Below are 57671 nucleotides of genomic sequence, written 5' to 3'. Positions count from 1 at the left end.
GATCGGCGAAGGCCAGCTGATCTCCGTCTGCAGTACGGAGGAGAAGCGCGGTCAGAGGAGGGAGGCCCACTTGATCCATCCCTGGGGAATCGACCGGACCGAGCGTAGTGCTGTGTGACATGAGACCTCGCCGTTAAGTGAAGTGTGCGGTTCGAGACCGGTGACACGGCTGCATCGTCGGGGCCCACACCATTCGAACTATGCCATCGGTCGGTCGGTCGCGCAACAGGCAAGGAGAATTTCCTCGCCTGCCCCGCCTGCGATCATTCAGCGCCGACCCCGAGACGTGGCCCCAGATCGCGGTACTTGGTGGTTCGGTTGGACAGGAGCTCGTCGATGGAGGCCCCTGACAACGCCGACAGCTCGTACTCGATGGCGGCGCCCATCCGCAGGCAGAAGGCCCTGGCTTCGGCGGCGGCGTCGTCACGCTCATCCACGATGTGATCAACCAGGCCGTTGGCGTGCAGCGAGGCCACGTTGACGCCCTGCGCCTCGGACAGCGCCGGCGCGAATTCGGTGCTGCGGTGCATGATGGCGCTCGCCCCTTCGGGAGGCAGCGGCGACAGCCACGCGTGGTGGGCGGCGATGGTGCGGTCGGCAGGGAGAAGCGCCAGGGCTCCCCCGCCGGCGCCCTGACCCAGCAGCACCGAAACCGTCGGCGACTGAAGTCCGATGAGGTCGTAGAGGGATCGCGCTATTTCGCCGGCGAGGCCACCCTCTTCCGCTTCCTTGGACAGGGCCGCGCCGGCGGTGTCGATCACCGTCAGCAGTGGTAGACCGAGTTCCTCGGCCAGCTTCATGCCGCGTCGGGCTTCGCGCAGCGACGCAGGACCCATCGCGCTTTCGGAAGTGGATCGGGATCGGTTATGGCCCAGCACCACGCAGGACTGGTTGCCGAATCGTGCCAGAGCCAATTGCAGGCCCGGATCTTTTTCGCCCTGACCGGTGCCATTGAGCGGCAGGACATCCTGGGCGGCCCAGCTGAGCAGCCTTCGCAGATCGGGGCGATGCCGGTTGCGGGAGATCTCGATGGAGGTCCAGGCGTCCGCTGGGGAGGGAACGACGTCGAGGGTCGCCGGGGGTGCCACCGTTTCTGCAACGTGCTGGCTCAGCACGTTCAGTGCGCGGTCGACGATTTCGGAGAGTAGCTCCGGTGGGACGACCGCATCAATGAGCCCCTTGTCGTACAGGTTTTCGGAGACCTGCACGTTCTCGGGGAACGCGGTGCCGTACAGCGCCTCGTAAACCCGTGGGCCGAGGAAGCCGAGCAACGCGCCCGGCTCAGCGACGCTCACGTGGCCGAGTGAGCCCCAAGAAGCCATCACGCCGCCCGTGGTGGGGTGCCGCAAATACACCAGGTACGGTAACCTGGCCCGCCGGTGGGTGCGGACGGCAGCCGAAATTTTCACCATCGAGAGGAACGCGAGGGTGCCCTCCTGCATGCGGGTCCCGCCCGATGCAGGTCCGGCCAGCAGCGGCAGGTTCTCACGGGTGGCGCGTTCAATAGCGTTGACGATCCGGTTAGCGGCGGCCAGCCCGATGGACCCGGCGAGGAAACGGAACTCGGAGACGATCACTGCCACCCGGCGGCCGCGAATCAGGCCCTCACCGGTGAGCACCGACTCGTCCACCCCGCTCTTCTCCCGGGCGGACTGCAGTTCCCGCTCATACTTCTCATCGGGGTGCGGACCGGGGACTGGGCTATCCCAGGACGCGAAAGTTCCCGGGTCCAGGACCACCTCGATTAGTTCCGCCGCCGTCAGGTGGCGCACCGGCTGGGCCGTCACGTCAGGAGTCCTTCGCCACGGCGTCATCCAGCCAGCGCCGAATGTCATCGCCATCCTGGTCCAGCAGTGGAGGCGCAGTATGGGCGGAGTTGGTGGTTTCCTGTTCGGCGCCATCGAAGAACCGCAGCGGCGGTCCGGGAAGGCTCACCGTGCCGAGTAGCTGGTGCTCGACGTCGATCAGCAAGCCCTGCGACTTCACCTGCTCCCACTCATACACCTCGTCGAGGGACCGGACCTTGCCCGCCGGAATGCCTGCTTCATTGAGCTTCGCCAGCAGTGGCTCCGACTCGTACCCAGCGAAGGCTGTCTCAATCTCGTCGATCAGGAGGTTGCGGTTCCGCACCCGGTCGCCGTTACTGGCGAACTCGCTACGATCAACGTCGATCCCGAAGGTGGTGGCGAACTTTTGCCACAGCTTCTCGCTGCCGACGCTGATCTGGACCTTGCCGGCATTGCAGTTGAAGAGGCCGTACGGCGCGATCGACGGGTGATGGTTGCCCTGCGCTTTCGGCACCTCGCCGGCGACGGTGGTCCTGGTGCCTTGGAAGGCGTGGACCCCAACGAGCGCAGCGAGCAGCGAGGTGCGAACCACCTGGCCCTTGCCGGTCTTTTCTCGTTCCAGGAGCGCGGCCAGCGCGCCGTACGCCCCGTACATCCCAGAGAGGAGGTCGGCGATCGGCACGCCGACCCGCTGCGGGTCGTCCGGGCTGGGCCCGGTGAGCGACATCAGGCCAGCCTCGCCCTGCAGGATCTGGTCGTAGCCGCTCCTGCTGGATTCGGGGCCGTCGTGCCCGAACCCGGTGATCGACAAGATGACCAGGCGGTGGTTGAGCTGGTGCATGGCCTCGGTGGAGAACCCCAGGCGGTCCAGGACGCCTGGCCGGAAGTTTTCGACGACGACGTCGGCCCGTTCGAGCAGGGCGGTCAGGATCTTCTTGCCGTCGTCGCTCTTCAGATCCAGCGCAATAGATTCCTTGTTCCGGTTGCAGGACAGGAAGTAGGTGGCCTGGGGGTTATCCTCGGGGCCCACGAAGGGTGGGCCCCAGCCGCGGGTGTCATCGCCGGAACCGGGGTTCTCCACTTTGATCACACGGGCGCCGAGGTCGGCCAGCATCATGCCGGCGTGGGGTCCTGCCAACGCGCGGCTCAGGTCCACCACAAGGGTGCCGGCAAGGGGGCCGGACCGCTCTGCGGGGCTGTCAGTAGCTGTGGTCATGGTGATCTTTCCTCTCAGTGGGGTGTCCGGTTCCGGCGATTCAGGGCTTAGAGCCAGCCCGGAACCACGAGGACCAGCCAGGCGACCAACGGTCCGACGACGACGACGATGCCGCCGTAGGCGAGGATCTGCTTGTAGAAGCGGTCCCTGTCGGTGCCTTCGGGGGCGTTGGCGAGCACCAGCGCACCGTTGGTGGAGAACGGGGAAACGTCAACCACTGTGGAGGCGATGGAGAGGGCTGCAATCACGCCGATTGCTCCGATTTCGCCGGATTCCAGGAACGGAATGGCCAACGGAATCAAAGCGGCGAGGATCGCCGTGGAGGAGGCGAACGCGGAAACGACTGCACCGATGTAGCAGATCAGCAGGGCTGCGAGCAGTGGCATGCCCAGGCTGGCGACGCCGTCGGAGACGTATTCGATGGTGCCAGCTTCCTGCAGGACGCCGACGAAGGTCAGCATGCCGCAGATCAGCAGGACCGTTGACCAGCTGATCTTCTCGACTGCTCCCTTTTGTGACCGTGGTGAGATGAGCGCCAGGGCGACGGCAACCGTGATCGCGACGAAGCCGACGTCGACCTTGAAGCCCAGCGCCACAACGGCGAGGATGACCAGGCCGGCAATGGTGGCGAACTGCGCAAGGGTCTGCTTGCCCTCGGTAGCGACAGCGCCGCCGTCGTTAGCCTTGGCCTTGGCCTTGAGCGAGTCGGTGCCGGAACCGGTGCCGCGGAAGTCGACGTCGGCACCCGACGCGCGGGCTCCGACGCTGGCGCGCATCCGGGCGTCGGCTGCGCCTTCAACGAACTGTTCAACCCGTGCGGAGAACAGTTTCCGGCCGCCAAGAACGAGGAACAGGACGACTGCGATGAGGAAGTTGAAGATCAGGCTGGAGAGGAAGAGGGCCATGGGGCTGTATTCGAACCCGGTGTCGGCGACGATGCCGTTGACGATGACGCCGTAGACAGCGATGGGCGAGAAGCCGCCAGCCTGCGCACCGTGGACCACCATCATGCCCATCAGGAGGGGGCTGATCTTGTGCTTGGCAGCGAAGCCGAGGGCGACGGGTGCCATGATGGCGACGGCGGCGGGGCCGAGGGCGCCTACTGCAGTGATCACGCCGGTGATGACGAACATGATCCAGGGAATGAGTGCTACCCGGCTGCGAACGAGCTTGACGGCGCCGTTGACGAGGAGGTCGATCGTGCCGTTGTTTTGGGCGATCGCAAAGAGGTAGGTGACACCGACCAGGGTGAGGAACAGGCCACCCGGGAAGTTGGCAATGATGTCATCGGTTTCCATGCCGAGGAACACTGCACCTAGCAGGAAGGCACCCACGAAGGCGAGGGCGCCCATGTTAACCGGCAATAGCGTGGCGATGAGGAACATCGCTGCCAGAATGATAATTGAGAGGAGTTGGACGGACATGGGTCTTCTTTCGCCAGTGAAAGTGTGATGTGACGCACGTTACCGGCGCACTGGACTAGACTGTTAGACACTGATCCATTTGTCAATTGTTACCTGCTCGGCCCCTACACTGGCAGAACATCTCCCCGCTGACGTTGAGGACCGCTGATGAACACCCTGCCTGACCCCCGGCAGCTTGCCCGTGCGCCCCGGCCACGACTTTATGAGCAACTGGTCGAGCAGATTCTGGTCTATATCGAGGACGCTCAGCTGAGCCCGGGCGAGCTGCTGCCCGCCGAGCGGATTCTCGCCGAACAGCTGGGGGTTTCACGGGCCACGTTGGCTCAGGCGCTGGTGGCCCTTGAAGTGCTGGGGATTATTGACGTCCAGCATGGAACGGGTGCGGTGCTGGTGTATCGACCGAGCCTGGCCACGGTGATCAAGAAGCTGCGGGAGCACCAAAATCGACTGCCCGAGATTGCCGAGGCCCGCAGCACCCTTGAGGTGAAGCTTGCGTCACTGGCTGCCAGCCGACGGACCGAAGCAGACTTGGCTGCTATCGATGCCGCGCTGGAGGCGATGGCTACTGAAGTTGCCGCGGGAGATCGCGGCACCCACGGCGATGAATTGTTCCACCAGGCAGTCACGTCCGCTGCGCACTCCCCTGTGCTGGCACAACTGATGGCGTTCATTGCCGAGCTGGTCCTGGAAACCCGGATTGAGTCGCTGGGCCAACCGGGCCGGCCGGAGCAGTCTCTCAGGTCGCACCGGGTGATTGCGGAGGCTATCCGTTCCGGCGATGCTGCGGCCGCGGCGGCCGCCATGCAGTCGCACATCGATCTGGTCTCCGACGTGGCGTTGTTGAAGTAGCTGGACGCTTGATGTGGGTCTTTTGGCCCCAAGAGCCGACTCCTGGGCTCGATGAGCGCTGCGGACCTTTCCCGCGCGGTTCGAACTGGGACCATCCTTCGACAGGGCTCCGATCGCGTTCAGCTGGGGGTGACCGACTGATGACGTTGGGCGCGTCAATAGGATGAATTCTTCGCAATATTTGGTTTCAGTAACTCTGCGGCAGTCACAGTCTTGAATGGTTAAGGGCGGTTTACAACAGGGTTCCCGCAGTTGAGGCGCCCGTCGCTGGGCGCCCCAAGCTTTGCTTACGTGGGTATTGGTCTTACTTTTGCAAGAAGGTGAGTAATGCCTGCTTGAACTCGTCGAGGTGGCTTACGTTGCAGCCGTATGCTGCGCCTTCGATGACGTGCAGGTCGCTGCCGGGCAGGGCTGCATGGGTGCGTGCGCCGGATCCTTCGAACGGTACGACGCCGTCACCGTCGTCGTGCAGGACGAGGGCGGGGACGGTGACGCTTGGCTGGTCGTCACGGAAATCGGTTGTCCCGAAGGCCTCCATGCACCCAAGTGTGACCTTTTTTATCTGCCTGTTTGCATAAGGTGAGGACTTCCTGGCGTTGCGCTTCGGTGACCGAGAGGTCTACGTTGACGGAGAAGAACTCGCGGTTGAAGCCTTCAAAGACGGAGTCTTCGTCCTTTGTCAGGTCCGAAGTCATCGCCTCCGCCGCGGGAGAAATCGACCAAAGTCGCGTCGGTGAGATCTAGCGCCTCGATGAGGGCCCGCAAGTCCTCGGTGAGGGTGTCGTAGGTGAGATGGGATCGGCCGTACAAACCAGACTCTCCCACTTCGTCAGCAGGCCTTTCGGATAGGCCCTCCCCCGACGGTCTTCCCCCGGGTTGAGTGCTTCGATGACCTAGACGGCTATTCGAACCGTCCAACCGGCCACAGCCCAGTTGAGCTTGGATGTGAAGGCATGAGGTGAGGCATGTCATGCCGTCTTAATGCGGGTTTGGCGGTCGGTGCAGGTTGTTCAAAGTGGTCAGCGACTTGAACGTAAGCCGTACCGGTGTAGCACAGGGCGTAGATCGTGTTGCCCTGCACACGTTAAGCACGCCATCGTTCTCAAGACACCCGAACAAATGTTGCCGATCGAGTTCAATACCCGGTCTTGGTGGCACCTACCCGCCTGCCTATGGAGTGCAACTTGGAATGACCTGAAGTATTTGACGGAAGCAGTTCATCACAATTGCATTCCAAAATAGTTTGCAAGCCTGCTGACCATTACGGAGCGCAGTCCAACGGACTACGATCAAATTGGAAGCTAAATGTCCTGCTTGGTGTTCGGAAGCTATGTGCGCGAGTCGAAGATTGAGAACCGGCGTTCGCGACGCTTGCATGGTGTGACGGCAGCCCACTGGGGCGCTGCCGGGTCTTACAGAGTGGGTGCAATGAACAACTATGAACGCCCGAAGTCCGGTCCCGGGGTGGGGACCGAAGTTGATCGCGCCGCGCTCGCCGGGCTGTTACTGCGCACGGCTGACGGTGACCGTGAGGCTTTTACAGCTTTCTACCATCACACTGTGTGCCGGGTCTATGGCCTGGCACGCAGAGTCATCATCGATGTTACGCTCAGCCACGACACCACCCAGGAAGTATTTCTGATGGTGTGGCAGGATGCCCACAAATACAGCCCCGCCGCAGGAACGCCCTTGGCCTGGCTAATGACTATCACCCACCACAGAGCAGTCGATAAAGTTCGCAGCGAACAGAGGCGCATCGACCACGAGGCGAACTGGGGTGCGGTCACCCAAATCACCGAACGCGACGAGACGGCGGCGGGTGCCATCGCCGTCGCGTCGTTGGAAACCCTGTCACACGTGCAACGGGAAGCAATTTCCCTGGCCTATTACGGCGGGCTTACCTACCGGGAAATAGCCGAAAAATTTCACCTGCCGCTGCCGACGGTCAGGAGCCGCATCCGGGACGGGCTCTTGCAACTACGAAGCCGCCTGGAAGTAGCCTAAGCGATGAACTACCGCCCTCAGCAAACTGTAGGGGTCCCCGAAATGGTAACCCGGAACCCGGACGCGGCCCCCAATATGCCAGTCCCCCACACGAACAATGGCAACCGCAATACCGAAAAGCCTGACCTGTACCGCAATCAGTCAGGGTATTCGGACGCACCCGACCTTTCGATCTTGGACTCACAAAATGAATAGCAAAGATCCTAATCTGGGATCTGGGGTAAGAGATGCTTTTATAGGGGAGGAAATACCATGCGGTGTGCCAAACAATATGATTTTTGGCGGGCGGTACAGGCTTGACACCCTCCTCGGTCAGGGCGGAATGGCATCGGTGTACCAGGCGCGTGATGAGGTACTCGGCAGGGACGTGGCGGTCAAGCTATTCCGTGCGGGTGCAATCGGAGAGGATGAGATCGACCGGCAGCAGGGCGAGGCCAGAGTCCTGGCCGGGCTGAGCCACCGCAACCTCGTCACGGTCTTTGATGTCGGCACGGAGACCGCAACGCTACACCCGCAGACCTACCTAGTCATGGAACTGGTCCACGGCGAGGATCTCCACCGTGCCAAATACAATGCGCCGCTCACCGAACAAGAGACGGTGGCCATGGGCGCCGGAGTGGCCGACGCCCTTGCCTACATTCATGGCCGCGACATAGTCCACCGCGATGTGAAGCCAGCCAACATCCTCCTCGGTGGCCCCGGGGACGTGCAGCGGGCGTGGAACCCCAAACTCACTGACTTCGGCATTGCCCGGCTAATGGACGGTACACGGTTGACCGCCACCGGACAGTCCATCGGCACTGCCGCTTACCTGAGCCCCGAACAGGCTGAGGGCATTTCCGTAACTCCAGCCAGCGACATCTACTCTCTGGGACTGGTACTACTGGAATGCCTCACCGGGGACACCGCTTTCCCGGGGCCTGCGGCAGCATCCGCTGCGGCACGGTTATATCGCGGCCCGCCGGTTCCTGTCGCGCTGGGCAGCGGCTGGACCGAGCTACTCCATGCCATGACCGCCCGGAATCCTCTGGACCGCCCCACCGCGGCCAAGACAGCGTCGGCGCTACGTTCTCTCCTCGGTTCCGGTGCTCCGCGAGCAACAGACAATGGCGATCAAAGGACATCGGATCTAGAGTCCATCTCAACGATTACGCCAACCTCAGCCCTCCGGCAAGATTTTGCGTCGCAGGATGGTCAGCCAACCTCAGCCATACCCACCGCTAGCCGGACAGGAAAATTACCCTCGCGTGCAATTAGCACCCCAACGGACAGGGAATTGGCTCAGCCGCATCGGGAAGGGACGCAGGATCCTTCGGGGCAGCGCCGCAGACCGGGGGCCATGCAATGGATGCTGATAGCTCTTATCCTGGCAGTCGCGCTGCTGGTTATGACAGTGCTGATATTGCCGACCCTCGACATCGGAGACGGACCGATCCCCGTTCCCGCTGACTATCCTGCGGCCCCAGGGGAACTCGGGGATCTATTGAAGGAGCTACAGGACAGCGTGGCACCACAATGACCCGATTCCTAAACCGCGCCTTGACGGTGAGCCTCAGCGTGGCTTTGCTCAGCGGATGCAGCAGCACCTCAGGGGGCTACAACCCGGACGCAGCCGGACAGCTCCAATCCGAGGTGCTGGCCGTCACACAGCTCTCTGTCGGTGGAGACTACGACAAAGCTCTAAAAATTCTAGATGAACTCAGTGTCCGTTTGGACGTCCTGGCGTCGGGCGGGTCCGTTCCACCCGACCGGCAGCAACGCATAGAGGACGCCATCACAGCCCTCCGCTCTTACCTCGAAGCCCAGGCCGGTGACCAAAAAAACCCAACCCAACCTGCACCCAACTCACAAACGCCCACACCGTCCCCACGGATATCCCCACCTGTACCTGGTGAACCGCAAATCCTACCCCCTGCTGCCCCTGTCCCACAGGGTCCACCACCGGTGGTGCCGGCACCACCGCCACAGCTTCCGCCACCGCCACCGCCAAGCGAACCGGCACCACCGCCACCGCCAAGCGAACCGGCACCACCGCCACCGCCAAGCGAACCGGCACCACCGCCACCGCCACCGCCAAGCGAACCGGCACCACCACAGCTTCCGCCACCGCCACCGCCAAGCGAACCGGCACCACCACAGCTTCCGCCACCGCCACCGCCAAGCGAACCGGCACCACCGCCACCGCCAAGCGAACCGGCACCACCGCCACCGCCAAGCGAACCGGCACCACCGCCACAGCTTCCGCCAAGCGAACCCCCGCTACTGCCACCGCCTGATCGTTAAGTCGTCTGCGGAGTGCAACGCGTTTGATAAACATGATGATGAACAAAATGATGGAAACGCATCAGCGCAGCGCCGCTTGGTGTGCGACGCGGCGAGCCACGTGCGCGCGTCCGTCTTAGTAAGAAACGTGAGCGACTTATTGTCATCAGTTCGTGCGGTGTAACTCTGCCCCGCCCGCTACTCAGGCCCTAAGATCCCCGGTATTCCGTGGAAGTTGTGCCCCGTTACATTTATTGGAGTCCTCGAAGGCCAGGGACCTGGTCGCTGGACCTGGTATGGCGACAGGTCAGCCGTAACGTGGGCGCCGACGCTTGCCACCGCAGGACAGACCAGCACCGTTTCGCTGGAGTTCAGCAGGCTGGAGGTTTGCGGTGATCAAAGGGTATGAGAACCTCGATGTTTTCATCGGGGTCGACATCGGTAAGAGCCCGCCCACCGGCCGTTGGGGCGGCGTGCGGTTGCCGGAGCGTGCACATATTCCCATTAGTGTTACGAAGGTTACCGGCGAGTAGCTATCGTTTGTGCGGTGCACGCTCCCGCCCGGGGAGCTTCGATGATACGAAGAGGTTTCAGCGCATGCCGCACCGTTTTTCGACATTCCTTGCCACTCTGGCCCTGCTTGGCGGAAACCTAGCCGGGGCACCGCCTGCCGCAGCCGGTACCGAGGACATCTCCCCGCCCGGCGCGAACAACTGGTCCTGCCAGCCGAGCGCCGAACACCCGTACCCCGTCATCCTCGTGCCCGGAACGTTCGAAAGCATGCTCAAGAACTGGTCCACGCTTTCCCCGGTCCTCGCCGACCAGGGTTACTGCGTCTTCGCCCTCAACTACGGCACCACCAACAACATCGATGCCACCGGCCCGGTGGCTGATTCTGCCGCGGAGCTTGGCTCGTTCGTGAACGCTGTGCTGGGTGCCACTGGAGCGGAGAAGGTCGATCTTGTCGGCCACAGCCAGGGCGGCATGATGCCGCGCTACTACATCGGCTTCCTCGGCGGCGCTAAGAAGGTCAACCACCTGGTCGGAATCGCTCCCTCCAACCATGGCACCGAGGGACTACTCGTGCCTGCCGATGAGAACCCGTCGCTCGCTGCGTCTGACTCCAACTTCCTCTGCCAGGCATGTTCCGACCAGCAGGCTGGTTCACCTTTCCTGACCGAGCTGAACTCGATCGGCGATACGGTGAATGGTCCGTCCTACACGGTGATCAGCACGAAGTACGACGAGGTTGTCACGCCCTACACCAGCCAGTTCCTCGACGGGCGAGCCAGGCAGGTCACCAACATCACCATCCAGGACAAATGCGCGCTGGACCTGGTCGAGCATGACCAGGCACCCAACGATCCAGTGGTGCACCGGCTGGTGTCCCATGCTCTTGCCCAGGATGGTCCGGCGGATCCCACGTTCCAGCCGCGATGCCTGTAAGAGATGTTCGAATGCACCGGTCAGGAGAAGCAGTTTCCGGCAACCTTGAAAGGCCTCTAACCCACAGCCTGCTTGTAGGCTTCGGGAATGGGATCCGATGACGCGCCGAGGTCAGCTACCGGAGCTCAACCGCCGACCACGAGAGATCCTCGGCTGGCAAGCCCCGCCGAGTAACTACTACTACTCCTAGAAGTCCCAGTCGTCGTCTTCGGTGTTGACTGCCTTGCCAATCACGTACGACGAACCCGAACCGGAGAAAAAGTCGTGGTTCTCGTCAGCATTCGGTGAAAGCGCCGACAGAATCGCCGGATTCACATCGGTGACCGACGCCGGGAACATCGCTTCGTAGCCAAGGTTCATGAGCGCCTTGTTGGCGTTGTAGTGCAGGAACTTCTTGACGTCCTCGGCCAGCCCGACGGAGTCGTAAAGATCGTGGGTGTACTGGACTTCGTTCTCATACAGCTCGAACAACAGCTCGAAGGTGTAGTCCTTGATCTCCTGCTTCCGCTCCGCCGACTCTTTTTCAAGACCCTTTTGGAACTTGTAGCCGATGTAGTAGCCGTGAACGGCCTCATCGCGGATGATCAAACGGATCAGGTCAGCCGTATTCGTCAGCTTCGCCCGTGACGACCAATACATCGGCAGGTAGAAACCTGAATAAAAGAGGAAGCTTTCGAGCAGCGTCGACGCCACCTTGCGCTTCAGCGGGTCATCGCCCCGGTAGTAGTTCATGACAATCTCAGCCTTGCGCTGCAGATTCTCATTCTCCGTCGACCAGCGGAACGCCTCGTCGATCTCCTTGGTGGAAGCCAGCGTGGAGAAAATCGAGGAATAGCTTTTGGCATGCACCGACTCCATGAACGCGATGTTCGTGTACACGGCCTCCTCGTGAGGAGTGATCGCATCCGGGATCAGGCTGACAGCGCCAACGGTGCCCTGGATCGTGTCCAGCAGAGTCAGGCCCGTGAAGACGCGCATGGTGAGCTGCTGCTCGTCGGGAGTCAGCGTCGCCCACGACTGCACGTCGTTGGACAGCGGCACCTTCTCCGGTAACCAAAAGTTGTTGACCAGACGGTTCCAGACATCCACGTCCTTGTCGTCCTGGATGCGGTTCCAGTTGATTGCCTCAACGTGGCTAAGCAGCTTGACCTTCTCGGTCATGTCATCCCCTAAATGGTGGGTTAGTTCTTAGATAAAGCGTACGACGACGGGCGAGGACCCGCCGTCGTACTCAAGCAAATATCAACCGATATCGGTTACAACATACAGCTGACGCAGCCCTCCACCTCAGTCCCTTCCAGCGCGAGCTGGCGGAGACGGATGTAGTAAATGGTTTTGATGCCCTTCTTCCAGGCGTAGATCTGGGCTTTGTTGATGTCACGAGTGGTGGCGGTGTCCTTGAAGAACAGCGTCAGCGATAGACCCTGGTCCACGTGCTGCGTTGCAGCCGCGTAGGTGTCGATAACCTTCTCGAAGCCGATCTCGTACGCGTCCTGGTAGTACTCGAGATTGTCGTTCGTCAGGTAGGGCGCTGGGTAGTACACGCGGCCCAGCTTGCCTTCCTTACGGATCTCAATCTTCGACGCTACCGGGTGGATCGACGACGTCGAGTTGTTGATGTAGCTGATCGACCCGGTTGGCGGCACAGCCTGCAGGTTCTGGTTGTAGATACCGTGCTCCATCACCGAAGCCTTCAAAGCACTCCAGTCCTCCTGGGTAGGAATGTGGATGTCCTTGAACAGCTCGGCAACCTTCTCCGTCTGCGGAACCCATTCCTGGTTCGTGTACTTGTCGAAAAACTCGCCGCTGGCGTACTTGGACTTCTCAAAGCCGCCGAAGGTGGTGCCGGTCTGGATCGCCAACCGGTTCGACGCGCGCACTGCGTGGTACACCACCGAGTAGAAGTAGATGTTGGTGAAGTCCAGGCCCTCTTCGGACCCATAGTGGACCCGCTCACGAGCCAGGTAGCCGTGCAGGTTCATCTGACCTAGGCCGATGGCGTGGCTTTGGTCATTGCCGCGGGCAATCGATGGCACCGAAACGATGTTGGACATGTCCGACACAGCCGACAGAGACCGGATGGCCGTCTCGATGGTCAGACCAAAGTCAGGCGAATCCATGGTTTTCGCAATGTTCAGCGAACCCAGGTTGCAGGAGATGTCCTTGCCGGTCTCGTCGTAAGACAGATCATCGTGGTACGTGGTGGGCTGCGAAACCTGAAGGATCTCGGAGCACAGGTTGGACATGATGATCTTGCCATCGATCGGGTTGGCCCGGTTCACCGTGTCCTCAAACATGATGTACGGGTAGCCGGACTCGAACTGGATCTCAGCGAGGGTCTGGAAGAAGTCGCGAGCCTTGATCTTGGTCTTCTTGATCCGGGCGTCGTCAACCATCTCGTAGTACTTCTCGGTGACCGAGACATCGGAGAACGGCATGCCGTACACCTTTTCGACGTCGTAGGGCGAGAACAGGTACATGTCCTCATCCTTCTTGGCCAGCTCGAAGGTGATGTCCGGGATCACGACGCCGAGTGAGAGGGTCTTGATGCGGATCTTCTCGTCAGCGTTCTCACGCTTGGTGTCGAGGAAGCGGTAGATGTCAGGGTGGTGCGCGTGCAGGTACACAGCCCCGGCTCCCTGGCGGGCACCCAGCTGGTTGGCGTAGGAGAAGCTGTCCTCAAGAAGCTTCATCACGGGGATTACACCCGAGGACTGGTTCTCGATCTGTTTGATCGGCGCGCCGACCTCGCGGATGTTGGTCAGTGCGAACGCCACGCCGCCGCCACGCTTGGACAGCTGCAGGGCCGAGTTGATGGACCGTCCGATGGACTCCATATTGTCTTCGATACGAAGCAGGAAGCAGGAGACCAGCTCGCCGCGCTGGCGCTTGCCGGCGTTGAGGAAGGTGGGTGTTGCTGGCTGGAAGCGGCCTTCGATGATTTCGTCGACCATCTGGAGTGCCAACTGCTGGTCGCCGCGGGCCAGATGGAGTGCCACCATGCAGACGCGGTCTTCGTAGCGCTCCAGGAAACGCTTACCGTCGAACGTCTTCAGCGTGTAGGAAGTGTAGAACTTGAAGGCGCCGAGGAACGTCTCGAAGCGGAACTTCTTGGTGTAGGCGCGCTTATAGAGGTCGCGGATGAAATTCATTGAGTACTGGTCGAGGGTTTCCCGCTCGTAGTACTCGTTCTTCACGAGGTAGTCGAGCTTCTCCTCAAGGTCGTGAAAGAACACCGTGTTGTTGTTGACGTGCTGCAGGAAGTACTGGTGTGCAGCCTCACGGTCGGCCTCGAACTGGATCTCTCCGTTCGGACCGTAGAGGTTCAGCATGGCGTTGAGCTCGTGATAGCCCATGCCGTGGAACCGTTCTAGCTGAGGTGCGGCGGTGCCGCCTGCTCCCGTGGTCTCTGTCTCTGCAACAGTCATATCCAAAACGCTTCCAATCCTTGGGCTACGCGGTCAACGTCCTCGGACGTTCCCATCAGTTCAAATCTGTATAAAACGGGGACTCTGCACTTGGCTGCGATGATGTCCGCGGCCAGGCAGTAGGTTTCCCCAAAGTTAGTGTTTCCGGCACCGATGACGCCCCGGATCAGTGATCTGTTTCCCTCGTCGTTGAGGAACTTGATCACCTGCTTAGGTACTGCACCCCGCCCGGAGGTCCCTCCATAGGTGGGGAGGACCAACACAAACGGCTTGAGTGCTTTGAGCGTTGGATTCCGAGTCAGCAGCGGCATTCGTGCAGACTCGACCCCCATTGCCGCGTCCAGCTTCTGCACGAATCGATGGGTGTTATCCGACGACGACGAGAAGTAGATCAGCCGGGCATTGGTCACTCCGCCCGGCTCACTCGGAGCCGGTGCGGTTGGTGAGATGTCCACAGCTGCGCGGGTCATGAGATGAATGCTTCCCGACGACGGCACGCTGGCCATCTGGTCGACAGAAGATCCGTTTCCGTCAGATCAGGCGACCGAGCTGACCGATGCCTGGCTGAGTTCTGCCAGTTCGTTGATCTTGTCTGGACGGAAACCCGACCAGTGATCCTGCTCGGTGATGACTACTGGAGCCTGCATGTAGCCCAGTGAGCGAACGCGCTCCAAAGCAGCTGGATCCTGTGAGATATCCACGCTCTGGTAGGTGATGCCCTTCTTGTCCAAGGCCCGGTATGTGGCGTTGCACTGTACGCATGCTGGCTTGGTGTAAACCGTGACGGTCATAGTCCCTCTCCCCTTGTAATTCTTAGCTTGTTATCGACGCATATTCAGGAATTGGACGGCTTCAAAAAAGTGGGCTTTCCGGTGATGTTCCGGGCTGCTCCGCCTATGCCTACCTTGCCAGCGGTTCGATATACAAATACTACATCTAGTGCAAACCGATGGGTGCGACCCCAAGATGATGTATTACAAGTATGTCATTCATCAGCGGATTCGTCCACAGATAATCCACAAGCGAACCCGTCGAAATGCGCGGAAACCGGCCAATCCACGGACGTCATCCACACCCCTGTGGAGTACTTGCGCACAGGCAAAATATTTCTATGTCGCGTGTCATCGGCGTGTCGCGGTTCAGCGATTTCAGTGGCAGGGTCACCCCTTTTTACCCGGTCGCGGACGCAGATAGGCGCGGACCGACGTCGGGCCGTTGCCGTCAGCGTGACGTCCGAACCGTCGCCGCTACACCCGAAGCGCCGCCGCCGTGAACAATTGCGCAGCACTGGCGGGTTGGACCACACACAGAGACCGCAAAAGCGCAGCTCTGGTGGGTGCGACCGTACCGCACCCACCAGAGCTGCGCAAAAGATTGGACGGCCTGCACGACCACGCCACCGCACCCACCAGACCTGCGCAATTGAGACAGACACCAAAGCGATCCGCCCAAGGGATCAACTGAGAGCGCGCACGATAGCTGAATCGACGCCAGGAACGGGCTCGCACGTTGGGTCGACGCCGGGCCAGGCGCCAATAGCCCATGGGTCGGCGCTGGGCCAGGCCGACGCCGGGGCACCGCCGGGGCACCGCCGGGGAACCGCCGTCGTGACGCTGGAGCACCGCCGTCAGCGTGACGTCCGAACCGTCGCCGCTACACGCGAAGCGCCGCCGCCGTGAACGATTGCGCAGCACTGGCGGGGTGGACCACACACCGAGGACGCAAAAGCGCAGCTCTGGTGGGTGCGACCCCGCTGCACCCACCAGAGCTGCGCAGAAGATTGGCAAGCCTGCGCGGCGAAGACGCCGCACCCCCCAGAGCTGCGCAAAACCTTCAAACCCCGCAAAGAAGCTCTCTGCTAGGGCAAACGAACCAAAGAAACCTAACCGAGCGGCTTCTGGGACAGAATCTGGTCCACGCCCATGCGTCCATCGCGGAAGGTCATCATTGCGCCGACCAGGTAGAGGCGCCAGACGCGGGCCACTTCCTCGCCCATCATGTCGACTGCCTTGTCCCAGTTTGCCTCAAACCGGTCGTGCCACGCGTCGATGGTGCGGACGTAGTGCTCCCGCATTGCCTCGACCCCGAGAATCTCGAAGCCGGCATTTTCGATCAGGTTGACGGTGTCACCCACCGCGCGCATATGCATGTCGGGGGCAATGAAGGATTCGATGAACGGTCCGCCACCCGGATGCTTCCCATGCCGCGACATCTGCTGGATCAGCACCTTGCCGCCGGGCCGCACATTGCGGAACAGGGTGGACGTGTAGGTTCCGTAGTTCTCTTCCCCCACGTGCTCCCCCATTTCCAGGGAGGCAACGGCGTCGTACGGTCCGTCACGGACGTCTCGGTAGTCCTGCAACCGGATTTCCACCCGGTCCTGCAGGCCACGTTCCTTGATGCGCTGATCAATAAACGCCTTCTGCTCCTTGGAGATCGTCACGCCGGTCACCTTCGCCCCAAAGTGCTCGGCAGCGAAAAGGCTCAGTGAGCCCCACCCACAGCCGACATCGAGGAACCGTTGGCCGGGCATCGTGTCCAGTCCGATCTTGCGGCACACCTGGTCCAGCTTGTCCCGCTGGGCATCTTCGAGGCTGTAGTCCTGGTCGTCGGACAGCCAATAGCCGCAGGAGTACGCCATGTGCTCGTCGAGGATCAACTGGTAGAACGCATTGGACAGATCGTAGTGATGGCTGATTGCTTCGCGGTCGCGAAGCAGACTGTGCAGCCTGCCTTTGATCCTCGCCTGCGACGACGGCGCGGGCAGCGGCGGTCCGAAGACCCCCAACTCCCGGGCCAGCTTTGTCAGCTGCAGCACCAGGGCGGGGGTGAGCTTCGGCATCGACAAACCCCGCGTCACCACCACGCTCCACAAGTGGGTCAGCGCACCCTCCAGCGAGCCAGGCACGTCGATCTCCCCAGTGACGTACGCCTGCGACGCACCCAACTCCCCCGGGCTCCAGAGCAACCGGCGCAGGGCGTTGGCACTGTTGATCTGCACCTCCGGCTGGTCCTCCGGCCCGGCAGTACTGCCGTCCCAGGCCCGCAGATGGACGGGCAGTTCGCCACCGACAATGGGTTCGAGGAGACGCGCGAGCTTTCCGGCAATGTCCTTATCGATGCTGCCGGCCTGGAGTGTGGATTCTGGGTGAGTCAAAGGAATGCTCCTGATGGTTACGGCCGGCGGTCAAAGATGAGCTGCTGCACATCTAGGTACCCGGACTGGAAACCGGCCCTCGAATAGCACAGGTAGAACTGCCACATCCGCTGGAAGACCTGGTCAAACCCCAGCGCCGACACGTCGTCGGTGTGGGCGAGGAACCGTTCCTCCCAGAGGCGCAGGGTCTGCGCGTAGTGGTCACCCATCGATAGCCGCTCCCGGACCCGAAGGCTGGTGTAGCGGTCGGTAATGTCTTCGATCGCCCGGACCGAGGGGATGAATCCGCCAGGGAAAATATACTTGTGGATCCAGGTGTAGGACCGACGAGTCACCATCATGCGCTCATGCGGCATGGTAATCGCCTGGATGGCCACCCGACCGTCCGGCGCCAGCAGCCGGTCAATGGTCTGAAAGTACACGCCCCAGTACTCGTAGCCCACGGCCTCAATCATTTCCACCGACACGATTGCATCGAACTGGCCCTCGACGGCGCGGTAATCCTTCAGCTCAACAGTGACCAAATCGGACAGACCGGCGTCGGCGACGCGACGTTCGGCCAGTTCCTTCTGCTCACTCGACAGGGTGACTGAAACCACGGTGGCGCCGCGGCGTGCAGCACGGATGGCGAGTTCGCCCCAGCCGGTGCCGATTTCCAGCACCCGGGTGCCTTCGCGGACGTCGGCCTGGTCCAGCAGGCGGTCGACCTTGCGCTGCTGGGCTTCGGGCAGTTCGTCCCACCGGGCATCAAGCAGCTGCGGTCCGTTGGCGTCGAACAATGCGCTGGAGTAGGACATGGTGTCGTCGAGGAACAACTTGAACAGGTCATTCGACAGGTCGTAGTGCCGGGCAATGTTGGACCGGGTGTTGACCTTGGTGTTGCGCTCTTTGCGGGGCGGCTTGGGCAGGTACAGCCCACGGAGTTTCTGCAACGGCACCGGCACCAAGTGAGCTGCCTGAGCGGCGAACACTTGCATCACGTCGGTGAGGTCCGACGCCGTCCAGTCCTGCGCCATATAGGCCTCGCCAAGACCGATCAGCCCGTTGTCGCCCAACCGGGCGAAGAAGTCGACCGGCCGGTGGATCCGCATTTCGGGGCGGGGTCCGCCGCCGGGAGCGCCGAGAACGGTGCCGTCGTCGTACACCACCCGCAGTTGCAGGCGATTGACGGCCGCGGCGAAGATCTTCTCCGCGAGGGCAGCGGCGACCTTGTTCCTCGGACCCGACGGAACGTTGGCGATACCGGGCCAATACTCCGGATCTACGTCTTCCTCGGAACGAACAAGGGTACTCATCGAACTGCCTCCTGTGATTCATGGTGTGGGCGGGTGCGTACTGGCAACCGACGCATCCAGAGTTTAACTCCCTGCCACCGGATCTGCGCAGCCGCGCGGAGTGGTGCAACAGGGATAGCGGTGATCATGCGAACAACATTGCGGGTGGTCGCCGGCAGGCGCTGATGCGCAGCCATCGTTGCAATGAAAGGGGCCTGGCCCTCCCGGTGGAGGATGATAGCAATCTTGAGGCGTTCGTCCGGCTCGGGGACACGCATCTCATAATTTCCCGAGACATCGTTAAACGGCGACACATAGAACGCCTTCTCCGTCTCCGCCCGGCCCGCCTGATCGGGGTCCAACAGGTAACAATGACGTTCCCCGTAGGTGTTGTGCACCTCCGCGACGACAGCGGCCAGCGATCCGTCGACGCGGTGGCACCAAAAAAGGGTGAGCGGGTTGAACACGTGACCGAGCACCCGCCCGCTGGCCAGCATGGTCATCCGGCCGCCGTCGTCGTCAATCCCCTGGGCCGCAAGGTACGAGGTGATGTTGGCCCGGATGGAACGCTTCGGATCGCCCAGGTGGTCAGCCGCGGAGAACACGGCGAAGGGCCTGAGGAGCCGCGGGAGCTGCGGCAGGTCATCGAGGTCGACGAACCAGCTGTAGCTGCGGTAGGTGAACTCGTTGCGCAGGGGCGTGCGGCGCACATGCCGGATGGTCGTGGGGTACAGTGCCGCGGTCATGACGGGGCGTCCACCAGTGCTGTGTCGAGGCGCTCGGCATCCCAGGAGCCGCCCAGCCGCTCCGCCGCGCGGAGTCCTGACAGCGCGCCATCCTCATGGAATCCCCAGCCGTGATAGGCGCCGGCGAATGCGATGCGATCGTCGCTGAGCTCAGTGAGACGACGCTGCGCGGCGAGCGACGACGGCGTGTACTGGGGGTGCTCATACGTCATGGATCGCAGGACTGACGCTGGGGCTATCTCGTCGCCCTCACCGAGGCTCACCAGGAAGCGGTGGTCAGTGCGGCCTTCGAGCCGCTGCAGCCTGGTGAGGTCGTAAGTCACCAGCACGCGGTCGGGACTCGCCTCGCAGGACGGCAGCCGGTAGTTCCAGGAGGACCGTGCGGCGTCGGCCCGCGGCAGCACCGACTCGTCGGTGTGGAACAGGGTGTGGTTGGTGGAGTACGGCATGTCGCCGAGCACCTCGGTCTCCAGCGGCCCGGCATCACCCAGCATGGCGAGCGCCTGCTGCGGGTGGGTGGCGATGACGACCGCGTCATAGGTCTCCGACTCGCCGTCAGCAGTGACGACGACGACGTCACCCGTCTTTCGGACGTCAGTCACCGGTGAGCCGAGCCGGACATCCTCGAGGTGCTCAAGCACCCGGCTGACGTACTCCCCCGAACCACCCGTGACGGTGCGCCACTGCGGCGAGCCCTTGATGGTGAGCATCCCGTGATGGGACATGAAGGTGAAGAGGTACCGCGCCGGGTAGGTCAGCGCCGTCGCCGGGTCACAGGACCAGACGGCCGAAACCACCGGGGTCATGAAGTGGGAGGTGAAGTACTGGCTGAACTGACCCCTGGCGAGAAACTCGCCGAGGGTCATGCCGTCGTCGGCGGCTGACTCCCCGGCCGTGCCGTCATACCCGCCGGTCTCCTTCAGCAGCGCCCGGGCGTCACGCTGGAACCGCAGTACTTCGAGCAGCATCCTCAGGTACTTCCTGCGCCGGAGCACCCCCGGCTGGGCGAAGACCCCGCGCCGCCCCTTGGCCCCCGCATACTCAAGACCACAGCCGTCGCACCGCACCGACATGGTCATGTCCGAGTCCTGGGTGGGAACCCCCAGCTCCCCGAAGAGCCGCAGCAGGGTGGGATACGTCCTGTCATTGTGGACAATGAACCCGGTGTCGACCCCGGATGTGGTGCCGTCGGACATCGGCATCTGGTGGGTGTGGGCGTGGCCGCCTGCGCGGTCGTCCGCCTCGTACAGGGTGACCGAATGATGACGGCTCAGCACGTACGCCGCAGTCAGCCCGGCAACGCCACTGCCCACGATGGCGATCCGACGCCGGGGAAGGGTCTCGCCCCAACCGGCATTGAGCGGGTCGGTGTCATGCTGCTGCTCGGTCATCTGCGCTCCTCCGCGTGGGTGAGTGACCTCGCCGCCCGAGCCGGTCTGACGGGGCTAACGTGTCACCACAGGCCTCCTAGAAGGAAAGCGCCTGTTGTAAATATAGTTTGGTAAGAGTTCGGAGACGGACCATTCCCGGATTGGTGGGACGGGCCGGGCCAAAAGGCATGATTGAAGCTCCAGCTGACGAAAGGATTGCCGGTGGTCAACCCCGTACATTTGCGCACCCTCCTTGAGGTGATCCGTCTGGGTTCCTTCACCGCTGCGGCGTCCCGGCTGGGGTACACGGCGTCAGCGGTATCCCAGCAGATGTCGGCGCTGGAACGGGACACCGGAGCCACCCTTTTTGAGCGGTCGGCGCGCAGTGCTGTACCCACCGAGGCGGCCGTCGTCATGTCACGTCATGCGGCGAAGGTGCTCACCGACATCGACGCGTTACTGGCGTCCACGGCGCGGGCCGAGTCCGAGTCCACCCAGGAGCTGAGGCTGGGGATTTTTCCCAGCCTCGCGACCTACGCCCTCCCGCGGCTGCTCGGCACCCCCGAGTGGCGCCGGCTGGGGATCAGCCTGAAGGTGTACGTGGCGGAACCCGCCCAGACCATCCAGGGGCTCCGGACCGGCGGTGAACTAGACCTGGCCCTGGTGTTTCAGGTCGGCCAGGGCGGTCTCGCCTGGCCATCATCGGTCAGCCGACAATGGATCGGCGACGATAATTTCCGGGTGGTGCTCCCCGCCGCGTGGGGCATCCAACCGGGTGCCGCAGTCAGCGCCGACCAGCTCTCCGACATGCCGTGGATCATGCACCACCCGGGGACCGCCGACGCCACAGTGATCGAACGCCTGTTCGCCAGCTGCAGCTTGCATCCCCGGGTGGTGGCATACTGCGACGATTTTCATGCCAGCCTCGCCATGGCCGCTGCAGGGTTGGGCGCCGCCCTGGTCCCCGATCTGGCGATGACTCACGGCCCGGCCGGGGTGGTGGCCCTCGACGTCCCCGAGATTCGTCTGGCACGCAGCATCTTCGCCCTCCAGATCAACGACAAGCAGACCACCAGGGTGCGGCTGTTCATGGACCAGCTGGCGGGCATCCTCAAGGCGCAGCGCATCGAACCGATCCGTCACTAGAGCTGTGCCCGCACCCGCTCCGCGGCCTTCACCAGGTTGCGCAGCGACTCAGCGGTCTCGGCGTAGCCGCGGGTTTTCAGCCCACAGTCGGGGTTCACCCACACCTGGCGGGCGGGCACATGCCGGACTGCCTTCTCCACCAATTCAGCTACTTCGTCCTCGGTGGGGATTCGGGGCGAATGGATGTCGTAGACCCCTGGCCCAACCCCTCGGCCAAAACCCTGCGTCTGTAGGTCGTGAACCACTTCCATCCGCGAGCGCGCGGCCTCGATAGACGTGACGTCGGCGTCGAGTCCGTCGATGGCGTCAATGATGGCACCGAATTCGGAGTAGCACAGGTGGGTGTGGATCTGGGTTGCTGGTGCGGCGCCCGCCGTCGCCAGCCGGAACGAATTTACCGACCAGCCCAGGTACTCCGGCTGTAATGCCCGGCGGAGCGGCAGGAGTTCGCGTAGTGCTGGTTCGTCGACCTGGATCACACGGATCCCGGCACGCTCCAGGTCGGCCACCTCATCGCGGAGTGCGAGCGCCACCTGGTTTGCGGTCTCCCCCAGCGGTTGATCGTCCCTGACGAAAGACCAGGCCAGGATCGTAACCGGTCCGGTGAGCATTCCCTTGACGGGCTTGGCCGTGAGCGACTGGGCGTACTCGGCCCACTGCACGGTGATGGCCTGCGAACGGCTCACGTCCCCCCACAGGATCGACGGCCGCGTGCATCGCGACCCGTAGGACTGCACCCACCCGTGCACGGTCACCTCGAATCCGTCGAGGTTTTCGGCGAAGTACTGCACCATGTCGTTGCGCTCCGGCTCGCCGTGCACCAGGACGTCGAATCCCAGGTCCTCCTGCAGCGCGATGACCCGCGCGATTTCCTCGCGCATCAGCAGCGTGTATTGTTCGGCGGTCAGGTCCCCCCGCTGGAAGCGGGCGCGGGTGGACCGCACCTCGGCTGTCTGCGGAAACGATCCGATAGTAGTGGTGGGAAGCACCGGCAACCGCAGGGCGGTGTGCTGCGCGGCGACCCGTTCCTCGTAGGTGGCGCGGGTGAAGTCCGACGGCGTCAGCGCACCCAGGCGATCCCGTACCTCGGGGCGGTGCACTCCTGTGGCCAGGGCCCGGGATGCCAGGATGGCCGACGCGTCCGAGATCTCCGCGTCAATCGAGCCGGCGCGAGATCCGTCGACCAGGCGGGACAGGGTGACCACCTCGGCCACCTTCTGGTCGGCGAAGGCCAGCCAGGACCGCAGCCCGGGGTCCAGCTGCGGCTCGTCGTCGACGTCGTGAGGCACGTGTTGCAGCGACGTCGACGTTGCTACCGTCACCCGAGCCGCCGGCCCGCTGAGAGTGGCGAGAGTACCGGCTGCAGCCGCCAGATCGGTCTTCCAAATGTTGTGGCCATCCACCACGCCGGCCACCACGGTGGTGGTACCCAGGGAGGCAAGGTCAGCGGCGGCGGGCAGATCCCCCTTGAAAAGGTCGAGATGAAGGGCATCCACCCCGGTGGCGCCCAGGACCGGCAGCAAGGGCCCGAGTGAGCCGTACTGGGTGGTGACCAGCACGGCCGGCCGGTCGGTGACCGCCATGAGGAATCTGTAGGCGGTGTCCACGGCTCCGGCCACGTCGGCGGCGGGGACCGTCTGGTCCTCCACCAGGGCTGGCTCTTCAAGCTGTACCCACTCCGCGCCGGCCGCTGCCAACTGGCCCAGGAGCTCGGCGTAAAGCGGCAGCAGATCCTCGAGGCGTCTGAGCGGGTTGAAGCCGGTGGGCGCCTCATCGGCTGCCTTGCTCAGCAACAGGAAGGTGACCGGGCCGATCAGGGTCGGTCGAACCGTGATCCCCTGCGCTGCGGCTTCGGTCACGTTGCGGAGCGTCCAGTCGTTGGCGAGCGTGAACGCCGTGTCCTGGCCGATCTCGGGAACGAGGTAGTGGTAATTGGTATCAAACCACTTGGTCATCTCCAGCGGCTGGCGACCCGTGTCGCCGCGGGCCAGGGTGAAGTAGGCGTCCAGCCCCAGCCGGCCGGCGTCTTCGTACAGGTCCTGGAACCGGGCCGGCAGCGCACCGAACGTGACAGCGGTGTCGAGTACCTGGTCGTAGAGGGAAAACGAGTCGGGAATCGCTGAGCTGGTGTTCCCCAGACCAAGCGCCGCGAGCCGGGTGTAGCTGGCGAGGCGGAGCTGGCGGGTGGTGCTCTCAAGATCGGCGGCGGTGCTCGTGCCGGCCCAGTAGGACTCGACAGCTTTTTTCAGTTCGCGGCGTGGGCCAATGCGGGGGTAGCCGATGATGGTGGCGGCGGGAAATTCACAGCTCATGATCGTGGGTCCTTCCAAAGAGGGGGAATGGTTCAGGCGGATTGGCTCAGGCCAACCGCTGGCGGGCGGCTGAGCTCCAGCCGGTCCAAAACGTCCAGGGCTGCCGCGTGTTCGTTGAAGGTATAGATGTGGATGCCCGGGGCACCGTCGTCGAGCGCGGCGTGGGCCAGGTCGACGGTGGCCCGGACGCCGATGCGCCGTCGGCCGGCGTCGTCGTCGGCGGTCCTGAGGCGATCCACCAGCGGTGCGTCAATCTCGACGCCCGCGAGCTCGCTCAGCCGCTCCATCCGGCGCACGCTGGTAAACGGGATGACACCGGGAATGATGGGGATTTCCACCCCGGCCCGGCGCGCTGTACGGAGGAGCCTGCTGTACTGCTCCGGAGCGAAGTAGACCTGGGTAATGGCGAAATCGGCGCCAGCTGCCTGCTTGGCGAGGAGCACCTCGATGTCATGCTCAAGGCTCGGAGATTCGGGATGCTTAGTGGAGTACGCTGCTACCCCTACCGCCACCTTCCCCGCGCACAGCTGGGCTGTCCTGAGCCGTTCAACCCGTCGGATCAGCTCGACCAGTTCGGTGGCATAGCGCAGTTCACCGTCGGGGAGCGTGCGGTCGCGCGGTTGATCCCCGCGGAGGGCGAGGATACCGCGCACGCCGCTGGAGATCAGGTCGTCGATCAGCTCCCTGAGGTTGGCCCGCGAACTCCCGAGGCAGGTCAGATGGGCTAGCGGTTTCAGGGAGGTCTCGTCGAGCAGTCGTTTGAGGAGGCCGACGGCGGTGTCACGGTTTGATCCCGACGCTCCGTAGGTGACCGAGACGAAGTCCGGGCGGGTTTCCTCAAGCGCGCGGATTGTCCGCCAGAGGCCGTCTTCGGCCTGGGTGGATCGGGGCGGGAAGAGTTCGTAGGACAGAGCCGGGTAGCTGGGTGGGGGCGGGAGAGGCAAAGACATTTGTGTCCAGTCGTTAGGTCACAGCGGAGGCATGATGACTCCGGTGAGTGAAATAAACAGAACGAACGCAGATCCGAATGCCGGCGCGGCTCGCCAAGGCTACCGTCAAACTCCTGCGCACAAATGTCAGGCCCACATGGGGGCACCCACACTCTCCGAGGAGAGTCGCTGACCCGTTACTGAAGTAACTTGATCGCTACGCTACGCCGTCGACTCCACAGCATCAAGTATCTTCCCCCAGATTTCTTCCCCGCCGTATTGCTGGGACAATGCTAAGCATGCTGAAAATCCCTTCAGGACCTCGCTTGCTGACACGCGTAGGCGGACTGGTCCGACACAGGCGCCTGATCCTCGCGGTGAAGTCCGCGCTTGCGTCGGCCATCGCGTGGATGATCGCTCTGCAAGTTCCGGGTGTTGCCTCCGAGTACCCTTATTACGCGCCCCTTGGAGCGTTGGCGTGCATGTATCCGACCATCGCCGGCTCCGCCCGCCAAGGAATCCAGACCCTGGCGGGGCTGGCCATTGGGTTCGCCCTGGCGTTTCCGGTCATCATCCTGGGCGACCGCTCCGTGGTCTCGGTAGCGCTGGTAGTGGGCCTTGGCGTGGTCGCGGCTGGCCTCCCGCGCATCGGTGCCGGGCGGGACTGGATTCCCATCGCTGCACTGTTCGTGCTCTTGCTGGGCGGTGATGACCCTGATGGATATTCGTTCGGGTACCTGCTGCAAATGCTGGTAGGGGTGACCGTGGGGCTCCTGGTGAACATGCTGATCTTCCCTCCCCTGCATCTCAACGGGGTGGTCACTGGACTCGATAACCTCAGAGCTGCGCTCGCTCTGCAATTGCGGGACATGGGAGCGGCACTCCACGAACGCTGGCCGCCGGAGCATGCGGAATGGGCCGACCGGCAAAACAAGCTCACCACCTTCAGCAAAGAGGTGCGTACTGCGGTTCAGCTGGCGGATTCCAGCCGCCACGGCAATCTCCGCCAATACCGCCACAAACGGGATTTTGCCGCCGACTTTCACTCCCTGCAGTCGATGGAGCGGATCACGTTCTATGTCGAAGACATGACCGAACTGTTGTCCCACGTCATCTGGCATTCGCAGGAAAGCATGCCGCTACCCAAACCGCTTGGACCTCCCCTCGCTCATGCCGCAACCCTCACGGCCACCGCAGTCGAGGACTGGGTCACCACGGGACCCTCGATGACCGACGCTGAAGCCGCCGTCGAGGACCTGATGCAGGGCCTCAGACAGGTCTCACCAGACGAACGGATCGAGGCGACGGCGTCACTGGGCATGGCGCTGCGACGCATCCTGCTGACCATCCGAGCCGATGCGGGACCGCAGGACCGGGATGGACCTACTCCGCCGGCTCCTGGAATGAGTGGTCGATAATTCCAAGCTCCGCCAGCCGCGCTGACATCCCGGCACCGTCGGGCGCGTAGACCCATTCGATATCCGGTGTCCGCGACGACGGCGTGGCTTTCGACCGGCCACCGGCCAGGACAGCCTCGCCCATGGTCAACTGGCGGATGGCAATGGCACGCACGTTCTGCGGGTGCTGCTCGGCGAAGTCTGCGTAGATTTCCTCGTCATGCTGACCGTTGTCACCGATAAGCAACCACTTGATATCGGGGAACTCGGCGGCGAGCCGTTTCAGAGAGCTTCGCTTGTGCTCGGGCCCGCTGCGGAACCACCGGTCCCGGGTAGGTCCCCAGTCGGTGAGAAGTTTCGGGCCGGCCGGGTACAGGTTCCGCGAGAGGAACCGGGTGAGCGCCGGCGCAACATTCCACGCACCGGTTGACAGGTAGAGCACCGGGGCGCCGGGCGACTCCTGGGTAATCCGCTCCAGCAGCACCGCCATCCCCGGGGTGGCAGCACGCGCGTGCTCATCGAGGACGAACGTGTTCCAGGCCGCGAGAAACGGCCGCGGCAGGGCTGTGACCATCACCGTGTCATCAATATCCGAGACGACGCCGAAGGTGACGCCTGCTGCGACGACGCGCACCGGCGACTCCGCCACAATGCCATCGGCCGAGCGCAGAGAGACGGTGTGCCACCCCGGTGTGAGGTGGGCGTCGATCTGTGCGTCAATGATGCCGCCGCGGTCGGCGGTGACCTCGTGGGTTTCGCCGTCGACCTCCACCGTGACCTTGGCGTACCGTACCGGGGCACTGGTGAAGTTTCGCCAGCCGCGAATGCCTTCCTTGATGGTCTTGAGCACTTCGCCACCCTTGATAGGAGCCATCTCCTCTGGATCGGCAAGCACCACGCGTGCCAGAACGCGGATCCAGGTGCCCGACCCGTAACCGGTGTAGGGGATGATCGTCTCCACATGGCCGCGCTTGATGGCCAGGTTTGTCTGGATTGAATGCCAGGCGTCGTCGACCCGCATCCCCACATGGGTGCGTTCCTTGACTCCGTCGCTATCCGGCTTTGGCTGATCTGGGTAGGTGTTCGATGACATGGGATCAGTCTTTCACGCCAACGCGCTAAGGGTGGTTCAGTAGGCTGGGGACATGATCGAGACCTGGTGGACCCGGTTCCTTGACGGGTTCGTCCGGGCTGCACCTCCGGACATCGCTTTCATCGAGCTGACCATCATCGTGCTCGCCGCAGCAGCGCTCTCGCTCCCCCGCTCAACCTGGCGGTACTTCGGCCTGTTCACCACCGTCGTGCATGAACTAGGGCACGCCTTCGCGGCGCTGATGACGGGTCGGATACTGACGGGCATCACCCTGACCATGGATCATGCTGGCGTGACGACGACGCTTGGGCGGCCGGGGTGGCGCTCCGCGTGGTCGGGGTTCTGGGGCTACCCCACTCCTGCAGTTCTGGGGGCAACGTTGGCGTGGGCCGGGATCAACGGGTGGGGGCCGGCCGCACTTTCGGTCGGTGCCTTGATCCTGCTGGTCGCGCTCCTGGTCATTCGCAACGGCAGCGGGTTGCTCATCCTGCTGGTCACCGGCGGCGTCTCGGTGCTGCTGATGATGGCATTGCCGGAACAGTTCACCGGCCATGTTGTGGTGGCACTCGGCCTGGCGCTGCTGGTTGGCTCGGTCAGAGACTTCGGCAAGGTCAGCTCGGTCCACCTGCGACGCCGCCGGGAATTGCCATCGTCCGACGCCTACCTGTTATTTCGCAGCACCGGCGTCCCGTCCCCCATCTGGTTGGCGCTCTTCGCCGTCATCATTGCCGGGTCGTTGGTTTGGGCGTGGGCATCGCTTTCCGGTGTGGTGCTGGCGGGTCCCGGATAGCGCTCGCCCAGGTGACCTGCTTCACAACGCTACCCCCGCATACTTCACCGCAGTTTTTTGCGCCGAATCGAGTGCGGCACGCGATTTCCGGCGGAATTAGGGCTACCGTTGGGAAGCCACACTGATCGTAGCGCGAACGCGAAGCGCGTCTTGGATAAAATTTCGGGAGCATCTTGGTGATAACTCAGCGGGTAAAATCCGTACTCAGTGCTCTCCCGCGCGGTTCGCGACTCCCCGATCCTGCCTGGAACGTCCGTCACCGGCTGATTCTGCTCTTTGCAGTGGTCTCGGCCGGGATGGTCACCCTCTTCTCCCTCGTGCAGCAGGGGCCCTTGTGGCTGGCTTTGGTGCAGGGGGTGGCTCCCGCCGCCGTAGCCTTCCTGGCGTGGAAGGCTCCTGTGGGACGGCGCTTCAGCGCATCGCTCAGCTCGGCTTCCCTCATGATGATTGCGGCGATGGTGGTGCAGATCAGCGGCACCATCGAAGCCCATTTCCTGTTCTTCATCCTGGTGCCGGTGGTGGCACTGTATGAGGACTGGGCCCCGCTAGCCACTGCCTCACTGCTGGTACTGGGTCATCACGCGTTACTAGGGGTCAGTCAGCCGACTGCCGTCTACAACCATGACGCGGCGCACGACGAACCGCTCATTTGGTCACTAATCCATAGTGCACTGTTCCTTGCGATGTGCGCGACGAGCATTGTTCATTGGACCATCCATGAGCGGGCCCGACGCGAGGAGAACACGCTAATCGAGCGGCTAGCGAGCCAGGCGCTCCACGACCCCCTCACGGGTCTTGCCAACCGAACCCTCCTGCAGGACCGCCTGGCGCAAGCCCTCAGCCTTAGCCAGCGCACCGGCGCACCGGTAATGATCGTCGCCGTCGATATCGACGGCTTCAAACCCGTCAATGACTCGTACGGTCACGCCGCCGGAGATACCCTCCTGGTCGAGCTGGCACGCCGCCTTGAATCCTGCATCAGGGCTGGAGACACCGCGGCGCGCAACGGTGGCGACGAGTTCATCCTGCTGCTTCCCGGAACGGGCAGCGATGAAGGCGAAGCGATGGCTCAGCGCATCCTGGCAGCTATCGGCCCACCTGTTGTCCTGCGCGGAGTTCAGGTACACATCAGCGTCAGCATGGGTATCGCCGTCAGTTCACCGAATATACCGGCCGAGACAATCATGCAGGAAGCCGACCAGGCGATGTACGCGGCGAAGCACAACGGCAGGGGAGGGTTCGTGATCTTCGACAAGACCCTCGCTGGGGGCGCATTGGGCACGTTGACTGTCTATCCTGAGCACGCACGGTCATGGGTCGCCTACGTTCAAACCCTCCGCACAGAAATTGCCGTAGCAAAGGAACTGGGTCAGATCCCCGATCAGACCCGCGGCCCGGAAACGGCGCGGCGCACCCTCGAATCGATCATTGCCGCAGTAGACCTGTTGCCGATGGGCCAGCAGTCCGTTGGTCTCCCCTTGCCCGAGCGAAATGCGCTGGCGGAGTTCGTGTTTCACCACGATCTGGTGCAGCACTGGGCTGACACGCTGAGGGTCAATTCAACCATCCAGGCGCAGCGCACCCCCGAGGCCGACCTCTTCTGGCGTGCACTTCGTCAGATAGCGCTTAAGGACCGAGCCGACCCGGTTGCCGACGTGACAGCGTTCGAGCCGGCTCCGCATCCGGCTGAAGCTATTTCGCCGTCACCGTGACGGTCGGCTTGACCGGCGGTTCTGCTGCATTGACCTGGAGGCCAACGGACACCCCTTGGCCCTTTCGTAAACTCTGGGTCCAATCGGAGCCCACGCAGGTGACCGATTTTTTTGTCACCGACGTACACTTCACGCCCCAGGAGTTGGCAACGCTGATGACGTTGGGATCAGAGAACGTCACCGACCAGGTTTTCACGTCGCGCGCCGCTTTCACCGAAATGTTGGCGACGTAGCCTCCGTCCCAGGAACTCTGCAGCGACCACTGGGCTGTGACTGCTGTCGAGCCGGTCCCCGGCACGGTCGGCTTCGAAGTCGGTTTGACGGTCGGCTTCGAAGTCGGTTTGACGGTCGGCGAGGGCAGTGCCACGGGCCGCAGGATTGGCTTCAGGGCAGCAAGCTTGGCAGTCTCCGGGGTGCGCCAGTCGGATTTCAGCAGGCCGCCGGTGTCTGAGCTGTTGGGATTGAAGGACCAGTAGGCGAAACTGGTTCCATTCGTCGCCAGATAGCTGACCAGTTTGCTCATCCACTGCTTATCCGAGGTAGTTTCTAGTTTCGAACCAAATTCGCCAACAAGCACCGGTGCAATTCCCTGCTTGGAAATGTAGCCCCAATTAGTGTCCCAAATACCGGACAGATTCGCGGGATAATTGGCCGCCGAGAACCACTTCTGGGGATAAACGGACGCTGGGTAGTCGTGGGGCGAATAGACCACCTGGTTGGGGACAGTCAGTTTCACTGGCTTCTTCGCCACATCAGCCAGCCCACCGCCCCACCACGTCCAGGAATCATTGCCCTGCGCTTCGACGCCCTCAACAATGATCAGGAGCTTGGGATTGACCGACTGGACAGCCTTCCCCGCGCGGGTGGCTGCAGCGTGCCAGTCATGGGCAGGATTTGACCCGCCCCATCGGGCTGCCCCGTGAGGCTCGTTGTGAAGATCGAAGCCGATCACAGTTGGTTCGTTCTTGTACCGGGCGGCAAGCTTCTTCCAGTCGGCGATCCAGGTCGCTTCGCCGTACTGCGGGGTGTACCACAGCTCCGACTGGCTGTCGGAGGACGGCCGGTGACGGTCAAGGATGACGTTCAGGCCAAGGGCCCTGGATTTGGCGACAAACAGGTCCATGACCTGCTGCGGACTCTTGTTCGCCAGTTCAGGGTTGGCGTAAAAATTCGTGTCGGAACTGACCTTCCCCGAGGTGATGCACTGGTTGGAGTAGGGCAGGCGAATCGTGTTGAACCCCATCGACTTGATCTGCTTGAGACCATCATCAAGTTTGATGGTCCACAACCCATGCGGAACGCAGTCGGGTGTTTCGAGCCCAAACCAATTGGCTGCTCTGATGACATAAGGTTTATTGGCTGCGTCACGAATGGTGCTGCCCTGCGTATGGAGCCACCCAGAACCCTTGACGGAAACCTCGGCGGCCCGTACCTCACTGAGTACAGACGGCTTAGCCGCGGGTGATGCTACTCCACACCCAGCCGCCGCCAACAGCACCACCACTGCAGGGATAACTGCCCTAAAAAGTCGGTTTAGGGGTCCTGCGGTCCATGCAGCATGCTCCACCATATGATTCAAGTTCCTTCTACGTAAGAACAACTGCTCCCCAATAATCCAAGATGAGAATACGCTAAGAACGCGGCGCGACAGTGACCACTCAAAAGCATGGGGCAGCCGGTGGCTGGCACTGACAGTGCGCAGCACAAAGGCTCGGGTATTCTGATAGCTGAAGAAAGGGGTGCGCGCCATGGAATTTTCGAACCGGGATGACTCTGCCGCTGTGGATTATTACGCCTGGCCGCGGCCGCTGAATCCTCGACTTCTGAGAATCGTGAAGACGGTGCTCGGCGCCGCAATGGTTATTGTTTTGCTCACCCAGGTTGTGCCGGCGAATCTTCTGGGTGGCCTGTCGAACCATTTCTTCACTATCCTGCTTCTCCTTTCCTGGGCAGGTCCCGCGCGGCGCATGATGCGCCGGTATACCCCGGGCGGCCGAGACTCCCGGACCACCGACGAGCCCTAGGTCAGCCCTTCGAGGCGTGGATCGGCGACACGCGTCCGTGAGAGGATCACGGTGTGCCCAACCGAATGATGCTCCTCGATACCGCGTCCCTTTACTTCCGTGCGTTCTATGGATTGCCTGACTCCCTCAAGGCTCCCGACGGCACCCCGGTGAATGCCGTCCGCGGACTGCTCGACATGATTGCGCGGCTCGTGGCTGACTACCAGCCGACTCAGCTAGTCGCGTGTTGGGACGACGACTGGCGTCCCGCCTGGCGCGTCACCCTCATTCCGAGTTACAAGGCTCACCGGATGGTCAATGCGGTTGACGACGGCGTCGACGTCGAGGAGGTTCCGGAAGGACTAGTGGCCCAGGTGCCGTTGATCCGTGAGGTCCTCGCTGCCTTCGGTATCACGGTGGTCGGGGCGGCGGAGCATGAGGCCGACGACGTCATCGGCAGTCTGGCTGCGCAGGCGGACTGCCCCGTCGATATTGTTACCGGCGACAGGGACCTGTTCCAGCTTGTCGATGACGAACGGGACGTCCGCGTGATCTACACGGCCCGTGGCATGAGTCGGCTGGAGGTCCTCAGCGACGCCACAGTGGTCAGTAAGTACAAAGTGTTGCCCGGACAGTACGCGGATTTCGCTGCGCTTCGTGGGGACTCCTCCGACGGGTTGCCGGGCGTCGCAGGAATCGGTGACAAGACAGCCGCCAGCCTGCTGCAGGAGTTTGTTGACCTGGACGGTATTATCGAGGCCGCGAACGACGGCGCTTCGTCCATGTCCGCGTCGATGCGGGCCAAAATCACCAAGGCCGCCGATTATCTGGCCGTGGCACCGATAGTCGTCAATGTAGTCCGGGACCTTGATCTCGGCGAGTTCGACGCCGCTATCACACCCCGCAATCCCGAGCAGCTGGAGCACATTGAACAGCTGACATCGAAGTGGGCCCTCGGCGGATCCTCAGGGCGTGCACTTCAGGCATTGGCGAACCCCGCCACTCCTGACTGACGTGACTGTCCCGGTTCATCGTCCCCCTTCATTTTGGCCGGGCGCGGCAGTAGGCTTCCGGCATGGCTATTGCACGCTACCCTAGTGTCGTCATCGACTGCCCCGATGCGGCGTCTCTCGCATCCTTCTACGGAGCACTGCTCGGGTGGAGAGTTCATGCCAGCGACGGCTGGGCGGACATCCGACCGGAAGACGGCAGCAACTGTATCTCCTTCCAGCAGGTGGCCGAGTATCAACCGCCACGCTGGCCAAATCAGGCCGTCCCGCAGCAAATGCACTTCGACCTGATGGTTGGGAACCTCGATGAGGGCGAGACAGCAGTGCTTGGTCTTGGCGGAACGAAGGCTGAAGTTCAGCCTGGCGAGACGTTCCGCGTCTTCCTCGACCCGGCGAGCCATCCGTTCTGCCTGTGCCTCGAATGATTAGGTCACAGCAAATGACAGACTGGCACGGCCATCGCTTCACATCGGGACCGCTACCGCCGGTGAATGCACCACGGAGCATCATGGTGTTTGTATAACGGTTGGCTCACGTAACCAAGTCGTGCTGTTAGTTGGCGCGTCGTATCTGTAGTGTCCAAGTCATCCTAACCACCTCATCCGAAAGCACACCAGTGAAGAAGTCCTCGCCCCTTCTTGCCCTCTCAATCACAGCCCTTCTCCTTACGGGTTGCGGCTCCAACGCTGAGCCCTCGGCGGTGGTAACAACGGACTCAAGCGCCTCACCTGCTCCAACGTCGTCACCCAGCCCGACGCCGACCCCCAGCTCGACTCCGAGCCCCACGCCGACCCTCGAGAGTTCACCACCATCCGCTGAGCCTGCGGACGATCCGGCATCGGCCAGCGCAGAACCGAGCATCGAGCCCACACAAGAACCTGTATCCGACCCGACCGACGAGCCAACCGTGGTGGCAGAGCCAACGGAAGAACCGATCACTGAGACGTCCGAGCCCCCGATCCCGGGGCTGTCCGGCAGTTACGACGATCTTGAGCTGGTCCCGGCCTGGGATGGGCTCCACGTGGTCCGCCACGTTGGTACTACCTGGAACATCATCGGGTCCGGTTATGCACCCGGAGCGGAGATCCAGGTGAGTTTTGGCCCGGCCCAAACCGATTCCTCATTGATCGGATACCCACTTGTCTATGCAGATGCCAACGGTAACTACACCTTTCTAATCAGCCTGGCGCCCGACCTCGCTCCGGGAAACTACGGCGTGATGGCAGTACCCATTACCGGCCTTGCCCCTGACGAAATGGAAGCTGCCAAACGATTCGCGCAGATTGAGGTTGTCTCCACCTGGGCGCCGTAGCTGCCCGAGTAGAGGCAGCACGCAACTGACTCTCAGCCCACCCGCTGTGCCTGGACCGAGTCAGCAGAGATGACCATTGTCCGGCGCGAAACCGGTCATTTCTGTTGACTCGATCCGGGGGGTGGCGGGGGCTGCTTCGCGTATCCGGTGGCCTGCTCGAAGCCGTAGGCCACCTGCAACAGGTCAACGTCCTTGCCGTGCGCCATCGAGAGTTGCAGGCCGACCGGCAGACCACCAGAACTGAAGCCCGCTGGCACTGAGACTGCTGGGATTCCCGTCGCCGAAATGAGGCACGCTGAGCGCATCCAGTCGAGATAGGTATCGAACTGTACGCCCTCTACCGAGGTGGGGTACCGCAAGGACGCGTCGAACGGCAGCACCTGGGCGGTGGGAGTGGCTAAGACGTCGAACCGGTCAAAAAAGTCGTTGACCCTTCCGGCGAGCTTGGTCCGCGTGAGCGCAGCGTCAACGAGGTTGCGCCCCGTCAACGCCCTGCCCTGTTCGACGTTCCACTGCACTTCGGGTTTAATCACGTCGCCGTGCTTCTCCAGCAGAGAGCCGTAGGCAAGGAGGAAATCGAAAGCCCGGGTGGTCCCGAAGACCTCGTCGGCCTCGCGGAGGTCCGGCGCCGCTTCCTCGACCACAGCACCCAGCTCCATGAAAACCCGCAGCTGCGACTCAAGGACCCGCAATACTTCCTTTTCCACCGGAACGCCCAGGCCGAAGTCGGGCGACCATGCGATGCGGATACCGGTAAGGTCTCGCTGCAGCTGGTCGCTAAACCGTTTGGCGTCCAGCGGAAAGGGGTACGGCACCTCCTGGTGTGGTCCGGCCACAGCACTCATTCCCAGCGCAACGTCTTCGACGTCGCGCGCCATCACGCCCGTACGCCCCAGCCAGGCCCAGGCGTTACGGGTCGGTACCATGGGCAGCACTCCCAGCGACGGCCTGAAGCCGACGATGTTGCAGAACGACGCCGGAATGCGCAGGGATCCACCCATGTCGCTGCCGTCGCTGAGCGGCTGGATGCGGGAAGCGATGGCTGCTGCTGCTCCACCGCTACTGCCCCCGGCGCTCACTGTGGTGTTGTACGGGTTGGTGGTGGTGCCGAAGACCTCGTTGAAGGTGTGGGAGCCGGCAGCGAATTCGGGGACATTGGTTTTCCCGGTCGTCACCACGCCGGCACTCTTGAGCCTGGCGATCACCAGATCATCAAAGGTTGGCACATGGTTCTTGAAAATGGCCGACCCCTGAGTGGTCAGCAGTCCCTTGGTGTTATTGGTGTCCTTATGCGCCATCGGTAAACCGTGCAGCAGCGGCAGGTCCGCACCGGACGCCGTTAGGGCGTCGGCGTTGGCCGCCAACCGCTGCGCGCCGTCCCGGTCCTGAGTCACCACGGCGTTGATCTGTCCATTCACCCCGTCAATCCGGGCAAAGTGCGCCTCGAGTGCCTCGCGGGCAGAAACCTCACGATGTCGAATCGCGGCGGTGAGGGCGGTGGCTGACAGGTCCATGAGGCCGCCCGTCATCGCGCAACTTTCGACAGAATGGCGGTCATGGCTGCCCGGACGCCGGTGGTGAGAGTGGGTTCCATATCCGGCGCAAAGTGCGGCGAGTGGTTACCCGGCAGGCTGATGTCGGCGTCGAGCCGCTCCTGGCTGTAGGCACCGAACATCCAGTACACGGAGGGGACGCCGATCGCCGTCGCGAACAGGCCGAAGTCCTCGCTGCCCATCACCGGAGGCACTTCGTTGACTGAGCCCTCCCCCAGCGTGAGGCGGAGCTCCTGGATCAGGGCATCAGTGGTCTCGGGATCGTTGTAGCACTCGGGAAAACTGGAGATCTCCTCGATGGACGCATCCGGGGCCCCGGACGCGTCTGCTTCAGCTTTGATGATGCGGCGCAGGGAACCAAGAACCCGATCGCGCACCTCGGGATCGAAGGTGCGGACGTTTACCGAGAATTCGGCGGTGTCCGGGATGATGTTCTCCTTTAATCCGGCATGGAACGTGCCGATGGTGACGACGGCCGACTTCATCGGGTGCACCTCCCGGGAAACGATCGTCTGGATACGTACCACCATGTGGGCGCCGAGGACGATGGGGTCGATCGACTGGTCCGGCTGTGAGCCATGCGCCTGGCGACCCTGGACAGTAATCTTCCAGGAATCCGCCATGGCCATGGCTGTCCCGCGGCTGATGTTCACCGTGCCGGCAAGGCCCGGCCACACATGCTGGCCGTATATCACCTCGGGCTTCGGAGCCTTATCCCAAATGCCGTCCTCCACCATGGCCTTGGCGCCCGCAGCCGTTTCCTCACCGGGCTGGAAGATGAACACCACCGTGCCCGCCCAGGTCTCGGTGTCTTCGCTGAGCAGGCGGGCTGCGGTCAGTGCGGCGGTGATGTGTGTGTCGTGACCGCAGCCGTGCATCACAGGCACGTCGGTGCCGTCCGCGAGGGTGCCCCGCGCCCGGCTGGCGAAGTCCAGACCCGTGTCCTCCTGCATGGGTAAGCCATCGGTGTCGGCGCGGAACCCGACCACTGGGCCTTCGCCGTTCCGCAGGACGCCGACGACGCCGGTCCCCCCACACAGATATGCCTCGATCCCCAGTTCGGCGAGAGCCTTCAGGATGAAGGCAGCCGTTTCGGTCTCCTGCATCGACAGTTCAGGGTGGGCGTGGAGGTGACGGTAGAGCTCGTGCATCACGGTGCGGTGGTCTGCGGACAGCTCGAGTGGGGTGGTCTCGGTAGTCATGGGATTCCTATCGTGTGAGGGGATGCGGAGGCGCTGGATCAGGCTTCGGGCTGGTCGTGAGCCGCCAGGGGTTGGGTGCTCTTCGACCTGAGGAACCAGGCGAGCACCGCGGTCAGCAGGACCACAATACCGGTGGCTGGTTTGGCCAGTGCCGGGACGGCGGGCACCAGGATGAACAGGACGACGGCGGCCACCACAACGGCGATCACTGTCACGCGGGGTTGCTTCATGGTGACGATGAGCTGCACTAGGACGGCGCCGATAATGCTGGGGAAGATATAGAGCCGGGCGACGTCGACGATGTCGGTGGGAATGATACTTACCAGCCAGGTACCGAGGACACCCACGAATAGGAGCATCGAGAACACGTGAATCATGGCTGCCCCACAGATCGCCATCAGGGCTGAAAACTCGCCCCGCTTGGTTCCTGCTTTCGCCCCAACAGTGGCCTGGGCGACGAGGGCCGAGGGCAGCAGTTTGTTGGCGATGTTGCCAATCATGAACGCCTGGTACATGGCCGCCGGGCCGAGCACCGGATAGTAGGTGATGGGTTCAACGATCCACAGGACGAAGAAGGCAGCAGCGACGGCGAAGAAGGCCGTCCAGATCATGCTCGGGGTAATGCCGAGGTCTGTGAAGAGAACTAGGTAGAGCGGCGCGGCGAGGGACAGCACCAACGCGAAGATCATGGTGATGCGTCCCCAGCGGGAGGTCGTGCGGTCAAACTGGTCGACGGCCGCGGTCTGTTCAGCAGTGGCAGTAAAAGTCATGGCGTTTTTCCTTTCGTTGTAGAGGTTGCTGCTCAGGCTGCTGCGGGAGCGAGGCCAGCGGTGTGGGCGAAGTAGGCGACGGCGAGACCCACCAGGATGGCAATCCCTAGGCCCCACTCACGAAGCCAGGCGGCGGAAAGGGTTTTGGCGAGGATAAGGCAAACACCCATCACCAGGGCTGAGACGATCACGGTGATGATGTGCACCGGGGTTTTCCCCAGTTCGGCAATCCCCAGGCTGGCGAAGGCGCCAATCAGGGCCGCCGCTGGAACGATCGCCATCAGAGCCGGGTTGACGTGGCGCAGTTTGGAGTCGCCCCGCTTCAGCAGCGGAGTGAGCACCAGGGTGGCGATCATCCACATGGCACCCGACATGCTCATGGCCATGAAGGCGACGACGAACACTGCCTGGCTGTAATCGGGTCCACCGAGAGTCGCCCCCATGGTGGCGGCAGCCAGGGATGCCGAAGCTGATTCTGTGGCTGCCGAACCGACCAGCCCAATCCGGACCAGCACTGCTGGAGTGCCGAAGAGCGTGAGCAGGGCAATGCTGACAAGAACAACTGCGAGAGAGGGACCAACCGCTGCTACTGCACCAGCACGGAAGGAGGTCTTCAACTCTGCCTGTGAGATGCCCGCCGACGGACCGGCCTTTTGCGCGGCACGCATATAGATCACTGATTGGAGGATAATAGCGCCGAACACGCCAATAGCCAGGACCCAGAGGATCGGGATGTTGGCGATGGCGAGGATATCGGTAGATCCTCCGGGGATGACTACGGTTTTCATGGCTGCTCCAGTGGGACTGAGTGACGGGTCAGATCTGCCTGATCGAGGGCGATCAGGGTGTGCGCGAGCGCTGTGACGCCAGTGGCGACGTCGGTGAAGTCTGTCCATTCCTCGGGACAATGGCTTTTCCCTGCGGCGGAGGGGATGAAGATCATTCCCATCGGCGCGAGTGTGGCCATGTGGACGGCATCGTGAGTTGCACCGCTAGGCACCGGCATCCATGGAATGCCGAGGGTATCGGCGACCCGGGCGGCGGTGTCGTGGACGCCTGGGTGGGTCTGCACCACCTCGTTGTCGGTGGACCAGGTGAAGTCGACGTCGACGCCGTGCTGGTGAGCCTGACTTAGGATCTCCTGTGCCAGGCGCCCCTTCACACCGGAGAGCCATTCGGCGTCGACGCTGCGGATCTCGCTGGTCATCCTGACCAGCGATGGCACCACGTTGGGCGAGCGGGACTCGGATTCAACGCGCGTGGTGGTGGCAACCCCGTGGCTGGGTGCGCCACATCCCTCCCGGCGGACGGCGAGCACCGCCTCGGCTGCCGCGACCATCGCGTCCGCGCGGTCGGTCATCGGGCGGGTCCCGGCGTGGTCGGGTGAGCCGGTGAAGACCGCGAGAAGTCGTTGGATGCCAGCGATGCCCGTGACGATTCCCAGCGGCAACCCTCGCTGTTCGAGCGTGGGTCCCTGTTCGATATGCAACTCCAGAAAGGCATGGAGCCCGGTGGAGCGGGCCCACCGGGAGGAAAGGGCCGACGCCGGGTCAAGCCCGAAGTCCGCGTAGCTCTGGCCGAGGGTCACTCCGCGGTAATCCGTGCGGTCCAGATCCCAGGTGGTGAGCTCGCCAGCCGCGGCCCGGCTGCCGAGACAGCTCAGACCGAACGGGTTGGATTCCTCACCGAAAAAGTCCACCACCAGGAGGTCTCGGGTCAGGGCGGTGTCGCTCTGACGCAGCTGCTGCACCGCATCGATGGCGCCGAGTACGCCGACGATCCCGTCGAATCGGCCGCCGCCGTCGACCGTGTCAGTGTGGGACCCGGTAACCAGTGCTGGCGCGTTGGGGTTGGTACCGGGTAGCCGCCCTACGATGTTGCCTGCGCTGTCGGTGCGGACCTCAAGCCCGGCGTCGCTCATCCGCTGAACGGTCCATTGCCGGGACTCGCGGTAGGCCTCACTGAAGACGTCACGGGTCCAGCCCGGGCGCGAGGCATCGCGATAGTCCGCGAGCTCTGTGATGCCAGTTCCAACCCGTTCGGCTGTCTCGGCGGTGGGACTTGTAGTTACCATGATGGTCTTTCGTCGGGGGTGCCTGCATGCTGTGCAAACGATTGCGGAACCGCGTAAAGATGCATAACATTCGTTCGAATATGGTCTTCATCACACTACCCATGACGCATTTCGTCAAGGTTTCAGCCGAATTAACTTCTCCGCGCCGGGATTGAGCGCAAACCATTGCGCGACGAGCGGGGCGGTGCCTTAGACTGCGCTAAAGGTTCGGAAGGAGTGCCGTTATCGCTGAGCACACGGGATCGGAACGCCCAAAGCCAGTCACCCTGGCAACGGTGGCCCGGCACGCCCAGGTTCACGTGTCCACCGTGTCGCGGGCGCTCAGCGAGGATCCCGCCGGGGTTGGAACTGACACGGTACGGCGGGTCCGTGAGCTCGCCGCCATACTCGGGTATCGCCGGGATGTCGGAGCGGCGGGCCTGCGCACCGGAAGCTCCCGGCTCATCGGGGTTCTTGTTCCCCGGCTGACCGACCTGGTGCTGGCCACGATCTACGAGAGTATCGACGCTGCGGCTGGCACCGCTGGCTACACCACCGTGGTGTCGAACACCCTCGATGATCCGCTGCGTCGCAGGGCCAGACTCGACGCGTTGCTCTCCCGCCGGCTGGACGGCGTCATCATCGGCGATTCCCATATCGGTGACACCGCTGCTTTTGAGCTCCAGCAGCGCGGCGTCCCCTACGTCCTGGTCATGCGCAAACTCGAGGGTCATTTGTCGGTGACCACCGATGATCATCTGGGCGGACGCCTTGCGGCAGAGCATCTGCTGTCCCTGGGACACAAACGTGTAGGAGTGATCGCTGGCGACCTTCTGGCCAGCACCGGGTTGCAGCGAAGTCAGGGTTTCCGGAGCGCCTTCGACGCGGCCGGATTCCCGGTCGAGGACCACTACATGGTGAATACCGGCTTCGGCACACGGGCAGGACGGATAGCGGGAGATCAACTGATGCAGCTCCCCATGCCGCCGTCGGCCATCTTCGCCGTTGACGACCTGACTGCCGTCGGCGCCATGGGTGCCATCCGCGCTGTGGGCAAACGACTCCGGGAAGACGTGGCGATCGTCGGCTACAACGACGTCGACATCGCGGCCAACCTGCCGGTTCCACTGACCTCCATCCGCTCTGCCCTCACCGACATGGGGCGGCTCAGTTTCGAGGCCCTGCAGCGGCGGATTAACGGCGAGAGTGCCGAGTCGGTGCTCCTCAAACCCGTGCTGATTCCTCGGGCGACCACCGTGGAACGCTGGGGATAATGGCTGGCAGGATCCCCTGTATGATGCCGATTGGGGATGCCAAGGTCTTTTTGTGCACCACTGGCGCACGCGCGTCTATCACTGTCGGATTGGCCAATGGCATACCTGCCGGTGACAACCCGACCCGGTCTCAAGGAACGTTCAATGATATTCAGGCCCCTGCAGCTCGGAACAGTTGCTTCGGCATCGGTTGCCGCACTACTGATCAGTTACGTGACCGTTCTGCCCGCCACCGCGGGGCCGCAGCTTCCCGGGCTGGATGCCGTGCAGGAGGCAACGGTCGCCGAATCGGGGCTCGCCAACGAGCCCGCCGATCGCTTTATCGTGAAGTTCGCGGACCGGTCCCGCGCCAGCACCGCGGAACGTGATACTGCCTACGAGGACACCGCGAGGAGCCTTGGAATCCCCGTCGAAGAGATTGGTTCAACAGTCGACGGCGCCACGGTGGTTGAAGCGGCCGGTGAGCTGACCGAGGCCCAGGCCGATGACGTCGTCGCTGTCCTCGAAGCCCGGGACGACGTCGAGTACGCCGAGGTTGATGTGTTTTTGCGGCCGACGGCGGTGGCTCCGAACGATTCGCTCTACGGGTCACAATGGAACCTGTTCGAGGGCCGGGGCGGGATGCGGGTTGACGCGGCCTGGCCACGTTCCACCGGAGAGGGGGTGACCGTAGCGGTGATCGACAGCGGAATCACTGCGCATAGCGACTTAGCCGGGAATCTGGTTGCCGGCTATGACTTCATCTCCAGTCCGGAAATCGCCGGCGACAGCGACGGCCGCGATCCCGATCCGGCCGACGAAGGCGACTGGTGTGAGTCGGAGCCCTCTTCCTGGCACGGAACACATGTGGCCGGGACGATTGGCGCCCTCGCCAACAATGCCGAGGGCATCGCCGGGGTGGCCTTCGGCGCGAAGATCCAGGCCATCCGCGCGCTGGGGGCTTGCGGCGGCTACACCAGTGATGTCGCCGCTGCCACCCTGTGGGCAGCGGGCGGTGCCGTATCGGGCGTTCCAGTGAACCCCACGCCAGCGAAGGTGATCAACCTGAGTCTCGGTGGCGATGGAGCCTGCGGACCATCGTTCCAGGCCGCCATCAACTATGCAGTCAGCCGGAATGTCGTCGTGGTGGCGGCCGCCGGCAACGCCCGTTCACTCGTCCAATTCACGTCGCCAGCGAACTGCGACAACGTGATTGTGGTGGGGGCCACCGGCCGTGAAGGCAACCAGGCCAACTACTCGAACTACGGTCCGGAGGTTGATGTGAGCGCGCCGGGTGGCGACGCGTCCACGGGCCTTGCCAGTGCCATTCTCTCGACGGTGAACAACGGCGTTTACGCCCCGGCAGCCGAAGGCTATGGCTACAAGCAGGGAACGTCCATGGCGACCCCGCATGTGGCGGGTGCCGCAGCTCTCATGCTGGCGGCTAATCCGGCGCTCACTGCGGCCCAGGTTGAGGCGCAACTCAAAGCGACAGTACGCCCCTTGCCGGGGTCGTGCTATACCGGTGGGTGCGGCACGGGATTGGTGGACGCCGCGGCAGCGGTGGCGTCAGTTGCCCCGGCCATCCCGGATCTTGCCAGTGCTACCCCGATGGTGACGGGACAGGCACGGGTCGGCGGCGTCCTCAGCGCCTCCGCCGGAGTCTGGGGACCGGCCCCCGTTTCCCTGGCCTACCAGTGGCTGCGCGGTGGCACGCCGATCCCGGGTGCGACGCAGGCAAAATACACCGTCGCCGCCGGTGATACCGGAGCGAAGCTCAGCGTGCGGGTCACCGGCACCAAGCCGGGCTACAACTCGGCCATCCGCACCTCCCAACAGACCGCCGCGGTAACCAACTCGGCCGACGACGTCGTCACCCCAGTCCCGACTATCCAGGGCACCCCCCAGGTGGGCAAGACCCTTACCGCAACGCCCGGTGAGTGGAAACCGGCCCCCGTGCAGCTGACGTACCAGTGGTTGCGTAACGGCTCGCCGATCACGGGTGCCAGCGCACCCACCTACACGCCAGGCGCGGCCGATCTGAACCGGACCCTCAAGATTCGCGTCACCGGTTCCGGCACTTCGGTCCCGCCGACCGAGCGCACCTCGGCGGCAACTGCAGCAGTTGTGCCCGGCGTGCTCCAGCCGACCCGACCGGTGATTAGCGGCGCAGCCGCCGTGGGGTCGTCGCTGGTTGCCGAGCCGGGCGTCTGGGGTTCGGGCACCACCTTCTCCTTCCAGTGGTTGCGCAATGGGAGCGCGATCAGCGGTGCGACCACCCCCGCCTACCGGCCGACCGGCGACGACATCAGCACGCGTCTCAGCGTCCAGATCACCGGCACCCGTCCCGGGTACACCACGGTCGCCACCACCTCGACACAAACCCAACCTATACCGCGGCCATTCAGGGATGTCCCAGCGACCATGCAGTTCCAGGACGAAATGTCGTGGATGGCTGCGGAAGGTATCAGCACCGGCTGGCGTGAATCTGATGGCACCAGAACCTACCGGCCCCTGACCACGGTCAACCGCGACGCGATGGCAGCCTTCATGTACCGCATGGCCGGAAGCCCAGCCTTCACTCCCCCAACCACCTCCCCCTTCGCCGACGTGTCCACCACCCAGCAGTTCTACAAGGAAATGGCATGGCTGGCGAAGAGCGGGATCAGCACCGGCTGGAATGGCCCCAACGGCACGAAGACCTACCGCGCACTGACCCCGGTGAACCGCGACGCGATGGCGGTCTTCATGTACCGCATGGCCGGAAGCCCAGCCTTCACTCCCCCAACCACCTCCCCCTTCGCCGATGTGTCCACCACCCAGCAGTTCTACAAGGAAATGGCATGGCTGGCGAAGAGGGGGATCAGCACCGGCTGGAATGGCCCCAACGGCACGAAGACCTACCGCGCGCTGACCCCGGTGAACCGCGACGCGATGGCGGTCTTCATGTACCGGTTCTCGCGTATCAGCTAAGGGGCGACCTCGTAGGGAGGGCCCGGCTGGAGGTAGCGGGTTAAAAAAATCCGCTGGAACGACTGATGTTTCAGTTGTTCCAGCGGATTATTGGTGGAGCTAAGGGGATTCGAACCCCTGACCCCCTGCATGCCATGCAGGTGCGCTACCAGCTGCGCCATAGCCCCAATTCCTTGGTGTCACCCCGCCGAACCGGCCGGAGCAACTTGTTTAGTTTAGTCAACATTCCGCCCCCTGCAAAATCGGCCGGATCCAAACGACTCGGGACCGGGATCTAGCCCTCCACCGGAGTGGAAGGCATCGACGCCAGACCCACGTTGTGTTCGGTCAACTGCCACTTGCTCGGACCATTGGCGCCACTATCCAACTCCTCAAGAACCGACCAATGACAGTTGGAAACACCCGACAGCGAAGACCACAACTGAGGAGGCAACCCCATCAGTGCAGCGAGACCAGCCCGAATCGCGCCCCCATGACTCGCCACCACCAATGTCTGCCCGGCAGCAAGGCCGGAGACGGCGTCAAGCGTACCCTCCGCCATCCGCCGGCCCACGGTAACGCGGCTCTCTCCCCCGCCTGCGCGCACCTCTGGATCACCATTGCGCCAAGCCGTCTGATCATCCGGGAAGCGCGCAGCGATATCCGCAAAGGACAGGCCCTGCCACCTCCCCGCATCGGTTTCGCGTACCCGAGCATCACAGTGCACCGACAGCCCCGTCAACGACGCTAACTCGGTTGCGGTGTCAGCTGCACGAGCCAGATCCGAGGAGAGGAGGCGCGCCGGAGCAAGATGTGCCAGCTCCGCGGCAGCCTCCTGTGCCTGCTGCCTCCCGATCTCATCCAGCGGAATGTCTTCCTGGCCCTGGAACAAGCCACGCGCATTCCAATCGGTCCGCCCATGCCGCCAGAAAATGATCCTTCGCACGCCAGCTGAGTCGACGGCGGCAAACCTCACTCGGCAGAAGCGGCGTCGGCTGGGGCAGGCGTGGTTTCGAGCTGTAGGTCGATGACCGGACAGTCGCCCCAAAGCCTTTCCAGTGCGTAAAAGACGCGGTCTTCCTCGTGCTGGACGTGAATCACAACGTCGAGGTAATCCAGCAAGACCCACCGTCCCTCGCTGCGTCCTTCACGCCGGACAGGCTTCAGGCCCTGCTTGGACAGCTCCTCTTCGATGCCGTCCACAATCGAGTTGACCTGCCGTTCGCTGGAAGCCGAGGCAACCAGGAAGACGTCGGTAATGGCCAGCCGTTCGCTGACATCTATAGCCACAATGTCCTGACCGATTTTCTCCGATGCTGCATGTGCAGCAGCCCGGGCAATCGCGATGGACGTTTCGTTAGCGCTCACTGATCTCCTTGTGTGTGGTCAGTCATCATGTTCAATTGAATACACCGGCAATCATCATGATTCCGGTAATCAGCGCCAAGGCGCCCAGACTGACAATGGAATATTGCACTAGCTGCAGGCGCTTGACCCGCGCCAGCCCCGCCGTCATGGCATCGAGAGGTTCAAGCCCGTGCGCAGTGCGGGCTCCGATTGGAACTGCCGCCGCTGATACAGCATTCGGCGTTGGCTCAGCCGGCACCGTCGGTCCCGGGACGCGAATAAATTCCTTCGGCGAAACGATCGAGAGGTTGTGAGCCGTGGTGGGATCGTTCGCGTTCGGCTTTCGCTGCTTATTGGCCTGCGAGAGCTGCTGCATTTTTTGCGCACGACTGTTAAGCACCGCGGCGCGCTCAGCCAGTGCTTTCTGCTGCGCCAGGATTTCCAGGTCGACAGTGAACGGATCATCAGGCAGGGAGGATTCCATCCTGGCCACTTGCATCTGTGCCTCATCAACAATGGCCTGCCGGGCGGCTGGTGCCTGCGTGACGCTCATCTGGTCAACGTCGGGCGCGGGTGGTTGATTAGTTGGTGCCGCAGCCGGCTCGGTAGCTGGCTCGTCTGACCGACGACGACGGTCCCGTCTGCCGCCCTCACGCACCGGTCCCAGCCCGGCAGCCGGGCGGTCCACCTCCGCTTCAGGCCCGGCATTCGGGGTACGCGTCAGCGTCGGATGGCTTCGAGTTGCGGTGTTGACCTGCTGGATGCGGCGTTGGCGACGCGACGGCTCAACTGTCTGCTCCGAACCCGGGCGTTGTTCGGCCAAAGCGCGGTATGCACGGAGCGCTTCACGGTCCCTCGCCCTGGTCTGGGAAACCCGTTCGCCGGGGCGGGTGGACTGGGCATCCACCGGGACGTCCGCGGCGCGGCGGCTGCGCCGCACAGAAGGCGTGTGGCCGACGGCCGGCTGCTCTGCCGGCAGCTGCCCGGTGCGCGCCTCGTCGCTGGTTTGGGACGCGGGCGCCAGATCGTCAGCATTCGTCCCGCGGGTATGCCGAAGAGACTTCCGGCTGTGCGGGGATTCGTTGCTGTTACTCATTGCTTTCTCACCCAGTAGTAGATTCCATGTCGTGTAAACCGTGCCGCCCGTTTGGCCGGGTGTGCCCGCCCTCGGCACGGTACAGCCCGTGCTTGGCGATGTACTGCACCACCCCGTCGGGTACCAGATACCAGACGGGATCACCGACAGCGACCCGTCGACGACAGTCTGTCGACGAGATGGCCATCGCCGGAACCTCCAGGAGGCTCACATCCCTGCCGCGCCCATCGAGTTCGTGGCCCGGGCGGGTGACTCCGATGAAGTGGGCCAGGGACCACAGCTCATCAGCATTCTTCCAGGACAGGATCTGGGCCATAGCGTCGGCACCGGTGATGAAGAACAGCTCAGCCTCGGGCCGTTCCGCCTTGAGGTCCCGGAGCGTATCGATCGTGTAGGTAGGGCCTGGCCGGTCAATATCTACCCGGCTGACCGTAAAACTCGGGTTGGACGCCGTTGCCACCACAGTCATCAGGTACCGGTGTTCGGCGGTACTAACCTCGCGTTCTGCCTTCTGCCACGGTTGTCCGGTCGGAACGAACACTACTTCATCGAGGTCGAACACCGCCGCGACTTCACTCGCGGCGACCAGGTGGCCGTGGTGGATAGGGTCGAAGGTTCCACCCATGACCCCCAAACGCCACGGACTCCCGTCCGGGTGGGCCCTGTCAGCTGGATTCACGTCGCGTTACTTAGGTCCTTCCCCACTGCCGCCTTTAACGGTGTGAAGATTCGCCGTGATCGTGCTTGTTGGGGTGCTGCTTGTGGGGATCGGCATGCTCCTCGACGGCTTCGTGGCGGTTGCCGAGGCTGGAGAAGGCCAGTGTGACGAACATCAGGCCTATCAGGGCACTCATGATAATTATCCCGTACAGCACCGGGTCCATCGGCAGTTCGACGACCGCGTGTTCCCCGCCGGTCTCGCTGGCGATGAGCGTGGCAGTGAGAAGCTGAGATAGCATAAATTCTCCCCTTGAGATCTAAGGTACTGGCTAGCCGGTCAACACCAACCGGCGATTAGGTTCCCTACTATGTTACGCGCATCGCAGCCTGGCCCTAAGCCCGGACCTGGCCGTCGCCCTGAAGGATCCATTTGGTGGTGGTCAGCTCACGCAGCCCCATCGGACCGCGGGCATGCATTTTCTGGGTGGAGATCCCAACCTCGGCACCCAGGCCCAACTCGGCGCCGTCGGTGAAACGGGTTGAGGCGTTGACAATCACCGCCGCTGAGTCGATGCTGGCGATGAACCGCTCCGCATTGCCTAAATGGTTGGTAATAATCGCTTCGGTGTGACCTGACGTCCACTGCCGGATATGGTCGATGGCCTCGTCCAATGAATCCACCGTGGCTACCGCAAGATCGAGGTCCATGTATTCGCGGGACCAATCGTCATCAGTGGCAAGATCCCCTTCGACGCCGTCGGGCAGGCTGTCCAGGGTCTGCTGGTCGGCGTGGAGGCGCACCCCGGCATCGGTCAAGGCCTTCAAGACGTCCACGGTAGCACTGGCGTCGCGGTGTAGAAGGAGGGTTTCGACGGTGTTACAGACGCTGGGCCGCTGGGTCTTGGCGTTCAGCAGAATGTCAACGGCCATCGCTGGATCGGCACTCTGGTCGATGAAGATGTGCACGTTGCCCTCACCGGTCTCAATCACTGGCACGGAGGATTGGGTGACGACCGTCTGGATCAGGTCACGGCCACCACGGGGAATGAGGACATCCACACGGCCGCGTGCCGTCATCAGCACATTCGCGCCCTCGCGTCCGTACTGGTCGACGCTCTGCACAGCATCCGCAGGAAGGCCCGAACGGACCAAGGCGTCCCGGATCAGGTCCACTAACGCTGAGTTGGTGTGGGCCGCGGCGCTTCCGCCGCGCAGGATCACCGCGTTGCCGCTCTTCAGGGCCAGACCGGCAATGTCGACGGTCACGTTGGGCCGCGCCTCATAGATGGCGGCGACGACGCCGAGCGGCACATGGACCTGGCGCATCCGGACCCCGTTGGGCAGGGTCTGCCCCCGCTCCAGTGAGCCCACTGGATCGGGCAGTCCAGCAAGATTCCGGAGTGCGTCCGCGAGACCAGCAATCCGATCCTCCGTGAGGCTCAGCCGGTCCAGCAACGCTGTCGAGGTGCCGTTGACCCGTCCCGCTTCAACGTCAAGTGCGTTGGCCGCGAGAACCTCCGAGCCGTTCGCCACAAGGTCCTCACCGATAGCAAGCAGCGCCCCGTCTTTGGACGCCCGGTTGGCCGCGGCCACCAGCCGCGCCGCTGTGCGCGAACGGTCGGCAATTGCGTGGACAGCGGCTGTTACATCGGTCTGCTGTTCGGTCACTGATGTCATGCGACTAGTCTAACGAAGCACCACAAGGTCGTTCACGTGGACCACTGAACGCTCGTACTCGCGCCCGAGCTCCCTGGACAGTTCGCGGGTAGTCCGGCCCAGCATCCTGGGCAGTTCGAAGGAGCTGTAGTTGACCAGGCCGTGGGCGACGACGCTCCCGGCGGTGTCCACCATGGCCACCGGATCGCCGGCTTCGAAGTCGCCGCCGACCGAGATGATGCCTGCAGGCAGCAGTGAGCGTCTGCGCTCCCCGACGGCTTTGGCCGCCCCGTCGTCGAGGGTGAGGGTACCCCGGATGTCGGCGAGGTGGGCAAGCCATAAAAGCCTGATCGGCTGCCGACGGCCACTGGTGCTGAACCAGGTCCCGACGTCGTCCCCTGCCAGCGCCGCCGCGGCATTCTCGGTTGAGGTGACCAGGGCGGGGATCCCCGAGCTGGCAGCGATCGTTGCCGCCTCCACCTTGGTGACCATGCCACCGGTACCGATACCCGCCTTGCCCGTACGTCCGATCTCAACGCCCTCGAGGTCCTGAGGCCCGCGAACCTCGGGAATCCGCTGGGCGCCGTCCTTCGGGGGGCCGTCGTAGAGGGAGTCGACGTCGGATAACAGCACCAAAGCGTCGGCTTTCACCAGGTGCGCCACGAGCGCGGCCAGCCGGTCGTTATCGCCGAACCTGATCTCGTGGCTGGCTACCGTGTCGTTTTCGTTCACAATGGGGACGACACCGAAGTTCAGTAGCCGCTCCATGGCCCGGTGCGCGTTTGCGTAATGGCCCCGCCGAATCAGGTCCTCCGCCGTGAGCAGTACCTGGCTCACGGTGACTCCGTGCGCACCGAAAGCGGCCGTATATCTAGCCATCAGCAGGCCCTGGCCCACGCTAGCGGCAGCCTGCTGGGATGACAGCTGATTCGGCCGTCGCGTCAGACCGAGTGGGGCCAGCCCGGCAGCGATGGCACCGCTGGAGACCAGGATGATTTCGGTGCCTTCGTTCCGGCGAGCAGCAAGCACGTCGGAAAGGCCCACCAGCGCTTCCTCGGAGAGGCCGCCGGAAATGGACGTGAGCGACGACGAGCCCACCTTGACCACAATCCGCTTCGCTTTCGCGAGGCCTGACCGGGTTTTCAGGGCGCGCTTTACCGTCGTCTTCACCTCAGCGTCCGGTTTCTTCGCTATCCCGCGCCGGCGCTGGTTCGTCGTTCTGCTGCTGATCGGCGGGTGTCGGCTCATCCTCGGGGACGGCCTGCGACGTCTCCAAGGTGGTTCCGGGCGACGTACGAGTCTTGTAGTTGACCGACTCGGTCCAGATCCCGGCTTTGCGCTCAGTTTCCAGATCGAGGCGCGCCGCCGCCCGGGCGTCCTTGCGCTCCTGGTGGTCCTCGCGCTTTTCGTCGCGGGTCGGTCGCACAAACTCGGCCAGGCGGAGGTCGGTGCCACGCGGTGACGCGAGCAGTTCGGCGCCACCCATCATGGTCGGCTCCCAGTCGAAGACGACGCCGTCGCCCTCACCAATGACCACGGTGTCCCCTGGCTTGGCGCCGCTCTTGAAGAGCTGTTCCTCGACGCCGAGTTTCGCGAGCCGGTCGGCCAAGTAGCCAACTGCCTCATCGTTGTTGAAATCGGTCTGCTTGACCCAGCGCTCCGGCTTCTCGCCGATGATCCGGAATAGCGGCAGGAGGTTTTTTTCCTCGTTGCGGATGATGAAACCGCGAGAGTTGACGGCGCGGGGCCGAAGGATCGGCGGGGTGACCTTCGGTGGCGCGGCCTTCAGCGCTGCGCGGGCTGCGGTGACAATCTCACCCATCGCGAAGCCGAGCTGCCGCAGCCCTTCATGGCTGGAGGCTGACACCTCGAACACGCGGTAGCCGCGGGCCTCAAGCTCGGGACGGATAAAGGAGGCCATGTCCTTGCCGTCGGGCACGTCAACCTTGTTCAGGGCAATCAACTTGGGCCGCTGGTTCAGGGGAACGACGTCGCCGTCGGGTCCGGCGAAGCTCATATCCACCGCATACTTTTCCAGTTCGCGCTCAATGATGTCGAGATCGTTCAGCGGGTTCCGGTCGGACTCCAGTGTGGCGCAGTCCAGGACATGCACCAGTGCGGCGCAGCGCTCGACGTGGCGCAGGAAGTTGTGGCCCAGACCCTTGCCTTCGCTGGCGCCTTCAATGAGCCCCGGCACGTCGGCTATGGTGTACCGGACGTCACCGGATTCGACGACGCCAAGGTTGGGTACCAGCGTGGTGAACGGGTAGTCGGCAATCTTGGGGCGTGCCGCCGACATCGCGGCGACGAGACTGGATTTTCCAGCGGACGGGAACCCGACGAGGGCGATGTCCGCGATTGACTTCAGCTCCAGGACGATGTCCCGGGCGTCACCGGGGATGCCCAGGAGCGCGAACCCAGGTGCTTTGCGTTTCTGGGAGGACAGCGACGAGTTGCCTAGGCCGCCCTGGCCGCCTGAGGCCGCGATAAACTCGGCGCCTTCGCCGACGAGGTCAGCGAGGACTTCGCCGTCCTTGGTTTTGATCACAGTGCCGTCAGGCATCGGGAGGATCAGGGTTTCGCCCTGTTTACCGCCGCGCCAGTCGCCCATACCGTTACCACCGTTGGTGGCGTGGCGGTGGGGGGCGTGGTGGTAGTCAAGGAGGGTGGTGGTTTGCGAGTCGACGCGCAGGATCACGCTACCGCCGTCGCCACCGTTACCGCCGTCGGGACCTCCTAAGGGCTTGAACTTTTCACGCTTGACGGAAACGCAGCCATGACCGCCGGTACCGCCCGACACATGCAGAACCACCCGGTCAACGAAGCTTGCCACGTTGAACTCCTTCAGAATTGTGAATTGATGCCGAGTCTATCCGGCTTAAAAAGAAAGTGGGGCGAGCCGGATCGGCTCACCCCACCTCACTGCCAATGCTTGGTGCGCAGCAACTACTCTGCGACTGCGCCGACGATGTTGACTACGCGGCGCCCGCGGCGGCTACCGAACTCAACCGAGCCAGCCTCCAGTGCAAACAGCGTGTCGTCTCCGCCGCGGCCAACTCCAGCGCCGGGGTGGAAGTGGGTGCCACGCTGGCGAACGATGATTTCGCCCGCCTTGACAACCTGTCCACCGAACCGCTTGACGCCAAGGTACTGGGCGTTTGAATCGCGGCCGTTGCGAGTGGAACTCGCACCCTTCTTATGTGCCATCTGCTTTGCCTACCTTTTGATAAAGAACGAAGAGGTTACTTGATGCCTGTGATCTTGACGCGGGTCAGTTCCGAACGGTGACCCTGGCGCTTTTTGTAGCCGGTCTTGTTCTTGAACTTCTGGATGACAATCTTCGGTCCACGAAGATTCTCGATGATCTCGGCAGTGACAGCAACCTTTGCCAGGTCATCTGCTGCTGAGGTTACCTTGTCGCCGTCGACCAGAAGGAGGGCGGGCAGCTGAAAGCTGCTGCCGGCCTTACCGGTGACGCGGTCAAGGGTTACGAGGTCTCCCACGGAAACCTTTTCTTGGCGGCCGCCTGCGCGGACAATCGCGTACACCACTTGGGAACTCACTTCTCTCGACAACTCTGCTTGGAAAACTACTTGTGTGCGTACTTACACCGGCAAACTGTTCTAACTAGTCCTGCCGCTGACGCCGTGCATCAACGCCCCGGAAAACCGGTTAGAAGGCGAACGCACCGAAGATCAAGATTACGCCAGTTCGGCGGGTTCCTGCAAATCACCCAGTGGGTGGGCGAGTCGCAGGACCCCGGCGAACCTGAGCGGCCCCTACAACTCGGACGCGGGAACCCCTACCCCAAGGATCATCGGCTCGTCCCCGGCGGGCCCAACCTTGCGGGGTGCGGCCTGTGCCGTTGCCACAAACCGTGCCCCCGGTTGCTCAGCCGCCTCCGCCTGGTCTGCCTGCTCCCGCTCGATAGCCGAGGTCGCAGCAGTTCCCTGGGGGCTGCTGGCGGCCCTGCGACGGTTGCGGCGCGGACTGCGGGGAGCAGCCTCGAGCGTAGCGGCTGGTTCGGCGACGGAATAAACTGCGGATTCAGCTGGTTCGGCCGCAGAATCAACTGTCGCAGGTTTCCGGTCGAACGCCTGGGTGAGGCTATCCAGAGTCAACCGGCGCGCCTCCTGCACCTCGGCGTCGGTGCTCTCGGCACGAGGCAGGCTGACGGTTTCCCCGTTGATTGTCAGCACCACCTCCGCGGCGTCATCGGCCGCCGAGTGTCCCTCAGCCTCGTGCGCTGCGTGGGTGGCCGCCGCGATGCTGGCGAGGGCCACCCGAGCCGCGTCGGCCCGGGCCTGGCGTCCTGCGTCGTCCTGCGGGGCCTCCGGTGTCTGCTGTTCGTCGTCGGACGGTGAGCTGGACCGGCTCCGATTGCGTTTGCGTTCGGTGCGGGACACCTTCTCCTGGCGGAGATGCTGCTGGTGGTTCTCGGGGGCGACGACGTGCCGTTTGTGTTCCACCGGTTCGTCTTGCGTGACGACCCCGCGCCCACCACAGTGTTCACAGTTCTCGCCGAAGACTTCCAGGAGCCCGGTGCCCATCCGCTTCCTGGTCATCTGGACCAGGCCCAGGGAGGTCACCTCGGCCACCTGATGCTTGGTGCGGTCCCGTCCGAGACATTCAACCATCCGGCGCAGCACGAGGTCCCGGTTGGCTTCAAGGACCATGTCGATGAAGTCGATGACGATGATGCCGCCAATGTCCCGCAGCCTGAGTTGACGGACCACTTCCTCAGCGGCTTCCAGGTTGTTCTTGGTGACCGTCTCTTCAAGATTTCCGCCGCTGCCGGTGAATTTGCCCGTATTGACGTCCACCACGGTCATGGCCTCGGTGCGGTCGATGACGAGCGAGCCTCCCGAGGGCAGGAACACCTTGCGATCGAGGGCCTTGTGGATTTGTTCGTCGATCCGGCTGGCGAAGAAAATGTCCTCGTTGCCGGTCCACTTCTCCAGGCGGCCCACCAGATCGGGGGCCACATACATCACGTACGCCTCGATGGTGTCCCAGGCTTCCTCACCGGAGACAATGAGTTTGGAGAAGTCCTCATTGAAGACGTCGCGGACCACCTTGATGGTCAGGTCCGGCTCGCCGTACAGCAGTTCGGGGGCGAGCGACTTGGTGGAACCCGACTTGCCTTCGATATTCTCCCACTGCGACCGTAGCCGGTTGATGTCGTGGGTCAGCTCTTCCTCGCTGGCACCCTCCGCAGCGGTGCGCACAATCACGCCGGCATTCTCGGGGAGACGATCCTTGAGGATCCGCTTAAGCCGGTTCCGTTCCACATCCGGCAGCTTCCGGGAAATCCCAGTCATGGAGCCACCCGGCACGTACACCAGGTAGCGTCCGGGGAGGGAAATCTGGCTGGTGAGACGGGCGCCCTTGTGGCCCACCGGATCCTTGGTGACCTGCACCAGAACGGTGTCACCGGACTTCAGCGCCAGTTCGATGCGGCGTGGTTGCCCATCGAGGCGGGATGCGTCCCAGTTCACCTCACCGGCGTACAGGACGGCGTTGCGGCCGCGACCGATGTCGACGAACGCGGCTTCCATGCTGGGCAGCACATTTTGGACCTTACCCAGGTACACGTTGCCGATCAGTGAATCCTGCTGCGTCTTGGACACAAAGTGCTCAGCGAGCAACCCGTCCTCGAGGACAGCGATCTGGATCCTGTCGTCGCGCTGGCGGACGATCATCTGCCGATCCACCGACTCGCGCCGGGCGAGGAACTCAGCCTCGGTGATGACCTGACGGCGACGCCCCGTATCGCGAGACTCGCGACGACGCTGCTTCTTGGCCTCCAACCGGGTGGATCCCCTGACGCTGGTCACCTTATTGGATGGCGCGGTTTCCAGCACCTGCCGGGGCGCCCGCACCCGGGTCACCGTGTTGGGAGGATCGTCGTCCTGACCGCCGGTCAGTTCAAGATCCTGGTCGCCACGGCGACGCCTCCGACGTCGACGCGACGTCACACCGTCGTCGCTGTCCCCGTCCGGGCCAGCGTCGGCATCGGCGGCTCGGCCTGCATCGTCGGTGGCGGCGTCCTGGTCGCTGCGCCCCTTGCCCCGGCTGCGACGGTTGCGGCGGCGGCGGCGCCCGCCAGGCTCGGTGTCACCGTCCTCATCGTCATCATCGACGTCCGACGCCGCGACGACGTCGGCCTTCCTGGCCGGGGTTGGGGTGACAGTCAAATCGGGTGCGTGAAACAGCGACGCGGGGATGGCGAACGGGTCGGACGCCGATGACACGGCGGCTGGCTCGGGCTGCGCTGGCTCGGGCTGTGCGTCCTCGGGCTGCGCGTCCTCGGGCTGCGCGGCTGGCTCGGAGTCGTCCGGCCCCTCCACCGCCGCGGGAGCGGCTTCTTCGGGCACCAGAACCTGTTTCTGCGCGGCGGACGACCGCCGGCGGGTGGTCTTCCTCACCGGCGCCGGCGCGACGTCGGCTGGGTCACCGTCGGCCGCGCCAGAGGCGACCGCGTCGGCCACCTGGGTCACGGGGGCCGGCAGCTCGTCGACCGCGGGCTCGACGGCCACCGGTGCCCCGGTGGGGCTGCTGGCCTTCCGGGAAGTCCGGCGACGGGTTGGAGCTTTCACCGGCTCCCCGGTTATCGGTTCAGCCCCCACTGCGGTGCCTACGTCGGCGGGGGTAATCGCGTCAGCGCTCGCTACGTCAACCACTGTCTCACCAGCGCCGGCAGGAAGGGCGGTGGGTGCCTCGGGGAGCACAACATCGCTGGTGGCGGTCTTGCGGCTGCGCGTTGCGCGGCGCTTCGGTGCGACAGTTGGCTCGGGTGTTTCAGCGGTGGCTGTCTCGGCGTCGGTGCTTGCCGCAGGCTCCACCTTTTTGCGGCGGGTCCTGGGTGCCTTTTTTACTGGAACGTCGAGCTGCTCCGGTGCCGCGTCATGAATCTGATCCGTGGGGTTCTGCTGGTTATCCATATGGTGTTTTGCTCCAGCCCCTGCGGCGTCGGCCACATTCCGACGCCCCCGGGGGCAGTATGTCGGTTGTCCGCGGACCTTGGCGCCTCGCGTCTACCGGAAGTCGTCTAAGTGAGCTTCGAGGTCGCACCATCCGTGGGGTGCGGCATCACTCGAAGACCAGTGGCGCTTTTCCCTATCCGCTGCTTTCCCAACGGTTGGCCTGCACAGCGGATTCTCGGCATCCCATCCGTCAGGATGTTTTCACGATGCACGCAGAAGCGTCGCCAGCACAGCCGGAAGCCTGTCACTGGACCGGCCGGGGAATGTGGTTCCCCTGCCAGCCATGTTCATTGTCTCACAGACTAATTCTGACGCCCTGCTTTTCGCGGTCAGCATTTTGGCGCTCCCGGCCGGTTCTCAGCCCGGCCGGAAGGACGGGTCAGGCCGTGGGCAACTGCCCGGTCACCACGGAATTCTGTCCGGGGAGCGGACGGGCGACGGGCACCCTGGTGCCCAATACCTGCTCGACGACGTCCTGGGCTACCTTGCGCGCGGTCAGCCCGACCCGCTCCAACACTTCGCTACGCGTCCCATGGTCGAGGAACTCCACGGGCAGTCCCACCTCGTTCAGCGCGGTGTCCACCCCCACAGCACGCATCTCCTGCCGGATCCGCGATCCCACGCCGCCAGCACGCACGCCGTCCTCAATCACAATGACAATCCGGTGTTCAGCGGCCATCTCAATCACTGATCGGCGGACGGGGAGCACCCACCGCGGGTCGATCACCGTTGAGCTAATGCCCTGGGCGCCCAACCGGTTGGAAACATCGAGGGCCAGTTCACTCATCGCACCGATACTGATAATCAAGACATCGTTGCTGCCCGAACCGGACGGCCGGCGGGCCAGCACCTCGACGCCGTCGTCGAGCCGCTCAATCGCCTGTATTTCCGCGCCCACTGCGCCTTTCGAATACCGCACGACGCTCGGCGCGTCGCCGATGGCAACGGCTTCCCTGAGTTCCTCGCGAAGCCTGGTTGCGTCACGGGGCGCTGCCAGATGCAGCCCGGGGACGATTTGTAGCATCGCCAGATCCCACATGCCGTGGTGGCTCGCGCCGTCGGGCCCGGTAACACCCGAACGGTCCAGCACTACGGTGACACCAGCCTTATGGAGGGCGACATCCATCAGGAGTTGGTCAAATCCCCTGCCCAGGAACGTTGAATACAACGCCACCACCGGGTGCAGCCCGCCGAACGCCATACCCGCAGCACTAGTCAGCGCGTGTTGCTCGGCGATTCCGACGTCGAACACCCGCTCCGGATACTTTTCAGCAAATTTGTGCAGCCCCACGGGGATCAGCATGGCGCCGGTAATGCCGACGATGTCCTCGCGCTCGTCAGCGATGGCAGCAATTTCGTCGGCGAACACGCTGGTCCACGACTGCGGTCCGGCCGCACCGACCGGTTGACCGGTTTCGGGATCGATGATGCCGACGGCGTGGAACTGGTCGGCCTCGTGGGCCCGGGCAGGCGCAT

Annotated in this window: 51 protein-coding genes and 1 tRNA gene (2 of these 52 running past the window's edge); 14 read left to right on the top strand and 38 right to left on the bottom strand. The window is 63.3% G+C overall.

Going from position 1 to position 57671, the window contains the following annotated elements:
- The 4 genes from sigK to ACX80A_RS08170 form a co-directional block, all read right to left on the bottom strand.
- Positions 1-121 carry the 5' end (the start) of an ECF RNA polymerase sigma factor SigK gene (gene sigK, locus ACX80A_RS08185; RefSeq protein WP_459259207.1) on the bottom strand. The gene continues 500 nt to the left of window position 1, outside the view, so the window shows 121 of its 621 coding nt (coding positions 1-121); the start codon lies at positions 119-121; the stop codon falls past the left edge of the window.
- Positions 122-263: 142 nt separating this feature from the next.
- Positions 264-1787, bottom strand: coding sequence for a carboxyl transferase domain-containing protein (locus ACX80A_RS08180; protein ID WP_459259206.1), 1524 nt, complete (start codon positions 1785-1787; stop codon positions 264-266).
- A gap of 1 nt (position 1788) precedes the next feature.
- A complete protein-coding gene (locus tag ACX80A_RS08175) occupies positions 1789-3003 on the bottom strand; it encodes a CaiB/BaiF CoA transferase family protein (protein WP_459259205.1) in 1215 nt (404 codons plus the stop codon).
- Positions 3004-3050: 47 nt separating this feature from the next.
- Positions 3051-4427: an SLC13 family permease gene (locus ACX80A_RS08170; protein WP_459259204.1), complete on the bottom strand. Its 1377-nt coding sequence runs from the start codon at positions 4425-4427 to the stop codon at positions 3051-3053.
- 147 nt (positions 4428-4574) lie between these two features.
- Here ACX80A_RS08170 and ACX80A_RS08165 point away from each other — a divergent pair, with 147 nt between their 5' ends.
- Positions 4575-5276, top strand: coding sequence for a FadR/GntR family transcriptional regulator (locus tag ACX80A_RS08165; RefSeq protein ID WP_459259203.1), 702 nt, complete (start codon positions 4575-4577; stop codon positions 5274-5276).
- Positions 5277-5580: 304 nt separating this feature from the next.
- On the opposite strand, the gene ACX80A_RS08160 is transcribed toward ACX80A_RS08165, so the two are convergent.
- On the bottom strand, positions 5581-5814 hold the full coding sequence (locus ACX80A_RS08160) for an alpha/beta fold hydrolase (RefSeq protein WP_459259202.1): 234 nt from the start codon (positions 5812-5814) through the stop codon (positions 5581-5583).
- 116 nt (positions 5815-5930) lie between these two features.
- Positions 5931-6086 carry a hypothetical protein gene (locus ACX80A_RS08155; RefSeq protein ID WP_459259201.1) on the bottom strand — a complete coding sequence of 52 codons (156 nt, stop codon included), beginning with the start codon at positions 6084-6086 and terminating at the stop codon, positions 5931-5933.
- A gap of 618 nt (positions 6087-6704) precedes the next feature.
- Here ACX80A_RS08155 and ACX80A_RS08150 point away from each other — a divergent pair.
- On the top strand, positions 6705-7280 hold the full coding sequence (locus tag ACX80A_RS08150; protein WP_459259200.1) for a sigma-70 family RNA polymerase sigma factor: 576 nt from the start codon (positions 6705-6707) through the stop codon (positions 7278-7280).
- A gap of 259 nt (positions 7281-7539) precedes the next feature.
- On the top strand, positions 7540-8799 hold the full coding sequence (locus tag ACX80A_RS08145) for a serine/threonine-protein kinase (RefSeq protein WP_459259199.1): 1260 nt from the start codon (positions 7540-7542) through the stop codon (positions 8797-8799).
- 255 nt (positions 8800-9054) lie between these two features.
- On the opposite strand, the gene ACX80A_RS08140 is transcribed toward ACX80A_RS08145, so the two are convergent.
- A complete protein-coding gene (locus ACX80A_RS08140; RefSeq protein ID WP_459259198.1) occupies positions 9055-9597 on the bottom strand; it encodes a hypothetical protein in 543 nt (180 codons plus the stop codon).
- 542 nt (positions 9598-10139) lie between these two features.
- Here ACX80A_RS08140 and ACX80A_RS08135 point away from each other — a divergent pair.
- Positions 10140-10988, top strand: a complete 849-nt coding sequence (locus ACX80A_RS08135) for an alpha/beta fold hydrolase (protein ID WP_459259197.1) — start codon at positions 10140-10142, stop codon at positions 10986-10988.
- A gap of 186 nt (positions 10989-11174) precedes the next feature.
- Here ACX80A_RS08135 and nrdF read toward each other — a convergent pair whose 3' ends face one another.
- The 8 genes from nrdF to ACX80A_RS08095 all read right to left on the bottom strand — a co-directional run bounded on the left by nrdF (position 11175) and on the right by ACX80A_RS08095 (position 20984).
- Positions 11175-12149, bottom strand: coding sequence for a class 1b ribonucleoside-diphosphate reductase subunit beta (gene nrdF / locus ACX80A_RS08130; RefSeq protein ID WP_019482488.1), 975 nt, complete (start codon positions 12147-12149; stop codon positions 11175-11177).
- Between the two features lie 95 nt (positions 12150-12244).
- A complete protein-coding gene (gene nrdE, locus ACX80A_RS08125; protein WP_459259227.1) occupies positions 12245-14344 on the bottom strand; it encodes a class 1b ribonucleoside-diphosphate reductase subunit alpha in 2100 nt (699 codons plus the stop codon).
- A 68-nt stretch (positions 14345-14412) separates the two neighbouring features.
- Positions 14413-14886, bottom strand: coding sequence for a class Ib ribonucleoside-diphosphate reductase assembly flavoprotein NrdI (nrdI, locus tag ACX80A_RS08120; protein WP_459259196.1), 474 nt, complete (start codon positions 14884-14886; stop codon positions 14413-14415).
- Positions 14887-14952: 66 nt separating this feature from the next.
- The gene (gene nrdH, locus ACX80A_RS08115) at positions 14953-15207 is read right to left on the bottom strand and encodes a glutaredoxin-like protein NrdH (protein WP_459259195.1); all 255 of its coding nucleotides are present in this window, start codon (positions 15205-15207) and stop codon (positions 14953-14955) included.
- Between the two features lie 1091 nt (positions 15208-16298).
- A complete protein-coding gene (locus ACX80A_RS08110) occupies positions 16299-17573 on the bottom strand; it encodes a class I SAM-dependent methyltransferase (protein WP_459259194.1) in 1275 nt (424 codons plus the stop codon).
- A gap of 17 nt (positions 17574-17590) precedes the next feature.
- Positions 17591-18868: a class I SAM-dependent methyltransferase gene (locus tag ACX80A_RS08105; RefSeq protein WP_459259193.1), complete on the bottom strand. Its 1278-nt coding sequence runs from the start codon at positions 18866-18868 to the stop codon at positions 17591-17593.
- Positions 18865-19593 carry a DUF1365 domain-containing protein gene (locus tag ACX80A_RS08100; RefSeq protein ID WP_459259192.1) on the bottom strand — a complete coding sequence of 243 codons (729 nt, stop codon included), beginning with the start codon at positions 19591-19593 and terminating at the stop codon, positions 18865-18867. The genes ACX80A_RS08105 and ACX80A_RS08100 overlap by 4 nt, the downstream gene beginning before the upstream one ends.
- On the bottom strand, positions 19590-20984 hold the full coding sequence (locus tag ACX80A_RS08095) for an NAD(P)/FAD-dependent oxidoreductase (RefSeq protein ID WP_459259191.1): 1395 nt from the start codon (positions 20982-20984) through the stop codon (positions 19590-19592). Before ACX80A_RS08095 ends, ACX80A_RS08100 begins: the two co-directional genes overlap by 4 nt.
- A gap of 201 nt (positions 20985-21185) precedes the next feature.
- Between ACX80A_RS08095 and ACX80A_RS08090 the strand changes: the two genes are divergently transcribed.
- A complete protein-coding gene (locus tag ACX80A_RS08090; protein WP_459259190.1) occupies positions 21186-22109 on the top strand; it encodes a LysR family transcriptional regulator in 924 nt (307 codons plus the stop codon).
- Here ACX80A_RS08090 and metE read toward each other — a convergent pair.
- Complete coding sequence (gene metE / locus ACX80A_RS08085; RefSeq protein WP_459259189.1) at positions 22106-24421, bottom strand: 5-methyltetrahydropteroyltriglutamate--homocysteine S-methyltransferase; 2316 nt, start codon at positions 24419-24421, stop codon at positions 22106-22108. The two genes, ACX80A_RS08090 and metE, sit on opposite strands and share 4 nt — an antisense overlap.
- Positions 24422-24453: 32 nt before the next feature.
- Positions 24454-25371, bottom strand: coding sequence for a methylenetetrahydrofolate reductase (locus ACX80A_RS08080; RefSeq protein WP_459259188.1), 918 nt, complete (start codon positions 25369-25371; stop codon positions 24454-24456).
- 305 nt (positions 25372-25676) lie between these two features.
- On the opposite strand from ACX80A_RS08080, the gene ACX80A_RS08075 reads away from it, so the two are divergent.
- Positions 25677-26768 carry an FUSC family protein gene (locus ACX80A_RS08075; protein WP_459259187.1) on the top strand — a complete coding sequence of 364 codons (1092 nt, stop codon included), beginning with the start codon at positions 25677-25679 and terminating at the stop codon, positions 26766-26768.
- Here ACX80A_RS08075 and ACX80A_RS08070 read toward each other — a convergent pair.
- The gene (locus tag ACX80A_RS08070) at positions 26734-27840 is read right to left on the bottom strand and encodes an App1 family protein (RefSeq protein WP_459259186.1); all 1107 of its coding nucleotides are present in this window, start codon (positions 27838-27840) and stop codon (positions 26734-26736) included. The two genes, ACX80A_RS08075 and ACX80A_RS08070, sit on opposite strands and share 35 nt — an antisense overlap.
- A 52-nt stretch (positions 27841-27892) precedes the next feature.
- Between ACX80A_RS08070 and ACX80A_RS08065 the strand changes: the two genes are divergently transcribed.
- Both ACX80A_RS08065 and ACX80A_RS08060 read left to right on the top strand, forming a co-directional pair.
- The gene (locus ACX80A_RS08065; RefSeq protein ID WP_459259185.1) at positions 27893-28630 is read left to right on the top strand and encodes a M50 family metallopeptidase; all 738 of its coding nucleotides are present in this window, start codon (positions 27893-27895) and stop codon (positions 28628-28630) included.
- A gap of 176 nt (positions 28631-28806) precedes the next feature.
- A complete protein-coding gene (locus tag ACX80A_RS08060) occupies positions 28807-30342 on the top strand; it encodes a diguanylate cyclase domain-containing protein (protein ID WP_459259184.1) in 1536 nt (511 codons plus the stop codon).
- Here the strand turns inward: ACX80A_RS08060 and ACX80A_RS08055 are convergent.
- Entirely contained in the window at positions 30323-31912 is a 1590-nt protein-coding gene (locus ACX80A_RS08055) for a cellulase family glycosylhydrolase (protein ID WP_459259183.1), read from the bottom strand. The two genes, ACX80A_RS08060 and ACX80A_RS08055, sit on opposite strands and share 20 nt — an antisense overlap.
- Positions 31913-32090: 178 nt before the next feature.
- Between ACX80A_RS08055 and ACX80A_RS08050 the strand changes: the two genes are divergently transcribed.
- The 3 genes from ACX80A_RS08050 to ACX80A_RS08040 all read left to right on the top strand — a co-directional run bounded on the left by ACX80A_RS08050 (position 32091) and on the right by ACX80A_RS08040 (position 33780).
- The gene (locus tag ACX80A_RS08050; protein ID WP_459259182.1) at positions 32091-32366 is read left to right on the top strand and encodes a hypothetical protein; all 276 of its coding nucleotides are present in this window, start codon (positions 32091-32093) and stop codon (positions 32364-32366) included.
- 68 nt (positions 32367-32434) lie between these two features.
- Positions 32435-33358 carry a 5'-3' exonuclease gene (locus ACX80A_RS08045; RefSeq protein ID WP_459259226.1) on the top strand — a complete coding sequence of 308 codons (924 nt, stop codon included), beginning with the start codon at positions 32435-32437 and terminating at the stop codon, positions 33356-33358.
- 62 nt (positions 33359-33420) lie between these two features.
- The gene (locus ACX80A_RS08040; protein WP_459259181.1) at positions 33421-33780 is read left to right on the top strand and encodes a VOC family protein; all 360 of its coding nucleotides are present in this window, start codon (positions 33421-33423) and stop codon (positions 33778-33780) included.
- Positions 33781-33907: 127 nt separating this feature from the next.
- On the opposite strand, the gene ACX80A_RS08035 is transcribed toward ACX80A_RS08040, so the two are convergent.
- The gene (locus tag ACX80A_RS08035; RefSeq protein WP_459259180.1) at positions 33908-34225 is read right to left on the bottom strand and encodes a hypothetical protein; all 318 of its coding nucleotides are present in this window, start codon (positions 34223-34225) and stop codon (positions 33908-33910) included.
- Between the two features lie 40 nt (positions 34226-34265).
- On the opposite strand from ACX80A_RS08035, the gene ACX80A_RS08030 reads away from it, so the two are divergent.
- A complete protein-coding gene (locus tag ACX80A_RS08030) occupies positions 34266-34667 on the top strand; it encodes a hypothetical protein (RefSeq protein WP_459259179.1) in 402 nt (133 codons plus the stop codon).
- Between the two features lie 95 nt (positions 34668-34762).
- Here the strand turns inward: ACX80A_RS08030 and ACX80A_RS08025 are convergent, their stop codons facing one another.
- Genes ACX80A_RS08025 through ACX80A_RS08005 form a run of 5 tightly spaced genes read right to left on the bottom strand, consistent with a single transcriptional unit; the run spans position 34763 to position 40266 of the window.
- Positions 34763-36196, bottom strand: a complete 1434-nt coding sequence (locus tag ACX80A_RS08025; protein ID WP_459259178.1) for an amidase — start codon at positions 36194-36196, stop codon at positions 34763-34765.
- On the bottom strand, positions 36193-37422 hold the full coding sequence (locus ACX80A_RS08020; protein ID WP_459259177.1) for an amidohydrolase: 1230 nt from the start codon (positions 37420-37422) through the stop codon (positions 36193-36195). The genes ACX80A_RS08025 and ACX80A_RS08020 overlap by 4 nt, the downstream gene beginning before the upstream one ends.
- Positions 37423-37460: 38 nt before the next feature.
- The gene (locus ACX80A_RS08015) at positions 37461-38192 is read right to left on the bottom strand and encodes a hypothetical protein (RefSeq protein ID WP_459259176.1); all 732 of its coding nucleotides are present in this window, start codon (positions 38190-38192) and stop codon (positions 37461-37463) included.
- A 32-nt stretch (positions 38193-38224) separates the two neighbouring features.
- Entirely contained in the window at positions 38225-38980 is a 756-nt protein-coding gene (locus ACX80A_RS08010) for a DUF5058 family protein (RefSeq protein ID WP_459259174.1), read from the bottom strand.
- Positions 38977-40266 carry a M20 family metallo-hydrolase gene (locus tag ACX80A_RS08005; protein ID WP_459259172.1) on the bottom strand — a complete coding sequence of 430 codons (1290 nt, stop codon included), beginning with the start codon at positions 40264-40266 and terminating at the stop codon, positions 38977-38979. The genes ACX80A_RS08010 and ACX80A_RS08005 overlap by 4 nt, the downstream gene beginning before the upstream one ends.
- 275 nt (positions 40267-40541) lie before the next feature.
- Between ACX80A_RS08005 and ACX80A_RS08000 the strand changes: the two genes are divergently transcribed.
- Together ACX80A_RS08000 and ACX80A_RS07995 are read left to right on the top strand one after the other, a co-directional pair.
- Positions 40542-41519: a LacI family DNA-binding transcriptional regulator gene (locus tag ACX80A_RS08000; RefSeq protein ID WP_459259170.1), complete on the top strand. Its 978-nt coding sequence runs from the start codon at positions 40542-40544 to the stop codon at positions 41517-41519.
- A gap of 144 nt (positions 41520-41663) precedes the next feature.
- Complete coding sequence (locus ACX80A_RS07995) at positions 41664-44471, top strand: S8 family serine peptidase (protein WP_459259169.1); 2808 nt, start codon at positions 41664-41666, stop codon at positions 44469-44471.
- A gap of 91 nt (positions 44472-44562) precedes the next feature.
- Here ACX80A_RS07995 and ACX80A_RS07990 read toward each other — a convergent pair.
- The 13 genes from ACX80A_RS07990 to dxs all read right to left on the bottom strand — a co-directional run.
- A tRNA-Ala gene (locus ACX80A_RS07990) sits at positions 44563-44638 on the bottom strand.
- Positions 44639-44745: 107 nt separating this feature from the next.
- Entirely contained in the window at positions 44746-45396 is a 651-nt protein-coding gene (locus ACX80A_RS07985) for a histidine phosphatase family protein (RefSeq protein ID WP_459259168.1), read from the bottom strand.
- A 26-nt stretch (positions 45397-45422) separates the two neighbouring features.
- Positions 45423-45818, bottom strand: coding sequence for a ribosome silencing factor (rsfS, locus tag ACX80A_RS07980; protein ID WP_459259167.1), 396 nt, complete (start codon positions 45816-45818; stop codon positions 45423-45425).
- Between the two features lie 31 nt (positions 45819-45849).
- Positions 45850-46893 (bottom strand): hypothetical protein, encoded by a 1044-nt coding sequence (locus tag ACX80A_RS07975; RefSeq protein ID WP_459259166.1) that lies wholly within the window; start codon positions 46891-46893, stop codon positions 45850-45852.
- Positions 46894-46900: 7 nt separating this feature from the next.
- The gene (gene nadD / locus ACX80A_RS07970) at positions 46901-47572 is read right to left on the bottom strand and encodes a nicotinate-nucleotide adenylyltransferase (protein WP_459259165.1); all 672 of its coding nucleotides are present in this window, start codon (positions 47570-47572) and stop codon (positions 46901-46903) included.
- A 34-nt stretch (positions 47573-47606) separates the two neighbouring features.
- Positions 47607-47852, bottom strand: a complete 246-nt coding sequence (locus ACX80A_RS07965; RefSeq protein WP_459259164.1) for a hypothetical protein — start codon at positions 47850-47852, stop codon at positions 47607-47609.
- 94 nt (positions 47853-47946) lie between these two features.
- Positions 47947-49230, bottom strand: coding sequence for a glutamate-5-semialdehyde dehydrogenase (locus ACX80A_RS07960; protein WP_459259162.1), 1284 nt, complete (start codon positions 49228-49230; stop codon positions 47947-47949).
- Positions 49231-49239: 9 nt separating this feature from the next.
- Positions 49240-50379: a glutamate 5-kinase gene (gene proB, locus ACX80A_RS07955; RefSeq protein ID WP_459259161.1), complete on the bottom strand. Its 1140-nt coding sequence runs from the start codon at positions 50377-50379 to the stop codon at positions 49240-49242.
- 1 nt (position 50380) lies between these two features.
- A complete protein-coding gene (obgE, locus tag ACX80A_RS07950) occupies positions 50381-52042 on the bottom strand; it encodes a GTPase ObgE (protein ID WP_459259159.1) in 1662 nt (553 codons plus the stop codon).
- Between the two features lie 113 nt (positions 52043-52155).
- On the bottom strand, positions 52156-52416 hold the full coding sequence (gene rpmA / locus ACX80A_RS07945) for a 50S ribosomal protein L27 (protein WP_081743419.1): 261 nt from the start codon (positions 52414-52416) through the stop codon (positions 52156-52158).
- A gap of 35 nt (positions 52417-52451) precedes the next feature.
- Positions 52452-52760, bottom strand: a complete 309-nt coding sequence (gene rplU, locus ACX80A_RS07940) for a 50S ribosomal protein L21 (protein WP_019482657.1) — start codon at positions 52758-52760, stop codon at positions 52452-52454.
- A 228-nt stretch (positions 52761-52988) separates the two neighbouring features.
- Positions 52989-56153 (bottom strand): Rne/Rng family ribonuclease, encoded by a 3165-nt coding sequence (locus ACX80A_RS07935; RefSeq protein ID WP_459259158.1) that lies wholly within the window; start codon positions 56151-56153, stop codon positions 52989-52991.
- Between the two features lie 421 nt (positions 56154-56574).
- Positions 56575-57671 carry the 3' portion of a 1-deoxy-D-xylulose-5-phosphate synthase gene (gene dxs, locus ACX80A_RS07930; protein WP_459259157.1) on the bottom strand. The gene runs 877 nt beyond the window's last position, so only the last 1097 of its 1974 coding nucleotides appear in the window; its start codon lies beyond the right edge, outside the window — the gene reads right to left on this strand; its stop codon occupies positions 56575-56577.

The sequence above is a fragment of the Arthrobacter sp. TMN-50 genome (genome assembly GCF_054511125.1).
Note: the sequence above shows the minus strand (reverse complement) of the source record. Positions and strands in the feature narration are given on the sequence as shown.

What these genes read in the sequence shown, in the direction of transcription:
- ACX80A_RS08175 (WP_459259205.1), bottom strand. Translation starts at nt 3,003, where the DNA reads ATGACCACAGCTACTGACAGCCCCGCAGAGCGGTCCGGCCCCCTTGCC.
- ACX80A_RS08170 (WP_459259204.1), bottom strand. Translation starts at nt 4,427, where the DNA reads ATGTCCGTCCAACTCCTCTCAATTATCATTCTGGCAGCGATGTTCCTC.
- ACX80A_RS08165 (WP_459259203.1), top strand. Translation starts at nt 4,575, where the DNA reads ATGAACACCCTGCCTGACCCCCGGCAGCTTGCCCGTGCGCCCCGGCCA.
- ACX80A_RS08160 (WP_459259202.1), bottom strand. Translation starts at nt 5,814, where the DNA reads ATGGAGGCCTTCGGGACAACCGATTTCCGTGACGACCAGCCAAGCGTC.
- ACX80A_RS08150 (WP_459259200.1), top strand. Translation starts at nt 6,705, where the DNA reads ATGAACAACTATGAACGCCCGAAGTCCGGTCCCGGGGTGGGGACCGAA.
- ACX80A_RS08140 (WP_459259198.1), bottom strand. Translation starts at nt 9,597, where the DNA reads ATGTTTATCAAACGCGTTGCACTCCGCAGACGACTTAACGATCAGGCG.
- ACX80A_RS08135 (WP_459259197.1), top strand. Translation starts at nt 10,140, where the DNA reads ATGCCGCACCGTTTTTCGACATTCCTTGCCACTCTGGCCCTGCTTGGC.
- nrdF (WP_019482488.1), bottom strand. Translation starts at nt 12,149, where the DNA reads ATGACCGAGAAGGTCAAGCTGCTTAGCCACGTTGAGGCAATCAACTGG.
- nrdE (WP_459259227.1), bottom strand. Translation starts at nt 14,344, where the DNA reads ATGGGCTATCACGAGCTCAACGCCATGCTGAACCTCTACGGTCCGAAC.
- nrdI (WP_459259196.1), bottom strand. Translation starts at nt 14,886, where the DNA reads ATGACCCGCGCAGCTGTGGACATCTCACCAACCGCACCGGCTCCGAGT.
- nrdH (WP_459259195.1), bottom strand. Translation starts at nt 15,207, where the DNA reads ATGACCGTCACGGTTTACACCAAGCCAGCATGCGTACAGTGCAACGCC.
- ACX80A_RS08105 (WP_459259193.1), bottom strand. Translation starts at nt 18,868, where the DNA reads ATGAGTACCCTTGTTCGTTCCGAGGAAGACGTAGATCCGGAGTATTGG.
- ACX80A_RS08100 (WP_459259192.1), bottom strand. Translation starts at nt 19,593, where the DNA reads ATGACCGCGGCACTGTACCCCACGACCATCCGGCATGTGCGCCGCACG.
- ACX80A_RS08095 (WP_459259191.1), bottom strand. Translation starts at nt 20,984, where the DNA reads ATGACCGAGCAGCAGCATGACACCGACCCGCTCAATGCCGGTTGGGGC.
- metE (WP_459259189.1), bottom strand. Translation starts at nt 24,421, where the DNA reads ATGAGCTGTGAATTTCCCGCCGCCACCATCATCGGCTACCCCCGCATT.
- ACX80A_RS08080 (WP_459259188.1), bottom strand. Translation starts at nt 25,371, where the DNA reads ATGTCTTTGCCTCTCCCGCCCCCACCCAGCTACCCGGCTCTGTCCTAC.
- ACX80A_RS08070 (WP_459259186.1), bottom strand. Translation starts at nt 27,840, where the DNA reads ATGTCATCGAACACCTACCCAGATCAGCCAAAGCCGGATAGCGACGGA.
- ACX80A_RS08065 (WP_459259185.1), top strand. Translation starts at nt 27,893, where the DNA reads ATGATCGAGACCTGGTGGACCCGGTTCCTTGACGGGTTCGTCCGGGCT.
- ACX80A_RS08055 (WP_459259183.1), bottom strand. Translation starts at nt 31,912, where the DNA reads ATGGTGGAGCATGCTGCATGGACCGCAGGACCCCTAAACCGACTTTTT.
- ACX80A_RS08050 (WP_459259182.1), top strand. Translation starts at nt 32,091, where the DNA reads ATGGAATTTTCGAACCGGGATGACTCTGCCGCTGTGGATTATTACGCC.
- ACX80A_RS08045 (WP_459259226.1), top strand. Translation starts at nt 32,435, where the DNA reads ATGCTCCTCGATACCGCGTCCCTTTACTTCCGTGCGTTCTATGGATTG.
- ACX80A_RS08040 (WP_459259181.1), top strand. Translation starts at nt 33,421, where the DNA reads ATGGCTATTGCACGCTACCCTAGTGTCGTCATCGACTGCCCCGATGCG.
- ACX80A_RS08025 (WP_459259178.1), bottom strand. Translation starts at nt 36,196, where the DNA reads ATGACGGGCGGCCTCATGGACCTGTCAGCCACCGCCCTCACCGCCGCG.
- ACX80A_RS08020 (WP_459259177.1), bottom strand. Translation starts at nt 37,422, where the DNA reads ATGACTACCGAGACCACCCCACTCGAGCTGTCCGCAGACCACCGCACC.
- ACX80A_RS08015 (WP_459259176.1), bottom strand. Translation starts at nt 38,192, where the DNA reads ATGACTTTTACTGCCACTGCTGAACAGACCGCGGCCGTCGACCAGTTT.
- ACX80A_RS08010 (WP_459259174.1), bottom strand. Translation starts at nt 38,980, where the DNA reads ATGAAAACCGTAGTCATCCCCGGAGGATCTACCGATATCCTCGCCATC.
- ACX80A_RS08005 (WP_459259172.1), bottom strand. Translation starts at nt 40,266, where the DNA reads ATGGTAACTACAAGTCCCACCGCCGAGACAGCCGAACGGGTTGGAACT.
- ACX80A_RS07995 (WP_459259169.1), top strand. Translation starts at nt 41,664, where the DNA reads ATGATATTCAGGCCCCTGCAGCTCGGAACAGTTGCTTCGGCATCGGTT.
- ACX80A_RS07975 (WP_459259166.1), bottom strand. Translation starts at nt 46,893, where the DNA reads ATGAGTAACAGCAACGAATCCCCGCACAGCCGGAAGTCTCTTCGGCAT.
- ACX80A_RS07965 (WP_459259164.1), bottom strand. Translation starts at nt 47,852, where the DNA reads ATGCTATCTCAGCTTCTCACTGCCACGCTCATCGCCAGCGAGACCGGC.
- ACX80A_RS07960 (WP_459259162.1), bottom strand. Translation starts at nt 49,230, where the DNA reads ATGACATCAGTGACCGAACAGCAGACCGATGTAACAGCCGCTGTCCAC.
- rpmA (WP_081743419.1), bottom strand. Translation starts at nt 52,416, where the DNA reads ATGGCACATAAGAAGGGTGCGAGTTCCACTCGCAACGGCCGCGATTCA.
- ACX80A_RS07935 (WP_459259158.1), bottom strand. Translation starts at nt 56,153, where the DNA reads ATGGATAACCAGCAGAACCCCACGGATCAGATTCATGACGCGGCACCG.